Raw genomic sequence first — 47,596 nt, forward strand, 5'->3', positions numbered from 1 at the left:
TCCATCCCTTGCTGCCCCCACTTGGCAAAGTGCGCATCGAGGCCCCCTGATCTTTCCACCTCGCTACTTCACCATCTCGGCGGCGGTCGTATACAGGCATCGAGGCAAGGACTGCTCGTCGGTACAAGTCGACAGGGATCGAAGCCATAATGAAGGAGTACCCGCACGATCGTGTACTGTGACGGCATGCACACCGAAAGTGTGCACATCTGCTGCGAAGCCAGTGTTCAAGTCCCCCTCCGGACACAGCATTTATGCAGGTCAGGGGCATGTTTCCAACATTGCCTCTTCCCTACGTCCACACTGCGGTCCACACCAGGGAATCTGAGGGGATTCGGCCTCACGCAAGGACCCGTGCCCCATGGCGACCACTCCCCCGCATTCGCGTACGAAAAGACGGCTCGCCTTACTCACAGGTGCGCTACCGCATCGACCACGCCGGCAAGTCCGTCCAAACCTCCCAATCGTTCGACGACCACGGCGCCGCTATCCGATGGGCGAAACTGCTCGACCGCGTCGGCCCGGCCGAGGCCGAGCACATGCTTGTCGCGCAACTCGCCTCGACACCGGACATGGTCATGCTGACGCCATGGCTTCGCCGCTATGTCGACCTACTCGGCGAGAGTCTTGGAAGAAACCGAGCGCAAGTACCGGCGAATGATCGACCACGACGCCACCCCGTTTTTCAAGTGCAGTTTCCTGCCGGTCGACGCAGTAACACCAGACATGGATGTTGCGTGGGTCGAATGGCTCACAACCGAACTCGGCATGTCACCTGAGAGTGCAGCAGCCCCAACCGGTTATCGGTCATGATCTGATTCGCACCGGTCGATCCCGTATTCGTCGGAGGCCACGAACGCGACGGGGTAGCAGCGGCTACTCGGGTGGACATCCCATTCGATGGCCGTCGTCGGCTGCGGAGCGTTGACCGCAGCGAAAATCACCGGCGAGCTGCCGGTATCCATTGATTTCGTCCAAGAATTCCTCGTCTGCGCTTCGACCGCGAACATCGACACCGGGACCGCACCCATGGCAGTTGGTGATCGCGCGCGCTGACCTCCCTCGCATGAGGTAGCGATTGAGGTGCTCTGTGCTTGCAGTCACCGCGTGACACGCGGATCGACTCCGTATTGGGCTGGGGCGCCCAGATGTGCGCGCAGGGTAGCGCCGTCATACTCGCGGTGGAACAGCCCGCGATCTTGGAGGATCGGCACGACGCCATCGACAAAGGCGTCAACCCCGCCCTCGTAGATGTCCGGCGAGACCCAGAAGCCGTCGACAGCGTCTGCCTCGAACCATTCCTGCATGTGGTCCGCGGCTTCGGCGGCCGGTCCGACGATGACGGGGTGGTAGTCGATGACACCGTGCGCCAGAACGTCGCGGACGGTCCAGCCTTCACGCGCGATCTTCAGTGCGTGGACCGAGCGCGGGTCGCCCGGTGATGGCCGCGCCGCGGACAACTGCTCCGGCGAAAGTGGCCGGTCGAGCCGGACAGGATCGAGCCGCAGACCGAGCATCCGTCCGAGATAGGATGCACGCTGCGGGAATGTTCGGCCGCTCAACGTGATCCGGCGATCAAGACCTCCCCGCCTATCGTTTGCGATGGTCGTCATCAGGCCGGCGAAGAACTTGATTTCGTCCGGGTTGCGCCCGGCGCGTTCGGCGGCAACGCGGAACGCGGCACGCTGCGCACGCGCATCGTCGATCGTGAAAGCCGCTCCGATGACGGCGCTGGCCCAGCGGCCGGCGAACTCGAGGGCGTTCGCACTGCCTCCGGCGTGGAAGACAACGGGTTGCCCCTGCTCGGAGGGCGGAATGTGCAGCGGCCCGCGCGCGGCGACGAACTCGCCGCCCAAATTGATCGGGGCGATTTTCTCGGCGTCCGCGAAGCGGCCCGTCACCTTGTCGTGCACCCATGCGGCCTCTCCCCAGCTGCCCCAGAGAGCCTGCACCAACTGGACCGTTTCATGCGCTCTTCCGTAGCGTTCGGGGCTGGACGGCAGTCGTTTGCCGTAATTGGCCGCGACATCCTCGCCGCTGGACGTGACGGCGTTCCAGCCCGTCCGTCCATGACTCATGACATCGAGTGCCTTGAACTGTCGCGCGAGGTTGAACGGCTCGTTGAAGGTGGTCGAGCCGGTAGCGACGAGGCCGATCCGGCTCGTCTCTCGCGCAACGGCTGCCAGCGTAACCATGACATCGAGATTGAAGTCGGGCGGCTCGTTCTCTATATCGCCGACGTGACTGGGGCCGTCGGGCAGGAACAGGAACTGGAGCATTCCACGCTCGGCTGCTCGGGCATGCCGAACTTTCGCGTCGAAGCTCGTATAGCTCGTGGGGTCGACCGCCGGGGCACGCCAGGCGCCGGGCAGATTGCCATACCCGTTGCCCAGATGCATGCCGATGATCATCTGTCTGTCCATCATGTCCATTTTCCGTGCGCATATCCGGACTGTTTGTCACTGTCGGCTGCGCGCTGAGTGTGAATTGTCCCCGCCCCGGACGTAAGAGGAGGTAGCCTCCTCTTATACTGGAAGCCTACGGAGACACTCTCCGTTTAGTCAATGTGAGGTGACCGCCATGCCTGAGAACGCGACGACCGGGGCTCGTGCCCCCCGGGCCGATGCCCGGCGCAACCGTGATCACATCCTCGCTGTCGCCGAGCGGCACTTCTCCGATCACGGCATCAACGGTTCGCTCGAAGCGATCGCGAAACAGGCCGGCGTCGGCGCAGGGACCTTGTACCGGCACTTCCCGAACCGGGAAGCGCTGCTCGCCGCGTTGCTCGCCGCGCGCGACGAGGCGCTCGTGTCCCGGCGCGATGAACTCCGCACCCGGTCGGCCGACGCCGCCGACGCACTCGAGGGCTGGCTCGACGCGCTCACCGAGTGGGCCGGTGCATTCGACGGGCTGCCGGAGCCGCTGCGCGCGGCGATGAAGAGCCCTTCTCCGCTGGCCGTGACATGCCAGGGATTCATTACGACAACCGAGGAGTTCTTACACGCCGCCCAGCGCGAGGGGAGCGCTCACAGCGGGATCCGGGCCCGGGATCTCTTCCTGGCCGCTCTGGCCACGAGCTGGGCACGGGGTGCGGCCATGGCCGACGACGCGTCTGCCGCGGCCCTGGCCGGTCTACTCAGAAGCGGGTGGGAGTCGACCGCACGTACGAGCCGCCCAACGGGCATCACCGACAACAGGTAGCCAGAAAGTCACGTCTCGTGCGGGCGTGAACACTCGTCAACAGTAAGGAGAGCGGTATGAAGCGCATTGGAATTGTCGGTAGCGGATCGATCGGAGCGGCAGTCGCCCGGCTCGCCGTCGCGGCCGACTACGACGTCCTCATCGCGAACTCGCGGGGACCGGAGTCGCTCACGGACTTGATCGACGAACTCGGCCCCCGGGCCCGGGCCGGCGAGGTCCGCGCGGCAGTGGAGTTCGGTGACATCCCGGTCCTGGCCGTGCCGCTGGCCGCGTACCCGAAACTGCCCGTCGATGCCTTCGTCGGGAATACGGTCCTTTCCACCGGGAACTACTATCCTCATCGCGATGGCCGCATCGAACAGCTGGACTCTCTGAAGAGCACGACGGCCGAGTACGAGCAGTCGCTTCTCCCGGGCACGGTGATCGTCAAGGCGTTCAACAACATTCGCTTCCAACACATCCCGAACCTGGCAAACTCCTCCCCGCGTACCGCGCTGCCGATCGCCGGGGATGACAGCGAGGCGAAGGCGCGGGTCTCCACGATCGTGAACACGCTCGGTTTCGACACCGTCGACGCGGGTAAGCTCGCCGAATCCTGGAGGTTCGAGCCGGAGTCCGGTGCGTACACCTCGATCTACGCGGCCAACGAGGACAGGTTCGCCGTGGACTACCTCGCCGACCCCGGAGCCCCCGTTCCGGCCGACCGCCTGCGCGAGCGACTTGACGCCTCACATCGTCCCGACGTCGCGGCGCGACAGTTCTGACCGCAGCGTCCGGCGCGGTCCGGAAGGGCGGCCTCGCTCCTGAGGTGCTCTTGCGGACCTCGTTGCAGCGCATCGAACCGGCACGATATTCGACGCCAACAAAGCCTTATAACGCGCCAAATGCCTCCCATTGTCGAGTGATGGCGCAGGATGCAAACGTACTGGCGGGACTTCCGATGCCTGCCGGAGCTGCCGTCTCGACAGCGCTGTCGAGCGGCGGCCGCCGAACCCACGTAAGGAGGCAGCAGTGAAGCTGAACTCGTATCAGAACCTCCGTGTCGCGAACTTCAGCGTCCACGCGCTGCGCCGAATCCTCGAAGAAGCAGACCTCGACTGGAGAACAGCACTCGCCGATGCCGAGATCGACCCCGATGCCGTGAACCGCCCGGGTGGCACTATCCCGGCGAAGAAAGAACTGGCCTTCCAACTCGAGTTCGTTGCGCTGACGAGAGATCGCGTCGATCTCTGGCTACGCGCCGCGCGGGCCTACACCACTGCCACGGTCGGCGCCCGCGGAATGGCTCTCGCAACCGCACCGACCATTGCGGCTTGGGTCGAAGCCGTGAATGCAGTCGACTACTCGCCCGGACTTCTCGAGATCGGGGCGCTCCGGACCTCCGATGGCACGGTGACAGGTGTCCAGTTCACCTACCCCGACAGCGCGAAAGAGCTGATCCCGTTCAGCGCATATCGCGACCTCTATGCCACCAGCCGTTCGTTCGAGTGGCTTTATGGCGGCCGATTCCCGTTCACTCGTATCGAATTCCCGTTACCGGAAATCTCGCCCGAAGCATTGACCTACATCTCCGGCAACGTGGCCGAATGTGGCTCCGAGACATTGCGGCTGTGGTGGGATCCCGTGATATCGACAGAGGAACTCCCTTTCGGAAACGCATTCCAGCACGCGGCATGGATCAAAGCAGACACCGAAGTTCTCGACTCGTTCCGGGCGACCGGCGATTGGCCCGACACCGTCGCAAAAGCAATCAGAGCCGCGCCGGCACTCAACCGGAAACTCGCGAATGTGGCTGCCACGCTGCAGGTCTCACCACGCACTCTGCAGCGCAAGCTCGAACTCGCAGACCACGATTTCGCCGAGCTGCGCGACGAGACCCTCTGCGACCTCGCCTGCGATCTGCTCTCGAATTCCGACCATTCCATATCCCGGATATCCCGGACCTTGGGCTACAAGGACGCAGCCAGCTTCACGATCGCCTTCAAAAGGTGGCGGGGAATGCCGCCGTCTGCGTACCGGGATGCCTCTCATTACCGACCGGACAGTGGAACCACGGATTAGCCCGACCGACCAAATCCGCGCCGATGCGTCATGTGTTGCCCTTGTTGGGAGCGGTCCGACCGATTTCCCTGTCTCTCATGCCGTTCTGTCAGGAACACTCGCAGCACAGCGCTGATCCTCTCCACGACCGCGAAACTCTCGGACCATGCCGCGCCCGACACAGCTCCGGCGTGAGGCACGACGCCGGTGCGCTGGTAGACGTCCATGTACCTGATGCCCGCGGCGAACCTTCACCTGTTCGGTCTGGGCGAATCCATTGAGCTCAACGAGTAGCCGGCAACGATTGGCCGGAAATAGGCTGTTGGTCGCGGTGGCCCGGCCGGGATGCAGCGGTGCTTGCCTGCACTGTGCACGCCGCGGCGCCGAGGGCCAGACCCGCAACGGCCAGTGGTGAGAGTGTCTCCCCGAGCGCGGCCCACGCCATGACACTCGCCGCGGCCGGGATTACCGCGAACAGGATGGAGGCCGCGCGGGCCCCCGACCTCTTGATTGCGGCCGAGTACAGCGTGGTAGCACCGACGGAAGTGGCGACGATCATGCACGCCAGCAGAAGCAGAGCGTGCGGCCAGTCCGAGGATTGCGGGCCGGTGAGGACCGCCGCCACCCCGGCGACCGGAGTGGCCGCCGTGATTCCGAGCGCGGTGACCAGCCACGGGTCCATATCGGTGCAGAAGCGACCCTGATACACACCGCCGGCCGATAAACCGAGCATGGCGATCACTACCGCCGCAATACCGATCCCCATCTGATGGTCGGCGGCAATCCGGGGCGCGCAGGCGAGCAGTACCGCGGCGGTGGCCAACACGAGCGCGAACATTCCCCTACGCGACTCACAATGGCGCGTCACCGCTACCATCAGGGCGGCTGTGATCACCGGGTTGAGCGCGATGACCAATGAGGCCAATCCTGCCGAAACTCCATGGGCCAACCCCCAATACAACCCGAGGAACTGCACCGCCTGGGTCATCAACCCGGCCACCATCGCATGTAATACCTGCCGCCGCGACGGCAGCGCCGTCCTGCGGGCGGCCACGATCGCCCAGAGGATCATCGCCGAACCTGCGAAACGCAGAAAGATCACCAGGAACGGGGACATGACCGCGACCGTCGCCGTTCCGAGTGGATATCCGGCCGCGTACAGCAGCACGGTAGGAACAGCCAGTCGCGCCGACAGACGGGGTGTGCTGGTGGACATGGCTCCACAATCGGCCCCGAGCACGGCCGCCGCAAGACCGTTCACGAAACGTGAACAGTCTTGCGGCATACTGGCGCTATGGCCACTCTCGACATCCCCCAACTTCGCAGTATGGTCGCGGTCGCGACATTCTCGAGCGTGCGCCGAGCCGCCGAGGCGCTCCACCTCACCCCGTCAGCCGTCAGCAACCATCTGCGCAAGCTCGAGAAAACACTCGGCACCCGGCTGGTCACCGCCCAGGGACGAGGAATCGGGCTCACCAGCGACGGCGAGGAACTCGTCGCCCGGGCACGGGTGATCCTGACGCACCACGACGACGCGATCCATGCCCTCGCACCCCCCGGGGACAGCGAGTTCCTGGTCGCCGCGACCGAACACGCGGCGCAATTCCTCGTACCGAGTGTCGTATCCACCCTGAATACCCTGCACCCCGGCCGCGAGATCAGACTGCGGCTGACTCGCAGCGCCCATGTGCGCGATCTTGTTCACGATGACCGCGCCGACGTGGCCTTGATGCTCACCCGACCGGCTCGCGGAAGCCATGCCATCGCCGAACTTCCCTTGCAATGGTTCGGCACCGACGACGCCCCGCTCGACCGCCTGATCTTCTTCACTCGCCCGTGCGCGGTCCGGGACCAAGCGCTCGCGTCGCTGACGAAAACCCCGCACCAGATCGCGAAGGAGTGCCCGGACCTGACCGGCGTGCTCACCGCCGCACGGCACGGCCTCGGGGTCACCCCACTGCCGCGCCTGGGCCCGCCGCCGGACGGGGTCAGCCGCATCGACGCGCTACCCCCGATCCCCGACGTGACTCTGTATGCGGCCACCAGCGACCGCATCGATTCCATGACCAGAGCGCGGATCATCGAAACACTGCGGGCACGCGTCACCGCCGACCGGCGCGTCGACTCGTAGACCCGGACATCGGAGCGGTCTGGAGGTGGACCTTTCCCATGACGTCCGGCGGGCGCCACGTAGCCGCTCGCGGACCATCCCCAGTCCGAGCAAGGCCGGCCGGTGATTTTCCAAGCCGGTGGCGGCGCGAACGGGCTGGCCCACGGCGTCATCGACTACCACCCGTCGTCGCCGGGACCGCCAGCGACGTCGCCGATAATATGCAGCGATGGTACGAGGCCCAGGCCTGCAACGGCTCCTCCCTGGCCATCACAGCTACCACGACGGTGTCGACGCCTTCGCGGGCACCGATCTCACGCACCCGCATCACCGAGCGGACGGACCGTTGAAGCCTCAGCGGCGGATTACCGGGAGGACCAGCCGGCTGGGGTGCTCGGGGCCGTGCAGCACCCGGTTGACCGCGACTACAGCCTGGTCGAGGGTCTCGGTGTTGATATTCCCACCGGTGTTGGTATTCCGGTCGAACCGGGGAAAGTTGCTGCTGGATACCTCCAGCCGGATCCGGTGGCCGGGCAGGAACACATTCGACGTCACCGAAAGATCCAGGGTGATCTCGTAAACCTTTCCCGGCTCGAGGAGTTCGGGCTCGGCGAGTGAATTCCGGTAGCGGGCGCGCAGCATACCGTCGGTCAAATAGATTGCGCGGCCGTCCGGGAACACATCAACCAGCTTGCCGGTGAAATCGGTATCCACGGCAGACGACACAACGTGCAGCACCAGCGACACATGGCCGGTGACCTCGATCGGCTCATCGAGCACGGGCGTGGTGTAACACAGGACATCGTCGCGCGTTTCGATCTCGCTCTGGTCGACCGGCCCCACAGTATTGAGCGCGGCCGGCAACCACAGCCGACCACCGACGCTCATGACCGGCCGTGCCGGATCGTAGACATAGACGTCGGCAGCTTCCACCGAAGGGAAGTCACTACGCAGCACGCCGTTACCGACAGCGGCATCGGCCCGGCCGGCGCCGTCGAGATAGTAATCGACGTAGGTGGTGTCGGGCAGCGGCCAGTCCTGTTCGTCGCGCCACTGGTCGATACCCATCACGAAGATCCGCACCGGAGCACTGCCTTCGAGAGCGTCGGCCCGCCCGCGCAGCCACTTGTCGAAGAAGCGCACATAAGCTTCGGTGACTTCGGTGGTGAGAATGTCTGCGGCGCCGCCGAACTGCCGATCGTAGTAGACACCCGTGTAATCCTGGTGATCCCAGGGGCCCATGATCAGCCGCTGGCCCGTGCGTGCCTCAGCGCTGCCCGCCTCGGCCTTCATCCGGGTGTAGGTACGAGCGGTGCTCCCGGCGAAGAGATCGAACCAGCCGCCGATGTGCAGCGCGGGAACGCTGACCCCTGCGAACTGCGCGGCCGGTGAGAGCTGATGCCAATAGTCGTCGCGATCGGGATGGTTCAGCCACTCCGACCACCACGGCAGCAGCTCGGCCAGTAATGCCTGCCCGCCGGGCATCGAGTCGGCCAACGCCGCGTTCGGCGAGTTCAGCAGCTCGGTGACCACCCCGGCAAGGGTCATCGACGTCTGCACTTCACCGGCACCGGCCGTCACAGCGCGCTGATTGCCGGCGAGCGCCATGTACGCGGCCCAGAAAACAACGTTGTGCCAGGTCAGTGCACCACCCTCGTCATGCCAGGCGGAGTAGAAGTCGGGGTTGCTCACCGCCGGTGCGATCGCCTTCAGGCCCTGGGGATTCCGCGATGCCGAAGCCCACTGGGTGAAGCCGAGGTACGACGCGCCGTAGGTCCCGACGGTGCCGTCGCTCCAGGGTTGCTGCCGCACCCACGCGATCGTATCGACGCCGTCGTCGTGCTCATATTCCATGGGGGTGAACTTCCCGGCCGACTCGAACGTGCCCCGGCAGTCCTGCCGCACCACCGCGTATCCAGCGTCGAGGAGGGCAAATGGGTTGGGGTTCACGGCGAGCGACATCACGGTCATGTTGTCCTTGCCGTATGGCACTCGCACCAGCAGCGTCGGAGCCGGGCCACCGTCCGGTATCCACACGTCCGTGGCAAGGGAGACGCCGTCACGCATCGGGACCATAACGCTTCGCTCGACCCGAAAACTCATCTGGGGCCTTTCTCATCGATCTGTCGGCCGCGTCCAGGACAACGCACCCGCCGCATGGATCGCCGGCAGGCGATCTGGATGAGCTGATCGAACGTGACCACACGGACGACGCGCTGCCAGATGACCGGCGTCACAACGCCTATACTGACATCTATCGTCCAAATTAGGAAGAGTGGGCTTGCGCTGTCATACCGAATCCGCCGCCCACCCCGAGGTTGACCGGATACAGCCTCCGTTTTATGCTGTGGAGGTATCCGGAGGAAGCATCCGCTTTGCCGTGTGGAGCAGGTAGGAGGACGTATGGCCACCGAAGAGCAGCCGGGCCGCCGGCCGCGCGCGGATGTCCAGCGCAACCGTGCTGCTCTGTTGGAGGCGGCTCAGCGTCAGTTCCTGCGGCTCGGGGTCGGCACGTCGCTGGAGGCGGTCGCCAAGGAGGCCGGGTGCGAAAATCTCATCGGGACCACCGATGAATACGTGCGCGGCGCGCAGCTCACGGGACAGGTGCGGGCCGCGGTGACCGGGCGCGACCTGTTCCTCCTGGTCGTCTCGGTGGCATGGACCATGGGCGCCGCCGAGGCCGACCAGCAGGCGCTCGATCGTCTCCTGACACTGATCGAAAACGGCTACCGCGAACAACACAACAAGCTGTAGCAGTATCACCCGCCGTACCCGCCGACCCGCAAGACCGAGGCGGCACTGCGGCATATGCGTTCGGCAACGCCTGGGACAAAGCCGGCTTTTCCGTCATCCGGCACACGCCCAGTGCCGGCGGCGGTGAGCCGGCCGAAATTCGGTCTGGGTCCCACAGGGCCGGATATGAGGAAGAGGCCGTCCAATGGCTCGGCCCGGCACGGCACCTACACGGCGTCCGCGCAGCGTTGCCCGGTCGAGGAAATCGATAAAACAACCCAAGGAGTTACTGGATGAAGATCGGCATTCTCGGTGTCGGCCATATCGGCAAGACACTCGGTCGAAAGTTGAGCGCGGCCGGACACGACGTGAAGGTGGCCAACTCTCGCGGGCCCGAAACGATCGACGCGACGGTCTTGGAGACGGGAGCACGTGCGGTGACCGCGTCCGAAGCGGTGAAAGATGTGGACGTCGTCATCCTCTCCACCCCGCTGAACCGCGTTCCCGATATCGCGCCGCTACTCGCCGGCGTACCCGCCGGGACCGTTGTCATCGATACCTCGAACTACTATCCGGGGCGCGACTCCCGAATAGCGGCGATCGAAGCCGGCCAGATCGAAAGTATCTGGGCCGCAGAAGAGCTCGGTCGGCCGATCGTCAAGGCGTGGAACGCCATCGGCTCCGTCTCCTTCGCCCTGAAAGGCACGCCGCCGGGTACTCCGGGTCGTATCGCCATCCCGGTCGCCGCCGATGACGACAGCGAACGCGCGGTCGGCATGGCGCTGGTCGAGGACACCGGATTCGATGGTTTCGATGCCGGACCGCTGGCGCAATCGTGGCGCCAGCAGCCCGGGGCACCGGCGTACTGCACGGATCTCACCCGCGACGAGATGCCGGCGGCCCTGGCGAGCGCCGAGGCCGCACGACTGCCGAGGCGACGCGACCTGTCGGTCGCCGCCATCTCCGAAAGGGTCGGCGACGGGACGACGAACCCCGACTCGGAGTACGGCGTTCGTCTCAGCCGCGCGCTGTTCATGTAGCGATCCGCACACGACAGAAAGAAGGAACACGATATGAGGATTTCCGTTATCGGCGCCGGATCCATCGGCGGCAACCTCGCACGCCGGCTCAGCGAGGCCGGACATCAGGTACTGGTCGCGGACGCCCGCGGGCCGGAGACCGTCGCCGCCGATATCCGAGAGGCGGGCGCTCGCGCAGTCGACCTCGACGCCGCGACCCAGGACAGGGATGTCATCATCCTGTCGATCCCATTCGCGAAGCAGCCCGAACTCGCCGGCCTCCTCGCCGGGGTCGCCGACGATACGGTGATCGTCGATACGTCGAACTACTATCCCGGGATGAACGGCCCCGTCGAGGCGGTGGACAATGGGCAGGTCGAGAGCGTGTGGAGCGCGGAACAGCTCGGCAAGCCGATTGTGAAGGCGTGGAACGCCGCGCTGGCGGCGACGCAGCAGACCAGGGGTGTACCCGCCGGGACGCCCGGCCGCATCGCCATCCCCGTTGCCGCCGATTCGGAACGAGCACGCCGGACCGTCATGCAGCTCGTCGACGACACGGGTTTCGATCCCATCGATGCCGGTGTTCTGGCCGAATCGTGGCGACAGCAGCCGGGGACGCCTGCCTACTGCACCGAACTGAATACCGCGGAATTGCGGCAGGCCCTGGCAGCGGCCGACAAGGACGAAGCGCCCCGAACTCGTGACCGGCTCATGGAGCATTTCGCGAGCCTCACCGAGATGCCTTCGCTGGACGAGACCGTCGCGATCAACCGCGCCGCCCACCTCTGACCCAGTGCCCGCCGCCTGCCTCTCCCCTATCCGGTGAGAGGCAGGCGGCCCGCGGCGATATTGCCATCTCTCGCACGGCTGTTTCTACGCCGCGCCCGGCCCCGAACGCTGGTTGCCGTGCGATTCCGTGCGATTACAGCTGCAGTGCCGAGGCGAGTTCGCGGAGCGCGGGCCGCGGGTCGGTCGAAGGTGTGTCCGTCAGGACCTGCACGACGACGTGGTCCGCGCCGGCGTCGAGGTGTGCGGTGAGCGCAGCGGCCGCGTCATCGGCGGAGCCCGTGCCGACCAGTGCGCGGGCCAACCGGTCCGATCCACCGGTGACCAGGTCGGATTCGTCGAAACCTTGGCGCAGCCATGAGTTCCGGTAGTTCGGCAGCGTCGAGTACATCGTGAGGTGGTCGTGCGCACGCCGAAGTTGATCGCCCGAATCGCCACCGATCGCCACGGCTTGTTCGGTGACGATCCAGCGATCGGCGCCGAGGATCGAACGGGTGACCTGGGTCTGTTCGGGTGTCACAAGATACGGGTGGGCGCCGTCGGCGTGCTCGCCGGACAGCTCGATCATCTTCGGACCCAATGCCGCAAGCAGGCGGAGCGGCCGGGCACCGGGCTCGATCTCCGGGGGCAACGCGTCCATACGCTCGAGATACGTCCGCATCGTCGCCAGCGGCTTGCGATACGCGCCCCCGAGCATCTGTTCGACGAACGGGCCGTGGCTGACACCCAGACCGAGCACGAACCGCCCCGGGTTCAGGGCACTGAGGATGCGGCCGCCGGACTCCGCCGCTGTCGGTATCCGGACGTGGATATTGGCGATACCGGTGCCGACCACCAGCCGGTCGGTGGCCGAGAGAAAGGCTGCGGATTCCACCAGCGCGTCTTTACCGCCGCCCTCGGGCATGAACAGCGAACCGAACCCCAGCGCTTCGATATCGCGGGCGATGTCCCGAGCCTCACGTATCGGCCACGCCTCGCCGTTCCACCAGACGCCGACCTTGGACGGAAACTTCACGCAGGCAGTTCGATCGGACATAATTCTCGACCTACTTTCCAGGTTCGTCGGATATGTTGTCGATTTCAGCGAAGCGTGCTGCCGGGACACCACGGCGACCGGAGTGCCGGCTCGACCGACTCGATCACGAAGGCCGGCCCTGTCGAGTCAAATACGGCCTACTCGTCCTGTGTGGGCGTGAAGACCGGGACATACTCGTCGGTTTCCGCCGGCCCGGATTTGGGGAACACCGCGCGGACTCGTAGTCCCGCAATGAGGGTATCGCGCTCGATATCGACGAGCTGGGTCCACCACCACGGCCCCTCATCGAGTTCGACCACCCCGATAGTGAGCTGGACCGGGGTATCCGAACCGCCGTCCCGCCGGGGGACGAACGCCCATGAGACGACCCGGCCGAGTCCCGAAGCCTCCACCCATTCCAGATCGGTGTTCCCCACCCTGTCCTGTACTGCGGACGGAGCCAGGACCTGGCCGGTTTCCGTGGACCGGCGCAACAGGAAGACCCCACGTGCGGCTCCGTCGAAGAACTCCGAGGTGGCGGCATCGCGGACAACAGGCTGAATGTTCATAGATGTCGGAATCCCTCCGTTTCGTCCGACCCGGCCCGGATCACGAGCCCAGGATCAAGGTCGAGTGGTGGTCGAGAATTCCCCCGTTACCCGAGACCAGGACGAGCTCGTGCTGTTCCACCTGCCGGGCACCGGCCTGCCCGCGCGCCTGCAGGATGGCCTCGGACAGCGGGGTCATACCCCACATGTAGTAGGAGGACAGCTGTCCCCCACCGGTATTCATCTTCACCTTGCCCTCCGGGCCGATCATTCCCGGCGTCGCCACGAACTCGCCTCCTTCGCCTTTGGCGCAGAACCCGTAGTCCTCGAGACTGACCAGAGCGGTGTAGGTGTAGCAATCGTAGAGTTCGGCGATATCGATATCGGCGACGGTGACGCCGGCCATCGACATGGCCGCCGGCCCGGAGCGCGCCGCGCCGGTCACCAACCCGAAGTCGTCGTTACGACGCAATTTGGTGCCTGGATGACACTGTGCCCATCCGAGAACGCGAACCGGAGGCTGCGCCAGGTCACGGGCGCGGTCGCCGGTGGTCACCACCACCGCGACACCACCGTTCGATACCAGGCAGCAATCGTAGAGATGGAACGGATCGCTGATGATGCGGGATTCCTGGTGATCGGCGAGGGCGATGGGGGTACGCATCTGCGCCAGTGGGTTGAGCACAGCCCAGTCGCGCTGGGCGACGGCGATGGCACCCAACTGTTCGGAGGTCGTCCCGTATTCGAGCATGTGGCGGCGCGCGGCCAGCGAGTACAGCACGTTCGGAGTTACGGCGCCCGTCGACCGCTGGAGGCCCGCCCATCCGGAAGGCGTCCGGTGACCGTCCGAATAGGCCTGGCCCGCCCCGGCCCCTTCCACGAGGGGAGCATCACCGAATACGCACACGATGACTTCGGCCATCCCGGCCTGCACCGCCATCGATGCGTACTGGACCATCGCGCCGGCCGTCGAGCCGAATGCCTGCATCTGGGTGAGAACCACAAGGTCGCGCAGTCCTAGGTCGACCTGCAACTCGAGGCCGACATCGTTGGTCACGCCACCCGAGACCAGTAAACCGTCGACATCCGCCAAGCGCAGACCGGCGTCGGCGACGGCCAGCCGGGTGGCCTCCGCGGCGAACTGGCGGGCACTTTTGCCGTAGACCTTCCCCATCTCGGTCATTCCGAGACCGGCGATCACCGGTGATCGCGAGGTGCTGTGTTTCATTGTCCTGTCCAGTTCGGTGTCCGCTTCTCGACGAAGGCCCGCAGGCCCTCCTGTGCATCTTGCGAATGCCGGACCCGTCCCGCTTCGAGGCGGTTCCGCGCCCAGTCCGCGGCCTCGCGTTCGACATGCCCGTCGGTGATGCCGCCCGCGATACGTTTGGTGGCCTGCACCGCGAGCGGGGCGTTGGCGGCGATGGCATCGGCGAGCTCGAGTGCTACCGAGAGGACCTGTGCCTGCGCCACGACCCGGGTGACCAGCCCCAGCTCCGCCGCCCGCGCCGCCGAGATCGGCTCGCCGGTGAAGGCCATCGCCAAGGCGACTTTGCGCGGAATCTGCTGCGCCAGCCGGAACGCACCGCCGGCGGCGGCTACCAGTCCGCGGCGCACTTCGGGCAGGCCGAACTCGGCGGTATCGGCCGCGACGACCATATCGCTGGCCAACGCCAGTTCGGTGCCGCCGCCGAGCGCGAATCCGTTGACCGCGGCAATGGTGGGTTTGCTGACGGGGTGATCGACATACCCCGCGAAACCCCAGCGAGCACGGGTGCCCGCGGGGTGGATATCTTCCCCGGCAGCCAGCGCCTTGAGGTCTGCCCCCGCACAGAACGCCCGATCGCCCGCACCGGTCAGGACAATCGCCCGCACCGCCGAATCGCGCTCTGCGGACTCGAGCGCCTCGCCGATCGATTCGGCGACCATCCGGTTGATGCTGTTGCGGGCTCGGGGCCGGTTGATCGTGATCAGCAGGACATTGCCGCGCTGTTGCGTCAGGACCGCCTCGGTGTGCAGGTCGTGAGCTTCTCCGGTCGTCATGGTTGGCCTCACTGCTATCGAACTCGGAACGGTCGCCGGTGGAGGCATGAAGGTTTGCTCATCGGGCACCTCGTTCTGGCTGCCGAGCGGATGACTCCTCGAAACCCGCTCGTCAACCGGACTACGGCCATACTGACATATATAGTCCATATTAGGAAATGGAATGAGGTGGCCCCCGACCACGCGGGGCCACACCGTAACGAACTCCTCGTCCACCCCCGGACACGCCTCGAACCGCGCCGATTCATCGGATAACCTCGTCGTCGGCGATAATTCGCTCTCACTCGCGTCCCCACAGCTCCACCGACAATGGCCGCACCGACCTCGAAGCAGCCCCACATCGGGCGGCCACGAAACTTGCGCACAGAGGCAGAAGCGATGATACTGACCTATACCGTCCATATTGAGAATCAGGCCGGACCACAGTGAGCTTTGCCCGACAGGACCTCACTCCCATACACGGAGGTATGAACATGCAGGTGTCCCTCGAAGGGAAAATCGCGCTGGTGACCGGCTCGGGCCAGGGTATCGGCGCCGCGATCGCCACGCAGCTGGCAAATTCCGGCGCCCATGTAGCGGTCTGCGATCTGCACGGCGACCGCGCCGAGGCCGTCGCCCGGGAATTGTCGGAACAGGGGTTGCGCGCCCACGGGTTCACCTGCGATGTCACCTCGCCCGAGGAGGTCGCGGCACTGAACCGGGCCGTCACGACCACCCTCGGCCCCCTCGATATCCTGGTGAACAACGTGGGATGGGCTGGTGATGACCCGTTCATCTCCCTCGGCGTCGAACAGATCCGCAACCTCGTCGATGTCAATCTCATGTCGGCAATATTCGTCTGTCACGAAGTCGGCGCCGGGATGGTCGAACGTGGCTCCGGACGAATCATCAACATCGCCAGCGACGCCGGCCGGGTCGGTAGTGGCGGACAGGCCGTCTACGCCGCCACGAAGGGCGGCGTCATCGCTTTCACCAAATCGCTGGCCCGGGAGTGGGCCAAGCGCGGTATCACCGCCAACTGCGTCTCCCCCGGCGCAACCGATACCCCGCTGTGGGCCGACGATACCTCCGACCGCATCAAATCCATGTTGCTGTCGACCATCCCGCTCAAACGAGTCGGCCGGACCGAAGAAATCGCCACCGCGGTCGCCTTCCTCGTCTCCGACAAGGCCGATTACATCACCGGTCAAGTACTCAGCGTCAGCGGTGGCCTGACCATGGTCGATTAGCGGCGACGAGTTCGCCGGCCGGAGCGCTGCGGCCGGCAGGCGGCTGTGTGGCGACAGCGTCGTCGCCACAGAGCCGCACCGGACGGAGGCCACAGAGCCGCCCCGGACGGCCGGCCGGGGAGTCCGGCGTGACACCACTTATCCGGGCGCGGCCTGTGATGCGCCGTCACACCTCAATACATACCCTCGAGCACTATCCCGCGAGCGGCGTTCGGCCGACCTGCTCGGGCTCGAATGTCTTCACCAGCACCCTCCTGGAGATCAGCCACGTGGAGTCGACTTTTCTGTATTCGTCCTCGTACTGAACGTTGAACCGCAGCCGAGGACCGCCGCCTGCATGCTGCACGTCGCAGATACCGAACGCGACGCCCGTGGCGCGGGTTTCGGACAGGATGGTGATCACGTGGTTGGTCATATGGTGAACGACGTGTTCCACCATGCCCATCAATTCGTCGCCGTACGCCGCAATGGCCTCACGCCCGACGTGGAGACCGAAATCGACCTGGCGTTCGTCGAAAAAGCAATCCTCCGTGAACACTTCGGCCGCCCACCGGGCAGGCTCGCCGGTGTCGAGAAGAAGGGCGTAGCGATGGTTCAGCTCGGTGATGGCGAATTTGTCTTCGATGGACATACTGTGGACCTTTCCTCAGCGGGTTCTGTGTTGTCGCCTGGTGGTCACACGTGCGGGATCTTGTTGGGGGCCATGGCACCCGCGTCGAGCACATGGGTAGTGCCGGTGATGTAGCGAGAGTCGTCGGAGGCGAGGTAGACCACCGCATTGCTCACGTCGATGGGTTCGATCCAGGGCACACGCAAGCCCTGCAAGTGCACGAAAACGTCTTCCACCTCGGCTCGCGTCGGGTTCGCGAGGTGGGGAAGAAAGACATTGTGCACCACCGGGTTGTTGATCATCGGTGTGTCGACGTTGCCGGGATGCAGTGAATTGACCCGGATATTGTGCGGAGCGAGCTCGACCGCGAGCGCTCGCATGAGACCGGTGACGCCGTGTTTCGATGCCGTGTAGTGGGAGAGATCGGCGTAAGCGATCAGACCGGCAAGGGAGCTGGTGAGGATGATCGAGCCGCCCTGTTTCCGCTCGATCATCGACGGCACCGCCGCCCGGACGGTCTTCCAGGTACCGGTGAGGTTGACGTCGATCATTTCCTGCCATTGCTGTTCGGACATTTCCCAGGAGGGCGCGAAACCGGTGATGCCGGCATTGGCGACGACGATATCGATCCCACCGAGTTCCGCGACCGTCTCGGCGACAACGGCTTGGAGTCCGGCCAGATCCCGGATATCGCACTCCCGATGGATGATCCGGCGGCCTGTCGCCCTCGCCAGTTCGGCGGTGTGCGCCAGATCCTCGGAGGTAGGCAGCGCATAGGGCACGGTGTCCACCGGTGCGCAGATATCTATCGCCACCACATCGGCGCCCTCCTCGGCAAGCCGCAGGACATGTGACCGTCCTTGGCCGCGGGCGGCGCCTGTCACCAGTGCGACCTTGTTGTCGAGACGTCCCATGACGGTCCTCCTTGTTCGATGCACCGGCGGATACCGGCGATGGCAATTTGCCGACCGAGCGCCGAACCAGCTCTTATGCCGATTCGAGGGGTCGGCTCGCGGTCTCCGGGACCCGCAGCGTCGTCAGCAGCGCCACCACGGCAACGGCCATCAGATAGAAGGCAGGCGCGTAGGTGGTTCCCGTCTGCGCGACCAGGAAGGTGGAGACGTATGCCGCGGTCCCACCGATCAGCCCGAAGACGTTGTAGCTGATGCCGAAAGCCGTGTATCTGATACTGGTGGGGAAACGTTCCAGTGCGGCGGTGACGTAGACGGCCTGTCCGGCCGAGACGGGTATCGCGAGCAATATCAGCGCCGCCACGGCCGCGAGGAAGTTGCCGGTGTCGAGTAGCAGGAAGCTCGGGTACGTGAATACGAACAAGCCCACCGCGGCGGAGATGAGGACACGCCGGCGGCCGTACCTGTCGGACAGTATGCCCATCGGCGGTCCCAGGACGACGATGGCCGCGCCGCCGGCGCAGATTGCCAGGAGGCCGTCGCCGGAGTCGAAGCCGAGCTCGCTGGTCAACAGCGTCGGCATGTAGATCATCATGATGTAGTAACCGAGAAAAGCTCCGGCGCCGAGCAGTCCGGTCACCGCCATCCGGCGGTACATTGAGGCCTTCCCGAGCACCTCGGGAAGCGGGCTGTGGAAAGTGGCCTCGGCTTTCCGCGCGAGCTCGAATGCGGGGGATTCGTCGAGCTTCACCCGGATATAGAGCCCCACCAGGCCGAGCGGTAGGGCGAGTAGGAACGGAATGCGCCAGCCCCAGCTGTTCAGCGATTCGGTGGACATGAGCGCCGCGAGCAGCGCGGCGGTGAGAAGACCGGCCAGGGTCGCACACGTGATCGATACCCCGATCCAGCTGACGAAGTAGCCTCGCCGGTGATTCGGTGCGGATTCGGCGACGAAGATCGTTGCCCCCGGAAGCTCACCGCCCGCCGAGATGCCCTGGAGGACACGCAGAATCACGAGCAGCAACGGTGCCAGTACGCCGATCGTCTCGTAGCTCGGGAGCAATCCGATGGCGGCCGTGCTGACCGACATCAAGAGGATCACCGAGACCAGGGTGGTCTGCCGCCCGATCTTGTCGCCGAATCGACCCCAGACCAGGCCGCCCAGTGGCCGCGCGACGAATGCGAGGGCGAAGATGCCCAGTGTGCTCAACAGCCCGCTCACCCGGTCCTCCGCGGAGAAGAAGGTGCTCGCGATGGCGGGGGTCAGGGCGGCGTACACGGCGAAGTCGTAATACTCGACGAAGGAACCGGCACAGCTCGCGATCACGGCGCGGCGAAGCATCGCCGGGCTGATATCGGGCTCGGCGTCGTGGCCGGTGGGAGTTTCCGGCGCTTGCGCTCGGGGCATACCGGGCTCGTTGCCCGTCTTCTCGGTGGTCACACTGTTGTCCAACCGCCATCGATGACGAGGGTCTGCCCCGTCATATAGGACGACGCCTCGCTGGCGAGGAACACCAGAGCACCGTTGAGTTCGTCTTCCCGGCCGCCGCGGCGCATCGGCATACGCCGGAACCGGCGTTCACCGGCGCTGCTGGTGAACAGCTCCTCGGTGAGCTCGCTCCGGAAATACCCGGGCGCGAGGGCATTGACCCGGATACCGCGATCCGCCCATTGCGCCGCGAGTTCGCGTGTCAGGCTGATCACGGCCCCCTTGCTGGCGCAGTAGCCGGCCTCGGGAATCGACCAGCTGGCGACCAGGCCGTTGATGGATGCGATATTGATGATTGCGCCCCGGCCCTGTTCCAGCATCCGTCGACCGGCGAGGTGGCAGAGACGGTAGAGTGCGATCAGGTTGACGTCGATCACCTTGCTGAACGTTTCCGGGTCTTCGTCTTCGGCCGGCTGGATCGAGGTGATACCGGCATTGTTGACGACGATATCGATTGCGCCCCGCCATTCCACCGTGCGGTCGATGACATCGCGGATCTCGTCGTCTTTCGTGACATCCGCCGAAACAGCAAGGATGTGTTCGGGAAACTGGTCGACCAGCGCGAGGAGCGGGTCTTTTCGCCGGGCCATTGCGACGACATAAGCGCCGCGTTGTGCCATCGCGGTGGCGAATTGCCGGCCGAGTCCGGAACTCGCTCCGGTGACAATCGCGACCTTGCCGGCGATATCGAACAGCGGGTCCACGCTTCGGGCCGCTGTCGAAGTGATGTCGTTCATGAGGAAATATCTCCTGGGGTCTGTCAGTGCGTTTCTCCACGGAAACTCCCGTGCGCACGCACCGGAGAGCCGGCGGCTCGTACGCCATCGCCTCGGCTCGACCGAGGGGCGGGTTACGCTTTTCTCGGGAGCCCTGTCGGGCTCCGGATGTCAGCATCGGGCGCGCGAGCCGAGAGCGAGAGCGGCGTAACCCGCCGGTGCCGGTCGTCAGATATCAGGCGTGCTTGCCGAGTGCGCCCAAAGCCTCGTAGGCGAGTCCCATGCCGAGCATTTCGAGGACCTGTTTTTTGAGGGGCTGGACGATGAGGGCGCGGGTGAACCGCAGCGTCGTATCCGATTTCTCGGCGATCCGGCCCGCGATCTCCCGGGCGCGCCCGAGCACCTGGTCCGGGGGCAGGACCTCTTTGACGAGGCCCCAGCGCAGCGCCTCGTCCGCGGTGATCGTTTCACCGGTGAGCATGTAGGCACGAGCGCGGTTGATCCCGAGGAGCATGGTCATCCAGATCTGAGAGCCGTCACCCGGCGCGATATCTTCCAGCTCGAAATGCGCCGAGTCTTCGAACGAAGCGGTATCGGCGGCGATGATGACGTCGGAGAACAGGGGGATCTCGCAGTGTCGCGCCACCGGGCCGTTGACCGCTGCGACCACCGGGACCTGGATATCCAGGATCGCGTTGACCAGTTCGCGCTGGTCGGTCCATGCGTCTTGTTCCCATACCGCGTATTCCTCCGAGAAGGAGGGGATCACGGTCATGATCTGGCCGCCCTCGGCGTCGGCGCGCGGACCCATGAAATCCACTCCGGTGCCGGTGATGAGCACGACTCGATTACCGCGATCGAGCGCGACATCGCGGAATGCACGTGTCAGTTCGCGATGAGTATGCATGCCGATCTGAAAGGGCCCGCCCTCTGAATGGAGCCGTAACTCCAGAATTCCGTTCTCGTCCCGGGTGAATTCACAGTGCGGATACTTGTCACGGTAGTCGTCCAGTACGGTCATGGAAACCATCTCCTTTGAGGTTGCCGAGTAGAAATCTCTGCCCCGAAAAATGCCGGAGGCAGCTGGTTGTGGTGCATTCGAATCGAGCGCTGCGACCTCAGACGAGATGGCCGAATGCCTCTCTGAGCAGCTTCTTGTCGAACTTGCCGGTACTGGTGCGCGGAATGTTGTCGATCACCCGGAAATCGTCCGGAATCCACCATTTCGCCACGCGCCCCGACAGGTGTTCGCGAAGTTCGTCGGTGCCGACCGCGCCGTCTGTCACGACGAAGGCGGCGGGGCGCTCACCCCAGCGGTCGTCCGGACGCCCGACGACGGCCGCCTCACGAACCGACGGGTGTGCCATCAGCGCCGACTCCAGGTCCAGGGAGCTGATCCACTCACCCCCGGATTTGATCGCGTCCTTGAGCCGATCGGTGATCCGCACCCACCCTTTGGGGTCGATCGTCCCGACATCCCCGGTCCGCAGCCAGCCGCCGTGGAATGTGTCCGCGCCGACGCCGGCTCCCAGATAGGCGCCGGCCACCATCGGCCCGCGGATCTCCAGTTCACCCACGGTGACCCCGTCTCTGGGCAGCTCCGTGCCGTCGTCGGCGACGAGGCGCATTTCGTAGAGCGGCGAGATCCGGCCGGCCGAGGTGCGCGACCGCCACCCCTCATCGGTGTCGGTCATCGCAGTCGGCGTGACCATGGTGGCTCCCGGGAAGACTTCGGTCATGCCCCAGCCCTGGACGAAATCGACTCCGAGGGCACCGTAGGCGCGCATGAGCGACTCGGGAACCGCGGTCCCGCCACCGACAACGGTCAGCAGACTGGACAGGTCGACCGGTGTAGGGCCCGATTCCCGCTCCCGGATGACCCGAAGCAGGTCCATCCACACTGTGGGAACACCTCCCGCCCAGGTCACCCGGTGCTCGGTAATCAGTTCGGCAACCGCCTCGGGTTGCAGGTTCGGTCCGGGCAGGACCATATCGGCGCCGGTGAGACCGCAAAGGAAGGGCAGCCCCCACCCCATGGCATGGAAGAGTGGAACCAGGCCGAGGACGACGTCTTCCTCACCGATCCGGAAGACGTCACGACCTGCCATGGACAGGGCGTGCAGGACGATCGACCGGTGGGAGTACAGGACTCCCTTGGGTTCCCCTGTCGTACCGGAGGTGTAGCAGAGGGCTGCGGCTGCCCGCTCGTCGACGTCGACCGGTGCAAGCGGGCCCTCCGCCTGCGCGATCAACTCCTCGTAACCGAGTTCGCCGGCAGCGAGGTCGCCGGCGGCGGCGCCGATGACCACTACATGTTCGAGTAGCGGCAGCCGATGCCGCAGACCGGCGATCCGCTCCCGGAAATCGGACTCCACGATCAGCACGGTGTCGCGCGCGTGGTTGATCGTGTACACCAACTGGTCCTCGTGCAACCTCGGGTTGGCCGTGTGCAGCACCGCACCCATACCGATGACCGCGTAATAGGTCTCGAGGTGCTCCTGGGTGTTCCACGCCAGGCTTCCGACGCGGTCCCCCGGCCGGATTCCCCACTGCGCCAATGCCGCAGCGAGGCGCTCCGACCGATCCAGGACCTCGACGAAGGTGGCCGACCGCGAAGGACCCTCCGGGTGGCTCGCCGACCGCGAGTACACCCTTGCTCCGTGATGGATGGCGCGCATCCGCCGCAGCAGCAAGGCGACGTTCAGGTCGACATCCATCATGAGGCCCGGCATCGGGGCCGGTTCGGGCGGTGTCACTGCCGGGCCGCAGCCGCCGCGCGCCGGCGATCACGGGCTTCGAGCGCCGCGCCGACCAGACGCTGATGATCCTCGGACACCGCGGAGACGCGTTCGGCCTGGAATCCCAGATCCAGTGTCACGCTGGACAACATGTGCAGGATGGCGTTGAGCGCCTTCTTGGTGCCCTGCACCGCGACATGCGGTGAGGCCGCCATCCGCTCGGCCCATTCCATGGCCCGCGGGAGCACCTCGTCCACCGGGCAAGCCTCGGTGACCAGCCCCCATTCCGCGGCGACCCGCCCCTCTACCGGATCCCCGGTGAGCAGGAAGCGCTTGGCGCGCGCCATACCGACGAGAATCGGCCACATCATCGCCCCGCCGTCACCGGCGACAAGACCGATCACCACATGCGGGTCGGACAATCGCGCATCCTCGGCCACGATGCTGAAATCGCTCATCAACGCCATCGTGAAGCCGTAGCCGGCCGCGGCACCGTTGACGGCGGAGATGACCGGCTGCGGCAGGTTCAACAGGTCGTCGACGATCTTCTTGGCTTCGAAGAACGTGGTCTCTCTGGTCACCGGGGTTTCGCCCGCGATCCACTCGAGATCCCCGCCGGCGCAGAACGCCCGCCCCGCACCGGTGAGGACCACCGCCCGCACCCGGCGATCCATACCGATATCGGCGAACACCGTGGACAGTTCCCGATGGAAATCGGCATCGATCGCGTTCAGCTTGTCGGCGCGTAAGAACGTCACCGTCAGCACACCACTGCTCGACAGATCGAACTTCATCGTCTGATACCGCTCATACATTGGCAGCTACTCCTTCGAGATTGTTCGCCACAGCCACATCGAAACCAGGGGCCACGTCGGTCCGTTCCAGCGCGATCCGCGCCGCCCGCTCGCGACGACCGCGACATCGGAGGGCGATCACCACCGGAAAACTGTTATCCATCAACGTGACTCCGATCATACTGACACATATAGTCCAAAATAGGAAGAAGCTGGTCCCCCGACTGATTGACGAGGTCGGCGACCTCTACTCGTCCCGGTCGAAGCGCCAGCGGCCCGTGAAGGACGGCGCCGTCCTGGCTTTGAAAGCCCGGAAGCCGTTGTCGATGTCCTCGCCTGCGAAATTCACGGCCTGCGCCACCGCTTCGGCCTCGAGGCTGCTTGCGAAGTCGGTGCCGGCCGCACGGTGCAGCAGAGACTTCGTCAAGGACAGCGCGGCCGGCGGACCGGCCGCCAGCCGACCGGCGAGCGAGTCGACGACAGCATCGAGATCCTCGGGCTCGACCACCTGGGTGGCCAGTCCCAGCCGTTCCACCTCCGCCGCGCCGAGGACATCGCCCGTCATCGTCAGCAGTTTCGCCTTCTGCATCCCGATGAGACGAGGCAGCAGCCAGGACCCACCGACATCGATCGACAAACCCCGCCGGGGGAACACTTGCGCGAAAGTCGCGTTGCTCGAACAGATCACGAGGTCGCAGCACAGCGCAAGGTTCCAGCCGCCGCCGATCGCCGGGCCCGGCACCTTCGCGATCGTCGGCTTCGGAAACTCGTGCAGGGCAATCGCTGCGGCCGAAATGATCCGCATGCGGTCCAGCGGATGGTGCGGGCCGTCGGCCCCCAGCTGGCCGCCGGACGAGAACACCCCGTGGGCACCCGTCAGGACCACCGCGCGCACACTCGAATCGTGCTCCGCATCGTCGAGCGCCGTGGCCAGGCGCCGCCACTGGGCCGAATCCAGCGCGTTTTTCACTGCGGGCCTGTTCATGGTCAAGGTCCGGACCCCGTCGACCTGCTCGACCACGAGCGGGGCGGTCTCCGGTTCATTCGATTTCGCCATAGGACTTCCTCTCGGCAGACGGATTCCGCGTACTCACTTGATCCCACCGGCCGCGACGGCGCGGGACATTCTGGACGGAATCGCTCGGTAACTTGCTGTGTACCTCCCCCGGCAGGGCGAGATCGCTTCGGCGACGCCGTGAGGAGCGGTATGGTAAAGGCCATGACGTCTTCGCCGCGCACGGTCGGACGACCACGTGAACCCGATCTCGATGATCGGGTGCTGGACGCCGCCCGGTCGGTATACGGCGAGCGCGGCTGGAGCGGATTCACCGTCGACGAGGTCGCACGGCGCGCGGGTGTCGGCAAGGGTTCCCTGTATCTGCGCTGGCCCAACAAGGCCGCGCTGCTGGTCGATGCCGTACGTTCGGCCGCACCCTCGGTCGGGAACATCAATCTCGGAAACCTCGAGCTGGACCTGCGGGAGTTCGCCAGACAGTGGATGGCGTTCGTCCAGAGCATCGAGGGCACGATGGTCAGCCGGCTGATCATGGACCGGCATTCCAACGAGGAGCTGGCCGCGGTCGTCGGCGAGCTCGACTATCCCGATTACATCCGGTCGACCCGGGCACTGGTCCGGCGAGCGGTACGGCGCGGCGAGATCGACCCTGGCATCACGCCCACCCTCATTGCCGATCTCGTAGCGGGTGCCATCACCACCCACGTCCGCAGCACGCCTCCAGGGCTGGCCGAAGTCGCGCACACGGAGGCCTACTTGACGCAACTCGTGGACACGGTGTTGCGCGGCGTGGGCTACCGGCATCCCTCCTCGCAAGACTCCCCCGGCGACGACACCTGACCGGCCGCCGGAGAAGTCCGGCCACGAGGTCATCGAGCTGCACCGCCCTCGGCTCCGGAGGCCGATGTGGACCGGACACGCTCCGGCCGCGCCCACGTGCCGGCGCCCCGGCCACGCTCCCGGAGCTCGGCCTTGCGGACCCGCTCGGTAGCGGTCTTCGGCAGCGAATCGACAACCTCGATGAAGCGTGGCCGCATGAACTCCGCCAGCCGGCCGGTCAGGAATTCGTCCAGCGCGGCCTCGGCCAGGTGCCGCGACTGTTTCGGGACAACGAAGGCCATCACTTCCTGCTCGCCCCACTCCGAGTCCACCCCCACCACCGCGCATTCCAGCACGTCGGGATGTTGGAGCACGGCCGCCTCGACCTCGACCGAGGAGATGTTCTCACCGCGGCGGCGCAACGAATCCTTGAGACGATCCACCAGGTAGTAGTTGCCCTGCCCGTCACGGCGGAACTGGTCACCTGTGTGAAACCACAGGTTGCGCCAGGCAGCGACCGTCGCCTCCGGGTTGGCCCAGTATCCGGACGCGAAATGCCACGGTTCACGCGGACGCAGGACGAGCTCGCCGAGTTCACCGTCGGGCACCTCACGATCGAACTCGTCGACGATTCTTGCTTCGAACCCGTCGCGCAGGCGACCGCAACTCTGCGGAATACTGACGTCGTAGTCCACGGCGACAATCGGTGCGCATACTTCGGTCATGCCCCACTGGGTGGTCACCAGTACGTCGTGCCGCTTCTTGAAGTCCTCCACCTCCGGAATCACGGGAATCATCTGGACTCGTCGCAGCGGGGTCGATTCGGGCCGGTCCTCGCTCTGGTAGACGAAATTCGCCATCGCGCCGAGGAGCAGCGTCGCGGTGCATTGATACTTCTCGATATCCGTCCAGAAGGCGTCGGTGGAAAAGCGCTCGCGGAGCACCGCCCGTCCACGCACCCGCGCCACAGATATCAGATTGGCGCGATAGGTGATGTGGGACGGTGGAAAGGGGAGGTAGATGGCATCCTCGTGGCCGAGCACGGACGGCGGGAAGACCCCGGCCGCCGCCTCCTTCAGCTGTGCGAACGGCACGACGACCCCCTTCGACAACCCCGTCGTACCCGAGGTGTAGAGGATGCAGGCCGGCGTATGTCCTGGTATCCGGCCCTCGGGCGCACCCTCCTCGGACTCCCCCGCCGCGGCCAGAATGTCGTCTGCCCGGACAATGACGGTGGAATCATCGGATCGGAGATCGTCGTCGCCGCCGATGACAACGACCTGCTCGATATTCGACGCCTTGATCAGCGCCTCCCGAACGGCCGGAAAATACCGGTGGTCGACGACCGCGACCCGAGCCCGGGTATCTCCGACGATGTGATCGAGAAGTGCGCCCCGATACGCGGGGTTGGCCGACGCTTCGATCGCGCCGGCGTAGGCCACTCCACACCACAACTCGACCGAGGCCACCGAGGACGCCACAAAGGTCAGTACGGTGTCACCCGCGGCCACCCCGAGACCGGCCAGCGCCCGGCGCCATCTCCGCGCGTTCGCGTGGACCTCGGCATAGGTCCTGACCGGGCCGTCGACCTCTTCCAGACAGATTAATTCCGGCGACTCGGCCGCGATCTCGGCAACCATATCCGGGTATGCCTCGGCCGTCCGCACTATTTCGGGACTCACTAGCTCTCCTGATAAATGTTCGTTCTCGAAAATCGAGTCGGTACAAACACATGGCTTTGCGGAGCGGATCAGCCGAATCCGTGGTCGGCTCTGATCAGCACTCGAACCGGTGTGTCCGATCCGCTCGACAGGCCCGGAGGTTCGATCGGTTGTCGATGGCCGGGCGGCGGTGTGGCGTGTGCGGTTTCGTAATCGTCCAGACCGGCGAGATCGTGGCCCATACGATCGCGTTTGGTCCGCAGGTAGGCGAGATTCTCGGCATTGGCACGCAACGGCATCGGGACACGTTCGGTGACGCGCAGTCCGTGGCCGTCGAGCCCGACCCGCTTGGCGGGATTGTTCGTCAGCAACCGCATGGTGGATATCCCCAGGTCGACGAGGATCTGCGCGCCGATACCGTAGTCGCGGGAGTCGGCGGGCAACCCGAGCTGGAGGTTCGCGTCGACGGTGTCCGATCCCGCGTCCTGCAGCTGGTATGCCTGCAGCTTGTGCAGCAGGCCGATCCCGCGGCCTTCGTGACCGCGCATGTACAGCACGACTCCCCGGCCCTCGCTCGCGATCATCTCGAGGGCGGCGTCGAGCTGGGGCCCGCAGTCACAGCGCAGCGATCCGAACACATCACCGGTGAGGCATTCGGAGTGCACCCGGACGAGGACGTCGCTACCGTCGCCCTCCGGCCCGGCGATGTCCCCACATACGAGGGCGACATGCTCGACCTCGTCGTACATGCTCCGGTAGCCGACTGCCCGGAATGTGCCGTGCGCGGTCGGTATCCGCGCGTCGGCGATGCGGACCACCTGCTTCTCGTGCCTGCGGCGCCACGCGATGAGGTCGGCGATCGAGATCAGGGCGAGGCCGTGGTCGTCGGCGAAGTCCCGGAGCTCGCCGGTCTGTGCCATCGCGCCTTCGTTCTGCCGGCTCACGATCTCGCAGATCACACCCGCGGGGCGGAGGCCGGCCATCCGCGCGAGGTCGACGGCGGCTTCGGTATGGCCGGGCCGGCGCAGGACACCGCCGTCCTTCGCACGCAGCGGTACCACGTGGCCGGGCCGGGTGAAATCGCCGGCACCGGCGGCGGGGTCGGCGAGCAGGCGCATGGTCGCGGCCCGATCGGCGGCGGAGATACCGGTACCGATTCCCGCCCGGGCATCGACCGTCACCGTGTACGCGGTACCGTGTTTGTCCTGGTTGACGGCATACATCGGCGGCAGGGCGAGCCGGTCGCAGTCCTCGCCGGCCAGCGGTACGCACAGATATCCCGACGTATGGCGGACCATGAACGCCACCAGTCCGGGCGTCGCCTTCTCGGCGGCGAAGATCAGGTCGCCCTCGTTCTCCCGATCCTCGTCGTCGACCACCACCACCGGTTTACCGGCGGCGATGTCGGCGACCGCGCGCTCGATATCGTCGAACCTTGTCACGTCCTGTGCTCCATACTCTCGTGCCCGCACCGGGCCGGATGGCGGTGTCGCCTCTGGTCAGCCACCCGCGCTGATCACCTCGTCTACTCGACGTCGATCGTCCGAGCGTCGACCAGTTCACGGAACTTCGCGCCGTGCCAGATGAGCGGCTCGTTCTCGCCGATGCCGAGCTTGTTGACCTCGAGCAGGACCATCCAGTGATCGCCTGCCTCGGTGACCTCGTGGATCGAGCATTCGAGCCACAGCGCGGCGTCTTCGATGAACACCGCACCCGCTTCCCCGACTTCGATCGCGACCTGCTCGAAACGGGAAGCGCGATCCTTACTCGCGAGCTTGCGGGTCAGATCGCTCTGCCCTTTGCCCAGGATCGACACTCCGAGGGAGCCGGCCTCCTTGATCACGCCCCATGTCTCGGACGACTTCTGTACCGCGACCGCGCAGAGGCAGGGTTCCAGCGATACTCCGACCATGAACGACGAGGCGACCAGCGCATGCTTGCCACCGGCGATATCGGCCGCGAGAACCGCCACACCAGAAGGGAATTGCGCAAACGTCTTCCGCACGACTGCCGGGTCGCCGCCGAAGCCACGCACTTTGGTCTGAGTCATGAGTTCTCTTCCTGCCCCGGTTCGAAGCACGGCACAGCGCGCTCCGAACCGTGGACCGATTGCTTTGTCTGGCTACTCAGTTGCCGGACACATCTGCCGCGTCCGCGGGGATTTCGGACTCCATCTCCGGCGCCAGGAAAACCATCTGCGCGCGGAGTGACTGGCTCGCGTTGAACAGCGGGGTGAGATCACCGTCGGCCGTGAGCTCCGACGCCTTGTCCGCCCAGGCTTCGGGGGTGGTTTCGGCGGCCTTGATCCGCGGCATCGCGGTAATGACAGTCCTGGCGGCCGCCAGGCCACCGACCTCGAATGCTTCGCCGTGCACAGTAGTGTCCTGGTGGGCGAGCCAGGTGACGAAAGACGCGACGGCATCCGCCGGGAACTGCTCGCGCATGAGCTTCTGGATGACGAGGCTGCCGTTGCCGAACGCGTCTTCTGTCATCGGTGTCCAGGCAACCGGCAGCAGTGTGGTGACCTGTACGCCGACTTCGCGGGCCTCGCCGACGAGAGAATTGCCCAGTCCCCAGACCGCCGCTTTGGCCGCTCCATAGGAGGTGTCGTTGGGGATGCCCATCAGACCGTTCGAGGAGATGTTGATCAGCCGGCCGCTTTCGGATTCGATGAGGTGCGGCATCGCGTGGCGCGCGACCTCGACGACACCTCGGAAGCTGGTGTCGAAAACCCGCCACCACAGGTCACTGTCCATCTCCCAGAAGCGACCGTACGCGTTGATCCCGGCATTGTTGATGACGATATCGAGACGCCCGAAACCATCGATCGCCGCCTGCACCAGGCCCGCCGCTTCGCTGACGATATCGTGACTGTCGGGTACTGCCGTCCCGCCGGCCTCGGTAATTACCTGCACCGTTTCCTCGGCACGAGCTGCGGCGATATCGTTCACCACGACTCGCGCACCGCGAGAGGCGAGCATAATGGCATGCTCCCGCCCCATTCCCTGCCCTGCTCCGGTAACAATGGCTACTCGCCCACCGAAGTCGAGTTCGCTCTGTCCAGTCATTTCATACACCTTTGTAGAGTTTGTGGATTGTCCGGTCGATCGGTTCGAGGAATTCGACCGCTAGGCGTTGGGAGTATTGACGTAATCGCGTTGGGCTTCCGGCGGGAGATATTTTTCCTCCGTGCTCTGCACGTATTCCGGCGACGGCCGCCCGAGGCGAGCACCCCATCCGAAGTCGTAGGCGGTGCCCTTCGCCTCGTTCATCTTCTCCACATATGCCGCGAAGGGGGTGGCGTCGCCGGCTTCCTTGATATCGAGCAGCAATCGCCACACCTCGTGAACACCGGGCAGGACGAACGGCACTGCCTCGATCGACTGACCCACCGCGGTCAGCTCGGCGAGCGGACGACGCCCGATGAGGTCGGCACCCATGACGTAGTTCGACCCGGGCGTCTCTTTCAGTGCCAGTTCGGCCTGCTCCCAGGTCTGGAAGCCTTCGAAGAAGATGACATCGACTCCGGTCTCGGCGCGGTAGAGCTGTGCGCGGCGAATCGCCTCGTCGACACTGCCGCCGGCCGCACCGAATCCGTCGGTGCGTGCGACGATCACGAAGTCGGAATCCAAGCGGTCCCGGGCATCGACTGCCGCATTGAGCCGCCCTATCGCCTCCGCGTCGGATACGAGTTCGATTCCCGTCGTTCCACCGGATTTCTTGGGCTCCCGCTGATCCTCGATATGGATTCCTGCCACGCCGGCATCGATGAACTCCGCGACAGTGCGCTGGACGTTGATGGGGGCGCCGAAACCCGTATCGGCATCGCAATATACGGGAATATCGGTGCTTCGTGCGACGCGCTTCGCGTGTGCTACCACCTCGGTCAACGTAAGCCAGCCGACATCGGAGGCGCCCTCGGCCCACCATGCCGACATCCCGCCCGAGAGTTCGAAGGCCTCGAAGCCCGCGTGCTGGGCCATCTGAGCGTGGATCGGCAGCGATCCGAACGGTACGACCACGGTCTCGGGCCGCTGGAATATCTCGCGCAGCGCCGCACCCGGCGAACTCAGACCCATGACTTCTCCTTCATTCTGATTGCCTTGTTCGAATTTCTGGGTTCCGGTCGCTATGCGCTGGGCTTCGAATCGTTGTAGCCGATCGTGACCACGATGTAGACACAGTCCTCGTCGTAGGGGTTCTTCCAGGCGTGCGGTACGCCGCCCATGACGAGGAGGTCACCCGGTCCGAGGGTTCGCACTTTTCCACCGGGGAGCTTGAGATCCACTTTTCCCGAGATCACCACTTCGTAATCGATGGTGTCGCTCGCGTGCATATTGGGATCGCCGTCATCACCGGTACCGGTCATACTCGGGTCGAGCTGTTCGGGATCCAGTTCGTTTCCGGCCGAACGTGCCGGGAAACTGCTCACCCCGAAGGTCGAGCCATTCGGCCCGGCCAGTTGTACGCGGCTGGGCGGCCGTCCGATGTTCTCTTTACTGTGTCCGCCTTCGACTGCCCAGTAGAAGGCCCCCTCGGCGATACCCGGCATACTTATCTCGGCCGGGCCACCGACCTCGAGAAAATCCGCTTCGCCCGAGTCGGTGGTTCCCGCGACTATCAGGCGGAATTGTTTGGGATCCGGAAAAGTCATCTACCTTCACTCCTTTGTAAAGGATCCGAGCCGTTGTCAGGCACGAAGTCCGGCGCTGCGCATCAGCGGGAAGATCTGCTCGTTGAGCCGGTCCAGCCCCTCGTCGTAGTCGACGAGCCCGGTGCAGACACCCGCGATACCCGCGTCGGACAGCTTCTGGAGCCCTTCGACGATCATCTCCGGCGTGCCCACCAGCGGAACCAGGCCGGCCCGCATGAAGGTGCGGATGGATTCGTCCTGCTTGAAGTCCTCATTACGTTTGAAATCGTCCCAGCGCATACTGCGGGCATCACCCGAGGCGATGATCTGCTGATACCGCACGGCGCTTTCCCAGTCGCCCTTTTCGTCGACGACGTATTTCACGTAGTCCTGCGCCTCTTTTTCGGTGTCTTTACAGATGATGTGCACACCCGCCCAGAGATCGAGGTCCGGCCGACCCGCCTGATCGGCGTTCGCCCGGACTTTCTGCGTGACCGGTTTGCTGTTGTTCACATCGGTGACCATGATGAACAGGATGTTCGCGTGCTGGAAAGCGAATTTCTGGCCCGCCGGGCTCGCGCCGGCACTCATCACCATGGGTCCGGGCGATTGCACGGGCTTGGGGTAGGCCTGCGCACCGCCCAGTGTGAAGAACTCGCCGTCGAAGTCGAATTCGAATTCCTCGCCCTCGTCGGACCAGAGTCGCTCGACGATCGTCATCCACTCTTCGGCCATCTCGTAGCGCTTGTCGTGCTCGGGGAGTTCGAGACCGAACATCTTGTACTCCGGCTGGTGGTATCCGGCGACGGCGTTCAACCCCATCCGGCCGCCACTGATGTGATCGACCGTCGCGCTCATTTTCGCCGCCATGAGCGGATGGACGAACGGGACGTGACAGGTGGCGAAGATCTGGATGTTCCGCGTGGCCGCCGCCAGTCCCGCCGCCCAGGTGAAGGTCTCGTGCTGCCGGCCCCAGGGCCGGTCCGGCCCGGAAAGTCCCTGCCAGCGAGCGATCGGAATGAACCCTTCGACGCCGTAGGCGTCCGCTTTTTCGGCGAGACCGCGGACCTCGTCCCAATTACCGAGTTTGATCGTGTTCTCGGCGAGCGTCAGGCCGCCCTGACCGGTCGAAACATTTGCCCCGAAGATCGCGAACTTGAACTTGTTCGGGCCGTCGATCATGGGCCGCTGATTTCGTTCCACGGTGTGATCGGCAACGAATTCACGCGGTACGTCGCTCTTGATCAGTTCGGGGCTACTCATCGAGTTTCTCCAGATCTTCGTGATTCCAGGTGCCGGAAAGCACCCGTGGTGGGTCGGATTGCGCGACATGCGGTCGCCGTCGCGATATAGGGCTGAATGCCGGTGAGTCCGCCCGCTCGTTCGCCGCTCGGTGCACGGCGAGTCACGTCGTTCGTCTACGGGGTCGTAGCCGAGTGGGCGGTGGCGATGCAATCCGTCCGTCGAGATCTACTCCCGGGCCGGTGCGTCGGTGTCTCAGCTCACATTCGCTGTGTTCAGGTTAGGAGCGGGCACCGCCACACCGGCACGGTATTCGACGCCAACAAGGTGAGAAAGTGCGTCAAGTACGCCCCTTCGCAGCCCGCTGGCGCAAGATACAAAGCTTCTGGCGGGACTCCATATGGCCGACACACGCAGGTGCGCAGCAGCATCGAGTGGTAGACCCGCCGGCCGACGGGCCGTCACCCTTTCCAATTTGGACGGAACATGTCAGTATGATCGGCGTCACATGGCTGAGCGACTGTGCTCGCCGAGTGCTCGTCCCATACCCCGGTCATCGCCGGGCGGCGAGCACTCATTTCCGGTTGCGGCAGCAGGACGCCGCCTCGGTTTCTCTCTCAGAATGGAGCATCAGCAATGGCGGGACGTATGGAAGGCAAAGTCGTCTTCATCACCGGTGCGGCGCGCGGTCAGGGCCGCGCCCATGCCGTCCGCCTTGCGGAGGAGGGCGCGGACATCATCGCGGTCGACATCTGCGCGTCGATCCCCACTGTCTTCCAGTACAGCGGTGCCACAGCGGAGGATCTCCAGGAAACGGTCCGTCTCGTCGAGGCGCTCGGCCGGCGGATCGTCGCCGAGCAGGCCGATGTCCGCGACCTCGAGCGGCTCCGGCAGGTCGTGAGTGCCGGCGTGGCCGAGCTCGGCCGGCTCGACGGTGTGGTGGCCAACGCGGGAATCGAAATCTTCAAGCCCTGGGACAAGTTCAGCGAACAAGAATTCCGCGATGTCATCGACGTCAATCTCTTCGGAGTGTGGAACACCGTGCAGGCGACCGCGCCGGTACTGGTCGACGCCGGGAACGGCGGATCGATCGTTCTCGTTTCGTCGGGCAACGGGCTCAAAGGGGGTCCGTTCAATCTCCCGTACACCGCTTCGAAGTTCGCTGTCACCGGGATGGGCAAGACCCTCGCCGCCGAGCTCGGCAAACACCGGATCCGGGTCAACACCGTGCATCCCGGTCCGGTCGACACCGAGATGTCGCGGTATATCGCGCCCCTCTTCGGTGAGATCGCCGCCGGCAACGAAGCCCTGCTGGGCACCTACGCCCATTTCCACCCGGACAGCATGATGGACCCGACCGAGATCTCCCATGCCGTCGTCTACCTGCTGTCCGATGAATCCACCTGGACCTCAGCGCTTTCCTTGGCCGTCGACGGCGGCGTCACGGCGTTCTGACGTGGTGACCGACCGCAGGAAACGAACAAGCTGGGAAGGGACTCGGCCGACACCATGGACCTAGTCGTCGAGAAGAACCTCAGGGTCGCGATGCGCGACGGCGTGGAACTCGCCACCGATGTCTACCGTCCGGCCACCGGCGGGCCGTTCCCGACTCTGCTCGAACGCATTCCGTACAACAAGGAGAGCTACGGGATGATCAGTGGCTGGGTGGATGTGCTGCGCGCGGCACGGGAAGGTTTCGCGGTGGTCGTCCAGGACACCCGTGGCCGCTATCAGAGTGACGGGACGTTCCGTCCGTTCGCCGACGAACGGACCGACGGCGCGGACACCATCGCGTGGGCGGCCGGCCAGGCGTGGTCGACCGGCTCGGTGGGCATGTTCGGCAGCTCCTACACCGGCGCGACGCAATGGCTGGCGGCGGCGGAGCGGCCACCGGCCCTGGCCACGATATCGGCGGCTGTGACCTCTCGTGACTACTACGCCGGCTGGCTGTACCAAGGGGGTGCGTTCCGCCTGGGATTCGCCTTGCAGTGGGTCATTTCGGCACTCGGCCTCGGGGAGCTGCTCCGCAATCCCTCGGTCGAGGAGAATCGCCTCGCCGATCTGCGGCGAAAGCTCGACAACATGGACGACGTGTTCCACACGCTGCCCGCGCGAGATCACCCGACGCTGACCGCCGTCGCGCCGTACCTCACGCAGTGGCTGGACCACCCGGACCGCGACGGCTACTGGGAACACTTGTCGGCGACTGTCCCGGATATCCCGGTGCTGAACATCGGCGGTTGGCACGACCTGTTCCTGGGCGGCACGATCGACAACTATCTCGCCCTGCGCGCACGCTCGGACCGGCCGGACGCCCGGCGCCAGCGGTTGATCATCGGCCCGTGGGCCCACGGAGCGACCAGCGGCGTGTTCCCCGAGCGATCCTTCGGGGTCGAGGCCGGGGCCGACGCGGCCGATATCACCGGGGTCCAATTGGCGTGGTTCAAGGAGCACCTGGCGGGCTCACCCTCGACGGTTTCGCCCAGCCCGGTGCGGATCTTCGTCATGGGACCCGATGTCTGGCGCGACGAACCGGACTGGCCCCTGCCGGACACCGAGTACGTCGACTACTTCCTCGGCAGCGCAACCGATGCCCGAACCAGCGGCGGCGACGGGACGCTGTCCACCTCGACCGGCTCGGCGGTGGCCTCCGACAGCTTCGTCTACGACCCGGCCGACCCGGTCACGACCTGTGGCGGCGCGACATTCCTGCCCGGGCTGTTCATCGGTGCCAACGCCGGCCCCCGGGACCAGACGCGCACCGAGTCCCGTCGCGACGTGTTGTGTTACACCAGCGCGCCGCTCGACCGGTCACTCGAGGTGACCGGCCCGGTCCGGGCGAAACTGTACATCTCGTCGAGCGCGGTAGACACCGACTTCACCGCGACGCTGGTGGACGTCGGCCCGGACGGCCGGGCCGAACTGATCTGCGATGGCATCCTGCGGTGCCGCTACCGGACATCGACGGCCCGACCGGAATTCCTCGAACCCGGGGCGATCTACGAAATCGACATCGACTTGGTCGCCACCTCATGTGTTTTCGACGTCGGGCATCGGCTGCGGCTGGACATCTCCAGCAGCAATTTCCCGAAGTACGACCGCAATCCGAATGCGGCGATCCCGATCGCGGATGCTCGCCATGAGGACCTGGTGGTGGCCACCAACACCGTGTGGCACGACGACACCCGGCTGTCGAGGCTCGTGCTTCCGGTTGTCCGGCGATCGGCGTGATCGGTCCGGTCTGTCACGACAAAGGCTTGTAATGATGCATTTCGACCTGAGAAAGGTTCGGTTATGAATTCGGTGGACTATGACGCTGTTGTGGTCGGTGCCGGCGCGGGCGGTATCTACGCGGTGCACAAACTGACCCAGGAGGGTTTGCGGGTCATCGCGTTCGAGGGTGCGCCCGAGGTAGGCGGGGTCTGGTACCACAATCGCTATCCCGGAGCGCGCGTCGATATCGAAAGCTACTTCTACTGCTTCCCGGACGAGGAGCTGTATCCGCGATGGACGTGGAAGGAACGCTATCCGGCGCAGCCCGAGATCCTGGCGTATCTGAACTTCGCCGCCGACACCTGGGGCGTCCGGCCGCATATCCGATTCTCGACCTGGGTCACCGGCGCTCAGTGGGAGCCGGTGGCGCACCGCTACCGCGTCACCACCAGTAGTGGCGAATCGGTCACCGGACGCTATCTGATCATGGCGTCGGGCCAGCTCTCCAAAGCCCGCACACCGGCTTTCCCCGGACTCGAGGACTACCGCGGTCGCTGGGTCCAGACCTCGCACTGGCCGACCGACCATGTCGAGACCGCGGGTAAACGTATCGCCGTCATCGGCACCGGGTCCTCGGGCGTCCAGGTAGTACCCGCACTGGCACGTGACGCCGAGAACGTCACGGTGTTCCAACGTACCGCGAATTACTCGGTGCCTGCCCAGAACGGTCCGCTCGATCAGCAGAAGTACGCGGATCTCGCCGGCCGGGTCGCCGAGATGCGGGAGGCGATCCTGCACCATCCGACCGGCTCTGATATCCCACTCGGTGCCGGTCCGGCCGGATCCTTCACACCGGAGGAACAGCAGGCGCTGCTGCGGGAGCGCTGGGCCCGCGGTGGGCATACGATGAATGCCGTTTTCAGCGATCAGGGCACCGATATCCACGCGAACACCCTCGTGGCCGACTTCGTCCGGCAGCATGTGCTCGATACCGTGCGCGACCCCGTAACCGCCGATATCCTCACGCCGCGCTCGTATCCCATCGGCTCTCGACGCCTGTGCGTGGACACCGGCTACTACGAGGCCTTCAACCAAAGCAATGTGGATCTGATCGACGTCAAGGCCGACCCCATCGAACGGATCACCCCACACGGAATACGGACTCGCGATCACGATCACGATCTCGAATTCGATCTGATCGTATTCGCCCTGGGCTTCAGCGCGTTCACCGGAGCCCTCGACGAGGCGAATATCCGCAACGAATTCGGCGAGCGACCGACCGACCGGTGGGCTCGCGGTCCGCGCACTCTGCTCGGGCTGACGACGCGCGGGTTCCCGAATCTGTTCCTGCTCACCGGACCCGGAAGTCCCTCGGTACTGGCCAATATGATCCTGGACAACGTCCAGCATGTCGACTTCGTCGCCGATCTGCTGCGGCATATGGGCGAACGGGGCCATACGAAGGTCGAACCCGAGGAAAAGGCCCAGGACGAGTGGACCGCACACGTGGCGGAGGCCGCGTCCCCCCTGCTCCGGCTCAACGTCGAAAACTATATGGTGCATGTCAATCGCGATGACGGCAGCAGGGTTTTCATGCCCTATGTCGCCGGACTCGACCGATACGTTGCCGAATGCGACAAAGTCGCGGCCGACGATTTCGCCGGGTTCGCATTCTCCTGAGTAGCTCGCCGCTCGACCCCGGCCGGCGCCGCTCTTCACCGTTCGTCCATCGATCCCCAGAAAGGACGCAAACCCCATGAAAGCTTGGCGATTTCACGGCACCGGCCGGCCCCTGACCCTGGAAGAGGTGGAAACACCACGCGCGGGCCCAGGCGAAGTCATCGTCGATGTCAAGGCCGCCGGGTTGTGCGCCTCCGATATGGGCGCCCTGCACGAGCCGGAATGGATGGCGTCGTTCCCCCGGTTGCCGATGACACTCGGGCACGAGAACGCCGGCGTGATCAGCGAAGTGGGCCCCGGGATGGACCGATGGCAGGTCGGTGACCGAGTAGGGCTGTCGCCGATGATCCCCGACGGCGATGCCATCGGCTACGGCACCTGGGACGGCGGCTACGGACCCAAAGTGCGCGCCACCGAAGCGAATCTCGTCCGCCTGCCGGCCGAACTTTCCTTCGAGCTGGGAGCGGTGGCGACGGATGCGGGCCTGACGGCCTACCACGCCATGGTCGCGCTGGGCGGCGCGCAGGGGGGCATGCGGGTCGGAGTGATCGGCCTCGGCGGTCTCGGCTACCTCGGCGCCCGGATCGCCGTGCTGAAAGGCGCCGAGGTGTATGCCGCCGAAACGAACCCGGCCACCAGGGAACTGGCTGCCGAGATCGGACTCGCGGGCGTAGCCGAATCGATCAGCGAGTTCGCGGACAAGAATTTGCCGCTGATCGTGGACTACGCCGGCTTCGGCACCACCACCGCACAGGCAGTGGAGGCACTGCCCGAGTCCGGGACACTGGTGCAGGTCGGTCTGGGCCGGCCGGAGTCGACGGTGAACACGCAGGCGATCATCTTCAAGCAGCTGAAGATCCTCGGCTCCCTCTCCGGCACCCAGCAGGATCTCACCGAGTTGTACGAGCTCATGGGCGGCGGCGAACTCGAGCCGCCGATCCACCGCATCACACCGGCTCGCATTCCGGAAGGACTGGAACTCCTCCGACAGGGTGGGGTCCTGGGCCGCCTCGTCGCCTGCTACGACGACTGAACGGCGAATCCGGCACCGAAGAGAAGGAAGACCATAGATGAAAATCGGCATTCTGGGTACCGGGCATATCGGAAAAACCCTGGTCACCACGTTGAGCGCCGCCGGACACGAGGTGAAGGTGGCGAATTCTCGCGGCCCGGAGACGATCGGGCCCGACGTACTGACACAAGGTGGGCGCGCGGTGACCGCGGCGGACGCGGTGCTCGACGTCGATATCGCGATCGTCTCCGTTCCCCTGAACCGCCTGCCGGATATCGCCCCACTCATCGGCCGGTCGGCATCGAACACAGTCGTGATCGACACCTCGAACTACTATCCGCAACGCGATGGACGTATCGATGCCCTCGAGGCCGGTCGGACAGAGAGTCTGTGGGTCGCCGACCAACTGGGTCGGCCAGTGGTCAAGGCATGGAACGCGATCGGCTCGGATTCGTTCGCGAAGAAGGGGAAACCGGCGGGCAACCCGGATCGGATCGCCATTCCTGTTGCCGCCGACAACGAGCGCGACCGAAAGATCGCCTTGGCTCTGGTCGAGGACACCGGGTTCGACGGGTTCGACGCCGGGGTTCTCGCCGAATCGTGGCGGCAGCAGCCCGGCACGCCGTGCTACTGCACGGACCTTTCCCGCCAGGAGCTGCCGGATGCGCTCGCCGCGGCAGACCCGGCGCGCTCGCCGAAGCGCCGGGATCTGGCCTTCGAGGCCGTCCTGGAACGGATGAGCGGTAGCGGCGCGCGGGACCCGGGTGCCGACTATCTCGTCCGACTGAACCGAGCACTGTTCCTGTGAACCCATACCCGGGTGAGCGGACATCAGTCGCGGCTGTCGATCGCTGCTCACCCGGGTACTCGATATCGATCCGGCTACGAATGCCGATCCGGCTGTCGCGGGTACTCGGTCGGCGGGCTCTGCACCCAGTCCAGATAGATCGGGTCCTTGGGATACCAAGCGCCCCAGTGCGATACGCGTGGCGCATCGACGATATCCCAATCGGAGTTGATCGGCCGGACATCGATCCAGTCCCAGACACAAGTACGGTGCAGGATCTTCCACACGCCGTCCCGCTTCTCACACAGATCGCGGTAACGGCCGGCCTGGAACATGGTCACTTCGGGCTCTCTGAACGGGACCACGCAGACGAACATGCTCTCCCGCTTCGCCCGGTCGCCCTCGATCTCGGACAGGACGTTCGAGACATGATGGTTGCAGCTGTAGATCTTGTCGTGCCAGGTCATCGCCGCATCCGCCCACCCCTGGCCGTCTCCGACGTAGGCACCGTGGTCGTCGAATGAATCCGGCCAGTACGTCGACCGCATCAGCTCGCGGTCGTGCCGATCCGCGCCCCGCACATACATCATCAGGTTGTCGTGCAGAGCCTGCTTGTCGTACAGCTCCATCAGCTGTGCGTCTGTCAGTGACATCTGTTCCATTCCTCCAACGTGCGGCCATCCGATGCGGCCACGGCCGACTATTCGGGGTCTTCGCAAAAGGCGCGGCGGAGAGCAGTACCGGCCGAGGTCGATACGCCGGAATGTCGAGCGCACTGCCGCCGCAACCTGTTCGCATCTACTTGATGAGGGCACCCGCATCGACAGGCAGCGATACACCCGTGATGTACCGGGATTCGTCGGAAGCCAGAAAGAGTACGGCGTTGCTGACATCCACCGAGTCCACCCAGGGGATCGGCAGGGCGTTCACCGTCTGGGAGGCCGGTGCGAAATCTTCCCTCGTCGGGTGCTCGAGATCGGGCCGGAACAGGCGGCGCATCGCCTGGTTCTGGATCATGGGCGTATCCACCTGCGTGGGATTGACCGCGTTCGCACGGATGCCGTGCGGGGCCAGTTCCAGCGCGAGCGAGCGCATCAGCCCGATCACCCCGTGCTTGGCCGCGACGTAATGCCCGATATTCGCGTACGCCTTCACGCCCGCCGCGGAGCTGGTGAGAATGATCGAGCCACCCTTGTTGGCAATCAGGTGGGGGACCGCAGCCTTGGCCGTGTGCCAGACGCCCGTGAGATTGATATCGATCATCGTCTGCCATGTTGCGCCGTCGTATTCCCAGACGGACTGCGGTCGGCTGGTGATCCCGGCGATGCCGGCGTTGGCGCAGACGATGTCCAGCCCGCCCAGCTGGACGACACCGTCGTCGACCACCTTCTGCAGCCCCTCGTAGTCACGGACGTCGGTCTTGCTCGCCCGGATGCGCCGGCCCAGCGCTTCGACCTGCTGCACTGTCTCGGCGAGATCGGATTCGGTTGCGCCCTCATACGGGCTGTCCGGAATGTTGTCGCAGATATCCACGGCGATGATGTCCGCGCCTTCTTGCGCCAGCCGGATCGCATGGCTGCGGCCCTGGCCCCGTGCCGCGCCGGTGATGAAGGCGACCTTGCCCTCGAGCTTTCCCATGACGTTGCGCTCCTGTTGTCGGGTCCGGTGATAGCGCGCGGCCTCGTACCGCCGCTCGGAACGGCCCATCGAGAGTGCTTCACCTCATCGAAGGGCGATCCGGATGTGACCCCCACCATACTGACATATCCCGTCCAAATTGGGAAGTACGCCAAGTCTCCTCCTCTCGATTCCGCAGACAGTTGCCCTATCAGGAGACAGATCGAATCGCGAATTGGTGTTGATTTGGACGGTTTAGGTCCGTATTGTGACCTGGGGCCGCTCGACCGGGCATCTTGTCCGCTGGCGCGTCACCTCGACCGACGGGAGATTTTCACGATGGAACTGGACAACACGGTTGCGCTGGTCACCGGCGGTGCGTCCGGCCTCGGGCTCGCCACCACCGAGGCATTGGCCAGGGCAGGCGCGCATGTCGGCGTCCTCGACCTGCCCTCCTCGTCCGGGGCCGGAATTCAGGAAGAGCGCGCAGGGGCAGTGACATTCGTGCCCGGCGATGTGACTTCCACCGAGGACGTGACCCGGGCACTGGATATCCTGTCCGAGCGTGGGCCCCTGCGCGTCGTGGTGAACTGTGCGGGAATCGGGCCCCCCGGAAAGGTTCTCGGCAAGAACGGGCCGCTCCCCCTCGACGACTTCGAGCGCATCGTCAGGATCAACCTGTCCGGCACGTTCAACGTCATCAGACTCGCGGCCGAGCGGATCGCGGCGACAGATACCGTGGACGGCGAGCGCGGCGTCATCGTCAATACTTCCTCGGTCGCGGCTTTCGACGGGCAGATCGGTCAGCCTGCCTACGCCGCGGCCAAGGGCGGAATCGTCTCCATGGCCCTGCCCATCGCCCGGGAACTCGCGAGACACCAGATCCGCGTTGCGACAATAGCTCCCGGAACATTCGACACCCCACTGTTGAAAACGTTGCCGGAAGACATCAGACAATCCCTCGGCGCACAGGTTCCGCATCCGTCTCGACTCGGAGATCCAGCCGAGTTCGGTGCGCTGGTCCGCCACATCGTCGAGAACCCGATGCTCAACGGCGAAGTAATCCGACTCGACGGTGCGATCCGGATGGCACCTCGATAACGCCCGGCAGCGAAAAGGCCATGAGGAGCCGCCTGCGGGCCAAATGCGGATCGGCGGCTCCTGCGGAACCGTAGAGAACTTCGATGAAAGGCACGCCAGCATGACCGAAGCTGTGATCGTGGATATCGTCCGCACCGCATCGGGAAAGGGAAAACCGGGTGGCGCTTTGTCCGGTGTCCATCCGGCGGATCTGCTGTCGACCGTCTTGTCCGCCCTGGTCGACCGGACCGGGATCGACCCGGTACTGGTCGACGATGTCATCGCCGGTTGCGTCGGCCAGGCCGGCGACCAGGCCCTCAACATCGCCCGCACCGCCTTGTTGAACGCCGGCTTCCCGATCACGGTGCCGGGTACGACGGTGGACCGCCAATGCGGTTCGAGTCAGCAGGCCGTGCACTTCGCCGCACAGGGAGTGATCGCAGGAGCTTACGACATCGCTATCGCGTGCGGCGTGGAGTCCATGAGCCGGGTGCCGATGGGGACAGCTGTCGGCGACGGGCACCCGCACAACCCCTTGGTGAGTCGCTTCCCGAGCCTGCCACACCAAGGAATCGGCGCCGAACTGATCACCGCCCGGTGGAAATTCGATCGAACTGCCCTGGACGAATTCGCCGCGCGATCGCACCGCCGTGCCGCCGAATGCGGCGCGAACGAGGCATTCGACACCGAAATCGTGCCCGTCACCCTGCCCGATGGGGCGCTGCACACGGTCGACGAAACGGTTCGCGCCGCCACCTCAGCGGAGAACCTCGGCACCCTACCGGCCGCATTCCGTGACGAAGAGTTCAGCAACCACTATCCCGAAATCGGCTGGGCCATCACCCCGGGCAACTCCTCCCCCCTGACCGATGGCGCCTCGGCGGCGCTGATCATGAGCGAGAAGATGGCCGCACGGCTCGATCTGGCCCCCAGAGCGCGCCTGCGTCATTTCGCGATCGTCGGTTCCGACCCAGAGATCATGCTGACCGGTCCGATCCCGGCCACCGAGAAGATCCTGGCCCGGTCGGGCCTCACCATCGACGATATCGACGCCTACGAAGTCAACGAGGCGTTCGCACCAGTTCCGATGGCATGGCAGGCGGCATTCGACGCCGACCCCGCAAAACTCAACCCCCGCGGCGGCGCCATCGCGCTCGGTCACCCACTCGGCGCCTCCGGAACCCGGCTGATGACCACACTGGTAAACCATCTCGAAGCGACCGGCGGGCGCTTCGGCCTCCAAACCATGTGCGAAGGCGCCGGCATGGCCAATGCCACTCTCATAGAGAGAATCTGAGCAAGGCCCCACCCACGAGGCTTCCGCGATGGTGCACCACGCGACCAGTGCGGGCATCGGGGACGGGCGCCACTCGGACATCGTCACCGGGCCCGCACAGCGACTCGATTGAACCGGTGCCGCTTTTCCAGGCGGTCGGCGTTTCACGGTGTCCGCAGGTCGATCGCTGTGGTTAGCACGGGTATCCCCCTCCGGACACCACGAAAACGTCTCTACCGGCGATTATACCCAAATTGCATGAGCCGTTTTTCTGCATATTCCCAGGTCAGACCACTATATAAGTGTTCATGCCTGCATTGGACACCCCACTCAGGCAAATCTGCCCCTTGGAGCGTCGCCCTCTTTCATCTGCAGTTCAACACTGCACATCGCGGACAACGGCAGTTCGAGAGCCGTCGTCGGCCAGTCCGCGATCACCCAGAACCTGGCATATCAGCGACCCCACGCCCCGCAACCCCCATCCGCCCCTGTCACTCACCCTGCAGGGCCCATCGTGTGGGGGTTCATGTCGGGAGGGGGAACCGACCCAAAACCCCACGTTGGTACACCGTGCGGAACTCCGGCTACCGGAGCTGGACGGGAAGGCATGAACACGCCAATCGATCGCTATGGGGCTCGCACCAGCCCCAGGTTCGGGACCAACGATGACCGGTCCGCCGCACTCGATCGATCCGCCTATCGCGAGTCCAGCCTGTCGGCCAGGCGGTGATCGCGATGGCGGTGGTGGCGATGCGGGCAGAGCGCATCCTATTTGGTGCTATGGCGGGTGACCCGCGGTGCCGCGTGCAATACTCGCGCCGAGGAATTCCCAGCCCAGAAGGTGCCCGGGGCCGCTCTCGACGATCAACCGGTAGTCGAGCTGATCCGCGACACCTGCCCGGTTGTTCTACTCGCACCGAGCTCCGCGCTCGGTCGACGCCGCGCCGCAGCGGAGCACGGCTGCAATCCGGATCAACGCGAGGAACCCGATGCCAGCGATGAGTCCTTGGCGGAACAGGGCGACAGGTCACCTGGTCACCCCTTCAGAAATACGGCGAATATGCGAAACGACCTCAATGAACTCTGAAATCTCCGCTTCCTGCATCCACAGTGTGACGAGGGCATGAGTGAGTACTTCCGGTGGGCGCGCCAGCTGCTCGGCAACTCGACCGATCCAGTACTGATGATCGAGACGGGTCAACGAATCCAGCGCTACTTCGATATCCCAGGTCGAGCACCCCAGCTTCTGTGCCAATTTGCTGGGTGCGCGCGATGCCAGATGACGCAGTTCGTGCTCCGGGGACCGCATCCCGGGTAGGAAGAAGAGTCGGCCCGCGGCGAAGGGCGGGGTTGGGTTTGATCGCAGGTCGCCGTCGAGAACCCCTACGTATATGATTCTGCCGGACGATGACATCACCCGCAGACCAGCGACGACCTCATTCGGCCCGCCGGTCGCCACCACCTCGACTTCCCGGGCCAACGATGGATCGGTCTGTTCGCACAGCAGCGTGAATACCGTCGCTGCGAGTGCATCCTCGACCAGCACCACCACACGAACAGCGACTTCGACGCCGATAGCGTCGCGTACCTGGGCCAGGCTGGTCGGCTCGGCAACCCGGATTCCGTTCGATGTCCGCGTGCACATCCGCAGATTCGATACGGGGAATCGGGACAGGACTTGCGGAGAATGCGTCGATAGAATCAGCTGACGGCGATGGCGCACGGTCTGTCGAATCAGTTCGTCGACGATGAGCCCGTGGCCCCGTGGCGCGAGGAAGGATTCGGGTTCGTCAATAAGACGCGGCTCGTGGGCGTCCGTGACGAGATTCTCGTGGCCGAGTAGATAGTGGGTCCATATCTCACCGAGGCTCATCATCGAAGTGCCAATCTCGTTCCCGTCCACATCTATGGCTGCGAACCTGAAGGCCGATCCTTCGGGGTCGCGGCTGTGCCAGTAGCTGTGTGCTGTGATCGATGCGTAGTCTCGGCCGACGATCTCCCGAGCTGCGTGAAGGTCTCGGGTCGTGTAGTCGTATTGAGCGTGCTGGTCATAGTTATTGGCGCGAAACCTGCGATCGAACTCTTGGTTGTGGTTCTCAAGGAGGTCGAACATCAGTGGGACGCTCAGCAAGTGTGGCGCGAACTCGGCACCGAGACTGGATTCCCACCCGCGATAGCGAGCGCTCCCCGACTCTCGGTCAGAGCCGTCCGCCGCGGATTCGACTCGGCGGGTGACTGGCTGGCCAGCGCGTAGCACAGTGACGTCAGCGACGAACTCGATCGGGTTGCCGAGATGTTCGAGGGTGCCTAGATTGGGCTGCGCTAGAAGGTGGGGTGCCAGTCCGAAGGCATGATCGAGTAACCGCAGCAGGAGCGTCTTGCCAGTCCCATGCCGACCGACGATGCCGGTGAGACGATCGAAGCGAATAACCTGGGCAGCAAAGATATTAGATTCGAGAATCTCGATCGAAGAGATTTGGATCTCCGTTGGCTTGCGGAGCACATCCTGCAAAAGATCACTACGCGAGTTCGATCGATTCGTAGACACAGACATGAGCGGGTCGGCCCTGGAAAACGTTGTCCCAGAATGCGCAATTTTATCCCCAAGTTGCACTGCAGTCGGCGCAGGCACCGCCGGTTCGCCATGATCGGTTACTCCGACCGCTGGCCCGCTATTGGTAGCGGCGGAGCATGAGGTTACGGAGGCGTCGTTCTGCATATCCTGGAGATCCCGCGCCATACGCCACCGTTGCTGCCACATCGCTGGCTCGAACCGCTGAGAATCGATGACGATCCCGTCTTCATAGGCAGCTCTGCGACACGCATCGACGAAGGCTAATACCGTCGCAGCCGAGGGTAGCCGCTTGCCCCTCACAGCATCTGAGGCAGTCGTACTCGGCAGCGATGCCGCCTTTCCCACCGCTGAATCCGAGCCCCGCAACTTCGACAAGCTCTGAATCCGCGCGAAGCTTGGCTTTCCAGCATGAATCCGCAGGTCGGCCAGTGCAGCAGCGAGATCCTCGATCGACTGCTGCGCCTCATCGTCTATCACGAGCAGTATCCTGCCAAATCACTTCCGCTCCAGGTAGTCACCGGGCGGACGCGATCCATGTGACGGCAGCAGCAGAGATGGCCAGGACAGCAACCAGTACGCACAGCCGCGCGGTGGTGCCCCAATCCTTCATCGCTGCCCGAAACGTCATACCGATTTCTTTCCACATATCGCCTCCTTTGGTGTGTTGGACTCCCATTCCAAAGGCAAAATCAATCGCAGTCACCCTCTTCGGCTGCACTCGGCTGTTCTCGGCCGAACCCGGCTGTGCTCAGTGGCAGGCCCGACCGAACGAGACCCGGTGTCAGCGTGAGAAAACCAGTGGGCATTCGCAGCAGACCGCAAGCGTTTGGAGTCGTGCAACCAGGCGAAGCTGCGCTCGACCGGCCACCGGAGTTTGTTGAAACCCATGCCGTGATGCCAGGGCTCGCAGCAGACAGATGCCTACCCCCAGGACCGTACTGGTGCTTTGTGTGAGGACTGCTCTTTTGCATATCGCCGATTGAACCGTGTCGAAGGCATTCGGGTAT

General features: G+C 64.8%; 44 protein-coding genes and 1 pseudogene. 17 read left to right on the forward strand and 28 right to left on the reverse strand.

The features are described 5' to 3' along the window. Nucleotides 1-410 precede the first annotated feature (410 nt). Nucleotides 411-554, reverse strand: coding sequence for a hypothetical protein (locus ON22_RS36965; protein WP_156052488.1), 144 nt, complete (start codon nt 552-554; stop codon nt 411-413). A 346-nt stretch (nt 555-900) separates the two neighbouring features. On the opposite strand from ON22_RS36965, the gene ON22_RS36970 reads away from it, so the two are divergent. Then, complete coding sequence (locus tag ON22_RS36970) at nt 901-1,056, forward strand: hypothetical protein (RefSeq protein ID WP_156052487.1); 156 nt, start codon at nt 901-903, stop codon at nt 1,054-1,056. Nucleotides 1,057-1,100: 44 nt separating this feature from the next. Here the strand turns inward: ON22_RS36970 and ON22_RS28330 are convergent, their stop codons facing one another. After that, the gene (locus ON22_RS28330) at nt 1,101-2,432 is read right to left on the reverse strand and encodes an NtaA/DmoA family FMN-dependent monooxygenase (protein WP_033247567.1); all 1,332 of its coding nucleotides are present in this window, start codon (nt 2,430-2,432) and stop codon (nt 1,101-1,103) included. A 148-nt stretch (nt 2,433-2,580) separates the two neighbouring features. Between ON22_RS28330 and ON22_RS38385 the strand changes: the two genes are divergently transcribed. The 3 genes from ON22_RS38385 (at nt 2,581) to ON22_RS28345 (ending at nt 5,262) form a co-directional block, all read left to right on the forward strand. Then, a complete protein-coding gene (locus ON22_RS38385; protein ID WP_051158215.1) occupies nt 2,581-3,201 on the forward strand; it encodes a TetR/AcrR family transcriptional regulator in 621 nt (206 codons plus the stop codon). A 56-nt stretch (nt 3,202-3,257) separates the two neighbouring features. Continuing rightward, nucleotides 3,258-3,965 (forward strand): NADPH-dependent F420 reductase, encoded by a 708-nt coding sequence (locus tag ON22_RS28340; RefSeq protein WP_033247566.1) that lies wholly within the window; start codon nt 3,258-3,260, stop codon nt 3,963-3,965. Between the two features lie 247 nt (nt 3,966-4,212). Further along, nucleotides 4,213-5,262: an AraC family transcriptional regulator gene (locus tag ON22_RS28345; RefSeq protein ID WP_033247565.1), complete on the forward strand. Its 1,050-nt coding sequence runs from the start codon at nt 4,213-4,215 to the stop codon at nt 5,260-5,262. 262 nt (nt 5,263-5,524) lie between these two features. Here the strand turns inward: ON22_RS28345 and ON22_RS28350 are convergent, their stop codons facing one another. Then, complete coding sequence (locus tag ON22_RS28350) at nt 5,525-6,457, reverse strand: DMT family transporter (protein WP_051743152.1); 933 nt, start codon at nt 6,455-6,457, stop codon at nt 5,525-5,527. 78 nt (nt 6,458-6,535) lie between these two features. On the opposite strand from ON22_RS28350, the gene ON22_RS28355 reads away from it, so the two are divergent. After that, complete coding sequence (locus ON22_RS28355; protein WP_033247564.1) at nt 6,536-7,372, forward strand: LysR family transcriptional regulator; 837 nt, start codon at nt 6,536-6,538, stop codon at nt 7,370-7,372. Nucleotides 7,373-7,705: 333 nt separating this feature from the next. On the opposite strand, the gene ON22_RS28360 is transcribed toward ON22_RS28355, so the two are convergent. Beyond that, nucleotides 7,706-9,454: a CocE/NonD family hydrolase gene (locus ON22_RS28360; RefSeq protein ID WP_033247563.1), complete on the reverse strand. Its 1,749-nt coding sequence runs from the start codon at nt 9,452-9,454 to the stop codon at nt 7,706-7,708. Nucleotides 9,455-9,754: 300 nt separating this feature from the next. Here ON22_RS28360 and ON22_RS28365 point away from each other — a divergent pair, with 300 nt between their 5' ends. The 3 genes and pseudogenes from ON22_RS28365 to ON22_RS28375 all read left to right on the forward strand — a co-directional run. Continuing rightward, nucleotides 9,755-10,105 carry an SbtR family transcriptional regulator gene (locus ON22_RS28365; RefSeq protein ID WP_033247562.1) on the forward strand — a complete coding sequence of 117 codons (351 nt, stop codon included), beginning with the start codon at nt 9,755-9,757 and terminating at the stop codon, nt 10,103-10,105. Nucleotides 10,106-10,377: 272 nt separating this feature from the next. Continuing rightward, nucleotides 10,378-11,124: an NADPH-dependent F420 reductase gene (locus tag ON22_RS28370; protein ID WP_033247561.1), complete on the forward strand. Its 747-nt coding sequence runs from the start codon at nt 10,378-10,380 to the stop codon at nt 11,122-11,124. Between the two features lie 30 nt (nt 11,125-11,154). Continuing rightward, nucleotides 11,155-11,892: pseudogene (locus ON22_RS28375) on the forward strand (NADPH-dependent F420 reductase); the annotation flags it as partial. 133 nt (nt 11,893-12,025) lie between these two features. On the opposite strand, the gene ON22_RS28380 reads toward ON22_RS28375, so the two are convergent. The 4 genes from ON22_RS28380 to ON22_RS28395 form a co-directional block, all read right to left on the reverse strand. Continuing rightward, nucleotides 12,026-12,925, reverse strand: coding sequence for a TIGR03620 family F420-dependent LLM class oxidoreductase (locus ON22_RS28380; RefSeq protein ID WP_033247559.1), 900 nt, complete (start codon nt 12,923-12,925; stop codon nt 12,026-12,028). A gap of 137 nt (nt 12,926-13,062) precedes the next feature. Beyond that, complete coding sequence (locus ON22_RS28385) at nt 13,063-13,473, reverse strand: Zn-ribbon domain-containing OB-fold protein (RefSeq protein WP_033247558.1); 411 nt, start codon at nt 13,471-13,473, stop codon at nt 13,063-13,065. A 40-nt stretch (nt 13,474-13,513) separates the two neighbouring features. After that, nucleotides 13,514-14,680, reverse strand: coding sequence for a thiolase C-terminal domain-containing protein (locus ON22_RS28390; RefSeq protein ID WP_033247557.1), 1,167 nt, complete (start codon nt 14,678-14,680; stop codon nt 13,514-13,516). Beyond that, nucleotides 14,677-15,492 carry a crotonase/enoyl-CoA hydratase family protein gene (locus tag ON22_RS28395; RefSeq protein WP_051158204.1) on the reverse strand — a complete coding sequence of 272 codons (816 nt, stop codon included), beginning with the start codon at nt 15,490-15,492 and terminating at the stop codon, nt 14,677-14,679. Before ON22_RS28395 ends, ON22_RS28390 begins: the two co-directional genes overlap by 4 nt. A gap of 467 nt (nt 15,493-15,959) precedes the next feature. Between ON22_RS28395 and ON22_RS28400 the strand changes: the two genes are divergently transcribed. Next, entirely contained in the window at nt 15,960-16,721 is a 762-nt protein-coding gene (locus tag ON22_RS28400) for an SDR family NAD(P)-dependent oxidoreductase (protein ID WP_231508796.1), read from the forward strand. A gap of 193 nt (nt 16,722-16,914) precedes the next feature. Here the strand turns inward: ON22_RS28400 and ON22_RS28405 are convergent, their stop codons facing one another. From ON22_RS28405 to ON22_RS28440, 9 genes are all read right to left on the reverse strand, one after another. Further along, nucleotides 16,915-17,352 (reverse strand): nuclear transport factor 2 family protein, encoded by a 438-nt coding sequence (locus tag ON22_RS28405; protein WP_033247556.1) that lies wholly within the window; start codon nt 17,350-17,352, stop codon nt 16,915-16,917. A gap of 44 nt (nt 17,353-17,396) precedes the next feature. Continuing rightward, the gene (locus ON22_RS28410; protein ID WP_033247555.1) at nt 17,397-18,245 is read right to left on the reverse strand and encodes a mycofactocin-coupled SDR family oxidoreductase; all 849 of its coding nucleotides are present in this window, start codon (nt 18,243-18,245) and stop codon (nt 17,397-17,399) included. Between the two features lie 73 nt (nt 18,246-18,318). Then, nucleotides 18,319-19,683, reverse strand: coding sequence for an MFS transporter (locus ON22_RS28415; protein WP_081595906.1), 1,365 nt, complete (start codon nt 19,681-19,683; stop codon nt 18,319-18,321). Next, on the reverse strand, nt 19,680-20,468 hold the full coding sequence (locus ON22_RS28420; RefSeq protein ID WP_051158205.1) for an SDR family NAD(P)-dependent oxidoreductase: 789 nt from the start codon (nt 20,466-20,468) through the stop codon (nt 19,680-19,682). The genes ON22_RS28415 and ON22_RS28420 overlap by 4 nt, the downstream gene beginning before the upstream one ends. Before the next feature lie 214 nt (nt 20,469-20,682). Next, nucleotides 20,683-21,468: an enoyl-CoA hydratase/isomerase family protein gene (locus ON22_RS28425; protein WP_033247579.1), complete on the reverse strand. Its 786-nt coding sequence runs from the start codon at nt 21,466-21,468 to the stop codon at nt 20,683-20,685. A 97-nt stretch (nt 21,469-21,565) separates the two neighbouring features. Beyond that, nucleotides 21,566-23,167 carry a long-chain-fatty-acid--CoA ligase gene (locus tag ON22_RS28430; protein ID WP_081595912.1) on the reverse strand — a complete coding sequence of 534 codons (1,602 nt, stop codon included), beginning with the start codon at nt 23,165-23,167 and terminating at the stop codon, nt 21,566-21,568. 32 nt (nt 23,168-23,199) lie between these two features. Next, nucleotides 23,200-24,000 carry an enoyl-CoA hydratase/isomerase family protein gene (locus tag ON22_RS28435; RefSeq protein ID WP_051743150.1) on the reverse strand — a complete coding sequence of 267 codons (801 nt, stop codon included), beginning with the start codon at nt 23,998-24,000 and terminating at the stop codon, nt 23,200-23,202. Next, on the reverse strand, nt 23,993-24,160 hold the full coding sequence (locus ON22_RS36975; protein ID WP_156052486.1) for a hypothetical protein: 168 nt from the start codon (nt 24,158-24,160) through the stop codon (nt 23,993-23,995). Before ON22_RS36975 ends, ON22_RS28435 begins: the two co-directional genes overlap by 8 nt. 66 nt (nt 24,161-24,226) lie before the next feature. Continuing rightward, a complete protein-coding gene (locus tag ON22_RS28440) occupies nt 24,227-25,000 on the reverse strand; it encodes an enoyl-CoA hydratase/isomerase family protein (RefSeq protein WP_231508795.1) in 774 nt (257 codons plus the stop codon). Between the two features lie 198 nt (nt 25,001-25,198). Between ON22_RS28440 and ON22_RS28445 the strand changes: the two genes are divergently transcribed. Continuing rightward, on the forward strand, nt 25,199-25,834 hold the full coding sequence (locus ON22_RS28445) for a TetR/AcrR family transcriptional regulator (RefSeq protein ID WP_051158207.1): 636 nt from the start codon (nt 25,199-25,201) through the stop codon (nt 25,832-25,834). A gap of 29 nt (nt 25,835-25,863) precedes the next feature. On the opposite strand, the gene ON22_RS28450 is transcribed toward ON22_RS28445, so the two are convergent. From ON22_RS28450 to ON22_RS28480, 7 genes are all read right to left on the reverse strand, one after another. Next, on the reverse strand, nt 25,864-27,495 hold the full coding sequence (locus ON22_RS28450; protein ID WP_156052485.1) for an AMP-binding protein: 1,632 nt from the start codon (nt 27,493-27,495) through the stop codon (nt 25,864-25,866). A gap of 68 nt (nt 27,496-27,563) precedes the next feature. After that, nucleotides 27,564-28,916 carry a bifunctional 3,4-dihydroxy-2-butanone-4-phosphate synthase/GTP cyclohydrolase II gene (locus ON22_RS28455; RefSeq protein WP_051158209.1) on the reverse strand — a complete coding sequence of 451 codons (1,353 nt, stop codon included), beginning with the start codon at nt 28,914-28,916 and terminating at the stop codon, nt 27,564-27,566. An 83-nt stretch (nt 28,917-28,999) separates the two neighbouring features. Further along, nucleotides 29,000-29,524, reverse strand: a complete 525-nt coding sequence (locus tag ON22_RS28460) for a flavin reductase family protein (RefSeq protein WP_033247552.1) — start codon at nt 29,522-29,524, stop codon at nt 29,000-29,002. A 76-nt stretch (nt 29,525-29,600) separates the two neighbouring features. Continuing rightward, nucleotides 29,601-30,542 carry an SDR family NAD(P)-dependent oxidoreductase gene (locus tag ON22_RS28465; protein ID WP_081595908.1) on the reverse strand — a complete coding sequence of 314 codons (942 nt, stop codon included), beginning with the start codon at nt 30,540-30,542 and terminating at the stop codon, nt 29,601-29,603. Nucleotides 30,543-30,602: 60 nt separating this feature from the next. Then, on the reverse strand, nt 30,603-31,553 hold the full coding sequence (locus tag ON22_RS35010) for an isocitrate lyase/PEP mutase family protein (protein ID WP_051158211.1): 951 nt from the start codon (nt 31,551-31,553) through the stop codon (nt 30,603-30,605). Nucleotides 31,554-31,603: 50 nt separating this feature from the next. After that, nucleotides 31,604-32,128 carry a cupin domain-containing protein gene (locus tag ON22_RS35015; protein WP_051158212.1) on the reverse strand — a complete coding sequence of 175 codons (525 nt, stop codon included), beginning with the start codon at nt 32,126-32,128 and terminating at the stop codon, nt 31,604-31,606. Nucleotides 32,129-32,164: 36 nt separating this feature from the next. Next, the gene (locus tag ON22_RS28480; protein ID WP_051158213.1) at nt 32,165-33,370 is read right to left on the reverse strand and encodes an LLM class flavin-dependent oxidoreductase; all 1,206 of its coding nucleotides are present in this window, start codon (nt 33,368-33,370) and stop codon (nt 32,165-32,167) included. 615 nt (nt 33,371-33,985) lie between these two features. Between ON22_RS28480 and ON22_RS28485 the strand changes: the two genes are divergently transcribed. The 5 genes from ON22_RS28485 to ON22_RS28505 all read left to right on the forward strand — a co-directional run bounded on the left by ON22_RS28485 (nt 33,986) and on the right by ON22_RS28505 (nt 40,062). Next, entirely contained in the window at nt 33,986-34,804 is an 819-nt protein-coding gene (locus tag ON22_RS28485; RefSeq protein ID WP_033247551.1) for a mycofactocin-coupled SDR family oxidoreductase, read from the forward strand. A 54-nt stretch (nt 34,805-34,858) separates the two neighbouring features. After that, nucleotides 34,859-36,580 (forward strand): CocE/NonD family hydrolase, encoded by a 1,722-nt coding sequence (locus ON22_RS28490; protein ID WP_033247550.1) that lies wholly within the window; start codon nt 34,859-34,861, stop codon nt 36,578-36,580. Between the two features lie 63 nt (nt 36,581-36,643). Continuing rightward, complete coding sequence (locus tag ON22_RS28495) at nt 36,644-38,242, forward strand: flavin-containing monooxygenase (protein ID WP_033247549.1); 1,599 nt, start codon at nt 36,644-36,646, stop codon at nt 38,240-38,242. 76 nt (nt 38,243-38,318) lie between these two features. Next, nucleotides 38,319-39,275, forward strand: coding sequence for a zinc-binding dehydrogenase (locus ON22_RS28500; RefSeq protein WP_033247548.1), 957 nt, complete (start codon nt 38,319-38,321; stop codon nt 39,273-39,275). 37 nt (nt 39,276-39,312) lie between these two features. After that, nucleotides 39,313-40,062: an NADPH-dependent F420 reductase gene (locus ON22_RS28505; protein ID WP_033247547.1), complete on the forward strand. Its 750-nt coding sequence runs from the start codon at nt 39,313-39,315 to the stop codon at nt 40,060-40,062. A gap of 74 nt (nt 40,063-40,136) precedes the next feature. On the opposite strand, the gene ON22_RS28510 is transcribed toward ON22_RS28505, so the two are convergent. Further along, a complete protein-coding gene (locus tag ON22_RS28510) occupies nt 40,137-40,694 on the reverse strand; it encodes a nuclear transport factor 2 family protein (RefSeq protein ID WP_157170449.1) in 558 nt (185 codons plus the stop codon). 145 nt (nt 40,695-40,839) lie between these two features. After that, nucleotides 40,840-41,679, reverse strand: coding sequence for a mycofactocin-coupled SDR family oxidoreductase (locus tag ON22_RS28515; protein ID WP_033247568.1), 840 nt, complete (start codon nt 41,677-41,679; stop codon nt 40,840-40,842). Nucleotides 41,680-41,997: 318 nt separating this feature from the next. Here ON22_RS28515 and ON22_RS28520 point away from each other — a divergent pair, with 318 nt between their 5' ends. Continuing rightward, nucleotides 41,998-42,759, forward strand: coding sequence for an SDR family NAD(P)-dependent oxidoreductase (locus ON22_RS28520; protein WP_033247546.1), 762 nt, complete (start codon nt 41,998-42,000; stop codon nt 42,757-42,759). A gap of 100 nt (nt 42,760-42,859) precedes the next feature. Beyond that, nucleotides 42,860-44,035 (forward strand): thiolase family protein, encoded by a 1,176-nt coding sequence (locus ON22_RS28525; RefSeq protein ID WP_033247545.1) that lies wholly within the window; start codon nt 42,860-42,862, stop codon nt 44,033-44,035. Nucleotides 44,036-45,041: 1,006 nt separating this feature from the next. On the opposite strand, the gene ON22_RS28530 is transcribed toward ON22_RS28525, so the two are convergent. Further along, complete coding sequence (locus tag ON22_RS28530; RefSeq protein WP_156052484.1) at nt 45,042-47,066, reverse strand: ATP-binding protein; 2,025 nt, start codon at nt 47,064-47,066, stop codon at nt 45,042-45,044. 37 nt (nt 47,067-47,103) lie between these two features. Continuing rightward, the gene (locus ON22_RS38210; protein ID WP_255218565.1) at nt 47,104-47,235 is read right to left on the reverse strand and encodes a hypothetical protein; all 132 of its coding nucleotides are present in this window, start codon (nt 47,233-47,235) and stop codon (nt 47,104-47,106) included. Nucleotides 47,236-47,596: the final 361 nt, after the last annotated feature.

Origin of the sequence: Nocardia carnea NBRC 14403 (genome assembly GCF_000308515.1) — a bacterium.
In the GTDB taxonomy this organism is placed as follows: Bacteria; Actinomycetota; Actinomycetes; order Mycobacteriales; family Mycobacteriaceae; genus Nocardia; species Nocardia carnea.

What these genes read in the sequence shown, in the direction of transcription:
- ON22_RS36970 (WP_156052487.1), top strand. Translation starts at nt 901, where the DNA reads ATGGCCGTCGTCGGCTGCGGAGCGTTGACCGCAGCGAAAATCACCGGC.
- ON22_RS28505 (WP_033247547.1), top strand. Translation starts at nt 39,313, where the DNA reads ATGAAAATCGGCATTCTGGGTACCGGGCATATCGGAAAAACCCTGGTC.
- ON22_RS28515 (WP_033247568.1), bottom strand. Translation starts at nt 41,679, where the DNA reads ATGGGAAAGCTCGAGGGCAAGGTCGCCTTCATCACCGGCGCGGCACGG.
- ON22_RS28390 (WP_033247557.1), bottom strand. Translation starts at nt 14,680, where the DNA reads ATGAAACACAGCACCTCGCGATCACCGGTGATCGCCGGTCTCGGAATG.
- ON22_RS28445 (WP_051158207.1), top strand. Translation starts at nt 25,199, where the DNA reads ATGACGTCTTCGCCGCGCACGGTCGGACGACCACGTGAACCCGATCTC.
- ON22_RS28420 (WP_051158205.1), bottom strand. Translation starts at nt 20,468, where the DNA reads ATGAACGACATCACTTCGACAGCGGCCCGAAGCGTGGACCCGCTGTTC.
- ON22_RS28520 (WP_033247546.1), top strand. Translation starts at nt 41,998, where the DNA reads ATGGAACTGGACAACACGGTTGCGCTGGTCACCGGCGGTGCGTCCGGC.
- ON22_RS28465 (WP_081595908.1), bottom strand. Translation starts at nt 30,542, where the DNA reads ATGACTGGACAGAGCGAACTCGACTTCGGTGGGCGAGTAGCCATTGTT.
- ON22_RS28490 (WP_033247550.1), top strand. Translation starts at nt 34,859, where the DNA reads ATGGACCTAGTCGTCGAGAAGAACCTCAGGGTCGCGATGCGCGACGGC.
- ON22_RS28385 (WP_033247558.1), bottom strand. Translation starts at nt 13,473, where the DNA reads ATGAACATTCAGCCTGTTGTCCGCGATGCCGCCACCTCGGAGTTCTTC.
- ON22_RS28340 (WP_033247566.1), top strand. Translation starts at nt 3,258, where the DNA reads ATGAAGCGCATTGGAATTGTCGGTAGCGGATCGATCGGAGCGGCAGTC.
- ON22_RS35015 (WP_051158212.1), bottom strand. Translation starts at nt 32,128, where the DNA reads ATGACTTTTCCGGATCCCAAACAATTCCGCCTGATAGTCGCGGGAACC.
- ON22_RS28510 (WP_157170449.1), bottom strand. Translation starts at nt 40,694, where the DNA reads ATGTCACTGACAGACGCACAGCTGATGGAGCTGTACGACAAGCAGGCT.
- ON22_RS28495 (WP_033247549.1), top strand. Translation starts at nt 36,644, where the DNA reads ATGAATTCGGTGGACTATGACGCTGTTGTGGTCGGTGCCGGCGCGGGC.
- ON22_RS38385 (WP_051158215.1), top strand. Translation starts at nt 2,581, where the DNA reads ATGCCTGAGAACGCGACGACCGGGGCTCGTGCCCCCCGGGCCGATGCC.
- ON22_RS28365 (WP_033247562.1), top strand. Translation starts at nt 9,755, where the DNA reads ATGGCCACCGAAGAGCAGCCGGGCCGCCGGCCGCGCGCGGATGTCCAG.
- ON22_RS38210 (WP_255218565.1), bottom strand. Translation starts at nt 47,235, where the DNA reads ATGTGGAAAGAAATCGGTATGACGTTTCGGGCAGCGATGAAGGATTGG.
- ON22_RS28430 (WP_081595912.1), bottom strand. Translation starts at nt 23,167, where the DNA reads ATGATGGATGTCGACCTGAACGTCGCCTTGCTGCTGCGGCGGATGCGC.
- ON22_RS28400 (WP_231508796.1), top strand. Translation starts at nt 15,960, where the DNA reads ATGAACATGCAGGTGTCCCTCGAAGGGAAAATCGCGCTGGTGACCGGC.
- ON22_RS28460 (WP_033247552.1), bottom strand. Translation starts at nt 29,524, where the DNA reads ATGACTCAGACCAAAGTGCGTGGCTTCGGCGGCGACCCGGCAGTCGTG.
- ON22_RS28485 (WP_033247551.1), top strand. Translation starts at nt 33,986, where the DNA reads ATGGCGGGACGTATGGAAGGCAAAGTCGTCTTCATCACCGGTGCGGCG.
- ON22_RS28330 (WP_033247567.1), bottom strand. Translation starts at nt 2,432, where the DNA reads ATGGACATGATGGACAGACAGATGATCATCGGCATGCATCTGGGCAAC.
- ON22_RS28410 (WP_033247555.1), bottom strand. Translation starts at nt 18,245, where the DNA reads ATGGGACGTCTCGACAACAAGGTCGCACTGGTGACAGGCGCCGCCCGC.
- ON22_RS28480 (WP_051158213.1), bottom strand. Translation starts at nt 33,370, where the DNA reads ATGAGTAGCCCCGAACTGATCAAGAGCGACGTACCGCGTGAATTCGTT.
- ON22_RS28380 (WP_033247559.1), bottom strand. Translation starts at nt 12,925, where the DNA reads ATGTCCGATCGAACTGCCTGCGTGAAGTTTCCGTCCAAGGTCGGCGTC.
- ON22_RS28405 (WP_033247556.1), bottom strand. Translation starts at nt 17,352, where the DNA reads ATGTCCATCGAAGACAAATTCGCCATCACCGAGCTGAACCATCGCTAC.
- ON22_RS28500 (WP_033247548.1), top strand. Translation starts at nt 38,319, where the DNA reads ATGAAAGCTTGGCGATTTCACGGCACCGGCCGGCCCCTGACCCTGGAA.
- ON22_RS28435 (WP_051743150.1), bottom strand. Translation starts at nt 24,000, where the DNA reads ATGTATGAGCGGTATCAGACGATGAAGTTCGATCTGTCGAGCAGTGGT.
- ON22_RS28350 (WP_051743152.1), bottom strand. Translation starts at nt 6,457, where the DNA reads ATGTCCACCAGCACACCCCGTCTGTCGGCGCGACTGGCTGTTCCTACC.
- ON22_RS28370 (WP_033247561.1), top strand. Translation starts at nt 10,378, where the DNA reads ATGAAGATCGGCATTCTCGGTGTCGGCCATATCGGCAAGACACTCGGT.
- ON22_RS36975 (WP_156052486.1), bottom strand. Translation starts at nt 24,160, where the DNA reads ATGATCGGAGTCACGTTGATGGATAACAGTTTTCCGGTGGTGATCGCC.
- ON22_RS28355 (WP_033247564.1), top strand. Translation starts at nt 6,536, where the DNA reads ATGGCCACTCTCGACATCCCCCAACTTCGCAGTATGGTCGCGGTCGCG.
- ON22_RS28395 (WP_051158204.1), bottom strand. Translation starts at nt 15,492, where the DNA reads ATGACGACCGGAGAAGCTCACGACCTGCACACCGAGGCGGTCCTGACG.
- ON22_RS28425 (WP_033247579.1), bottom strand. Translation starts at nt 21,468, where the DNA reads ATGACCGTACTGGACGACTACCGTGACAAGTATCCGCACTGTGAATTC.
- ON22_RS35010 (WP_051158211.1), bottom strand. Translation starts at nt 31,553, where the DNA reads ATGGGTCTGAGTTCGCCGGGTGCGGCGCTGCGCGAGATATTCCAGCGG.
- ON22_RS28525 (WP_033247545.1), top strand. Translation starts at nt 42,860, where the DNA reads ATGACCGAAGCTGTGATCGTGGATATCGTCCGCACCGCATCGGGAAAG.
- ON22_RS28360 (WP_033247563.1), bottom strand. Translation starts at nt 9,454, where the DNA reads ATGAGTTTTCGGGTCGAGCGAAGCGTTATGGTCCCGATGCGTGACGGC.